This window comes from Vitreimonas sp. (assembly GCF_035627415.1).
Lineage (GTDB): Bacteria > Pseudomonadota > Alphaproteobacteria > Caulobacterales > Aquidulcibacteraceae > Vitreimonas.
In genome coordinates, this window is record NZ_DASPLU010000009.1 from 213380 (window position 1) to 265752 (window position 52373).

Genomic DNA, 52373 nt, shown 5'->3' on the forward strand with positions numbered 1-52373 from the left:
AAACGGCAGATCGCGCGCGGCCAGCATCTGCGGCAAAAGCAAAATCCCCAGCGCCTCCACCGCCGGCACGGCGAACAGGAACATCATCACCGAGCCGTGCATGGTGAAAATCTGGTTGTAGGTCTCCTCGTCGAGAAAGCCGTTCAGCGGCAGCGCCAGCTGCGTGCGCATCAGCAGCGCCAGCACGCCCGCAAGGATGAAAAACAGAAAGGCGCCGCCGACATAATAAATGCCGACATAATTGTTGTTGACGGCGGTGAGATATTCGAGCCCTTTCGGCGCGCACCATATGCGCTTCAGCTCTTCGACCTCTTCCGCCGGCCGTTCCTCCTTGGTCGGGAAGCGCTTGTAGAGGTCGGGATCGAAGCCGGTTTCGCTTCTCACCTGAGGCTCTCCAGATAGAGCGCCAGCGCTTCGCGATCTTCGGGCGGCAGCGCCGCATATTGGGGCATCCGCACGCCGGGCTTCAATTCGTCGGCGTCGGCGATCCACAGCCGCAGCATGGTCGGCTCGTTGGCGAGAATGCCTGCGCCCAACGTGCGCCGGCTGGCGAAATGCGTGAGATCGGGGCCGAGCGCGCCGTTCGCGTTCGCGCCGCGCACCGCGTGGCAGGCGCCGCAGCCTGCGCTGTCGAACAGCTCGGCGCCGCGCCCGCCGCTCGCCGCCGCCGGTGCAGCTTGCGCCGCCATCCACGCGTCGAACGCCGCCGGCTCCATCGCCACCACTTCCAGCGCCATCAGCGCATGCGCCGCGCCGCAATATTCCGTGCATTGGCCGCGATAGACGCCCGGCGCGTCCGCTTGTAGCCGCAGCACGTTCATGCGCCCTGGAATCATGTCGAGCTTGGGCCCGAGGCGCGGAATCCAGATGCTGTGAATCACGTCCGCCGAGACGAGTTCGAGCGTCACCGGCTCGCCGGCGGGAATGCGAATCTCGTTCGCCGTCTCGAACGCCGGCCTGTCCCCATCATAATAGGTGATCCGCCACCACCAGAGTTCGCCGCTGACGCGGATGCGCCGTTCGCCGGCCGCGGGCGGATCGAGCACGCGCGCCGTCGTTGTGAGGCCATAGATCAACAGCGCGCTCAGCACGATCACCGGAAACGCGAAACCACCGATCACGATCGCCTTGCGCCCGCCGAGCCACTCGCGCCCGCGCCCGCTGACGGCGACCGCCAGCAGCGCCAGCACGATCGCGAGCACGACAACGCCCATGCCGATCGCCGCCCAAGTGATCTCGGCCAGCGGCGCCGCGAAGGGGCCTGCTGGGTTGAGCGTCGGCGGCGGCCAGGTCGATGTTGAGGTCGAATTGTTCAGCTGCGCCCTCCGCGGCTCTCGAAGCGGAACACATCGGCGTACCGCGTGTTCCCGAGCGATGGCGGCGAAATGGATGTTGGCGTTCGCGCTGCTTGCGCTGGCGGCCGCCTGCGGCGCCGGCCCGGTGCGCGCGCCGCCGCAAATGTCGGGCGAGGTGATCGCCTTCGGCGGCGGCCCGAGCGGCGCGCACAATGCATGCTTCACCTGTCACGGGCTGGAAGGCGAGGGATCAGGTTTCGCGCCGCGTCTCGCCGGCCTCGACGCGGGCTACCTTGCCAAGCAGCTCGACGATTATGCGCGCGAGTTTCGCCCCGACGACGAGATGACGCCGATCGCCAAACAGATGAGCGACGCCGACAGGCGCGCCGTCTCGCTCTATTACGCCTCGCTTCGGTATGAAGCGCCGGCGATCACGGCGCCGCCGCCCGCCATCTACCTGCATGGCGATCTGTCGCGCGGCGTCCTCGCCTGCGCCCGCTGTCATGGCGACAACGCCGCCGGCCGCGGGCCCGGCTATCCCGCGATTCACGCGCAGCCCGCCGAATACACAGCCGAACAGCTCCGGCGCTGGAGGCGCGGCAAGCGGCGCAATGACGGCGCCGATATCATGGGCCGGATCGCGCGCGGATTGAGCGAACAAGAGATCGAGGCGCTGGCGGATTATCTCGAACGCGGCGGCTGAGGCGTCTGCTTTTCCTTCGGCCGATCGAGATTGCCGCGCGTGAGATGGCGCTTGGCCGCCGCTTCACTCAGCAGCACCGGGACCATGCGCGCCAGCACATCGTCCTGGTTGATGAAGTGGTGGTGCAGCGCCGCGCCGATATGCATCGCCAGCAAACCCATGATCGCCCAGACCGACCAGAAGTGCAGCGTTTCCGCCCATTGCTCCAAGTGCGCGCGCTCGACGAAACCGAGCTCGGCGACAAACGGCAAGCTGGGCAACTCCAGCCCGAACGCCATGCGGATGCTGTCTCCGCCTGCCGCAGAGAGCATCAGCCAGCCGGTGAACGGCAGCACGAACATCAGCACATAGAGTCCGACGTGCACCGCCTGCGCGGCGAAGTGCTGCCAGCCCGGCATGTCTTCGGGATCTTCCAGGTCCGGCAGGATAAACGGGGCGATGCACCGCCAGCCGGCGCGCATGAAGGCGAACACGAGCAACACCGCGCCGACGAGCGCGTGAACGCCGTAGGCGTCGAGCTTGTCGTACCCCGCCGGCAGCCAGCTGGTCCGCCACCCCCACCAGAGCTGAAACAGCACCATGGCCGCCATGGTCCAGTGGAAGAAGATGCCGATCGGGTGATAGTGCGAGCGCGTGACCTCGCCTTCTTCCCTAGACTGCTGAGCGGCGTCGGCGGCTGTCATGGCAGAGCGCCAACCCGGCCGGCAAACGCCTGTTCCGGCCGCTACCGGCATGTGCAGGTGCAGCAACAAGGACGTGCCGCCAAGGGCTGTTATTCCGGCATAGGGTGCCCGCCACGGCCCAATTTACAGCAACGTTCTTCGGCATTTGGCCCGTATGTTGCGTCAATCGCGCGTCTGAGTATTTTGCGCGCCAAATCAGAGGGCGGCGTGGCCAGCGTTCGCCCTGGGAGTGAAGCGTCCATCATGAAAACCTCACGCCGCCGGGTCGTCCTCGCGCTCGGAGCCGCCATGCTTGCCCCGCTCGGGGCGGGCGAGGCCGTTGCGCAAAACCCCAGCCGCGCCGACCGCGCTTTCGAGGCGCTCGGCCGCCGCTGGCTCGATCGCTCGATGCGCTATTCGCCGGTCTCCGCTACGACAATCGGCGATCACCGCTACGACAACCGCGTCGATGACGTCAGCGCCGCTGGCCGCAACGCCGCGCTCCGCTTCACGCAAGACACGTTGCGCCAGCTCGAAGGCATTGACCGCAGCCAGCTCTCCCGCGCCAACCAGGTCGACGCCGCGATCCTCGAAAACAATCTGCGCGCGCAGATCTGGCAAACCGAGACGCTGCAGAGCTGGGCCTGGAATCCGCTCGGCTACCAGGCGCTCGCCGGAGGCGCGCTCTACGGTCTGATGGCGCGCGAGTTCGCGCCGTTGCCGCAGCGCCTGCGCTCGGCCATCGCGCGCATGGAGCTGATCCCCGATCTGTTGCGCAAAACGCGCCAGGAACTCGTGCCCGCACGCGTGCCTGTGCCGTACGCCGACACGTACGTGGCGCAGAACCGTGGGCTGAAGTCGATCGTCAGCGGCATGATCGAGCCGCACAAGGGCGAGCTCTCGGCCTCCGACCAGCGCCGCATGGAGCGCGCCATCGCCGCGTTCAACGCAGCCGTCGATGAGCACCAGGCCTGGATCGAGCGCACGCTCGTCCCTGCCGCGCAGGCTGATTTCCGCGTCGGCGCCGAAGTTTTCGACACCCAGCTCGGCTTCACCTTGATGTCGACGATGCCGCGCGCGGAAATCCGTCGCCGCGCCGATGAAGCCGTGCGCAACGTGCGCGCCGAGATGTATCGGGTCGCGAAGATTGCGCTTGAAGGCGGAAATGTTCGCGGTGCTTACGACGGGATCGGCGAGACAAGCTTTCCAACGCCGACTCCAGAGGAACAACAGGCTACGATCCGCGCTGCACTTGATCTCGCTGCAAACGACCGTCCGGCGCGCGATCAGCTGGTGGAGACCGCCACCAACGCCACCGAAGAAGCGCGCCGCTTCGTCATCGAGAAGGATCTCATTACACTGCCGGAAGGGCCGGTGCGCGTGATCCTGATGCCGGAATTCCAGCGCGGCTACGCCGTCGCCTATTGCGATTCGCCCGGCCCGCTCGAACGTCACCTCGAGACGTTCTACGCTGTCTCGCCGATCCCGGACGATTGGACCGAGGAGCAGACCGTTTCGTTCCTGCGCGAGTACAACAATCGCGGCACGCTCGACATCGCCGTGCACGAAGCGATGCCCGGACACTACGTCCAGATCTATCACTCCAACCGCTATCCCTCGACGCTGCGCGCGGTGCTGGGCTCCGGCTCGTTCGTCGAAGGCTGGGCGGTCTATGCCGAAGAGATGATGGTGCAGGAGGGCTTCCGCGCCGACGATCCGCTCTTCCGCCTGAGCCAGCTGAAGATCCAGCTGCGCACCATCACCAACGCGATCATCGACCAGGCCATCCACGTCGACGGCATGACGCAAGAAGAGATGATGCGCTTCCTCACCGAAACCGCGTTCCAGGAGGAGCGCGAAGCGGCGGGCAAGTGGCGGCGCGCGCAGATCTCCTTCACCCAGCTCTCGACCTATTTCGTCGGCTTCCAGGAGCACCTGGAAACTCGCGCTGAAGCCCAGCGCCGCGCTGGCGCCAATTTCAATCTCAAAGCCTACCACGACGGCGTCTTGTCGTTCGGCTCACCGCCCGGCCGCTTCGCCCGTCAACTGCTTCTGGAAGAACCGATTCAATGATCGATCCGAAAACCAATTCCGCGTTCGACCGGCACGAAGACGTCGTCTTCGTCGGCGACGAGCAACTCGGCTATGCCGGAATCATCGCCATCCACAACACCGCGCTCGGCCCCGCCGCCGGCGGCTGCCGCATCTGGACCTACGCCAAAGTCGAGGACGCGCTCACCGACGCGCTCCGCCTCTCGCGCGGCATGACCTACAAGAACGCCATGGCAGATCTGCCGCTCGGCGGCGGCAAGGCCGTGATCTACAAGATGGGCGCCGACCGCGCCGCCTGCTTCGAAGCATTCGGCCGTGATGTGGAAGCGCTCGGCGGCCGCTACATCACCGCCGAAGATGTCGGCGCCTCGGTCGCCGACATGCGCGCCATCGCTCGAACCACGTCGTATGTCGCCGGCCTGCCCACCGAGGAAGGCCAAGCCGGCGGCGATCCCTCGCCGGTGACGGCGCTGGGCGTCTTCGTCTCGATCAAGGCGCTGCTAGGCGGTTCCGTGCAGGGGCGCACCATCACGGTGCAGGGCGTCGGCTCGGTCGGCTTCAATCTCTGCAAGCTGCTTGGCGACGAGGGCGCAAAGTTCATCATCGCTGACGTGAACGAGAAGAACCTCGAACGTGCGAAGGCGCTCGGCGCCGAGATCGCGGCGCCCGACCGCATCCACGCAGTGAAGGCTGATCTCTTCTCGCCGTGCGCGCTGGGCGCGGGCCTCAACACCCGCACCATTCCCGAACTCGGTGCGCCGATCGTCTGCGGCGCCGCCAACAACCAGCTTGAAACCGAAGAGGACGGCGCCCGTCTCGTCGCCCGCGGGATCACTTACGCGCCGGACTACGTCGTCAACGCCGGCGGCATCATCAACGTCTCGGCCGAGTATCTCGGCGAGCCGGCCGATGTCGTCGACGCTCGCGTCCGCGCCATCGCCACGCGCCTGACGCACGTGCTGGATGTGGCGAAAGCCGAGAACATCCCGCCGCACCAGGCCGCCGACCGCATCGTCCGCGAACGCATCGCCGCCGCGAAGAAGAACTGAGGACAGTATGAGCCCGCGCAAATCGAACGCTCTCGATCTGCATATCCCTGCGCCGCGTGCGCGGCCTGGCGACAAGCCCGATTTCAGCGGCTGGTCATTCCCTGAGCCCGGCGACACGCCGCGTCCGGACATCGACGCGCCGGCGCTGGAATTGCGCGACTACGCCTACGGCCTTGTCCGCGTGCTCGACATGGAAGGCAACGCGCTCGGCCCCTGGACGCCGCATATCCAGCCGGAAACGCTGCGCCGCGGCCTCAAATACATGCTGCTCACCCGCGCCTTCGATGACCGCATGTACCGCGCCCAGCGCCAGGGCAAGACCAGCTTCTACATGCAGTCCTTCGGCGAAGAAGCGATCTCGGTCGCGCAAGCGCTCGCGCTCAATCCCGACGACATGTGCTTCCCTAGCTATCGCCAGCAAGGCATCCTGATCGCGCGCGATTATCCGCTGATCGAGATGATGCACCAGATCTACTCGAATGCGCGCGATCCGGTGAAAGGCCGCCAGCTGCCGGTGATGTATTCGTCCAAGAAGGACGGCTTCTTCACCATCTCCGGCAATCTCGCCACCCAAGTGCCGCAAGCGGTCGGCTGGGCGATGGCGTCCGCATACTCCGGCGATCTGCGCATCGCCTCGACCTGGCTCGGCGAAGGCTCGACCGCCGAGGGCGACTTCCACGCCGCGATGACGTTCGCCTCCGTCTACAAGGCGCCCGTCATCATCAACGTCGTCAACAATCAGTGGGCGATCAGTTCGTTCCAGGGCATCGCCGGCGGCGAGAACACCACCTTCGCCGCGCGCGGGGTCGGCTACGGGCTGCCGCCGCTCCGCGTCGACGGCAACGACTTCCTCGCCGTCTACGCCGTCACCCAATGGGCCGCCGAACGCGCGCGCTCGAATCTGGGTCCCACGCTCATCGAGCACTTCACCTATCGCGGCGGCCCGCACTCCACCTCGGACGATCCCTCGCGCTATCGCCCGGCTGAAGAGGGCCGCGCCTGGCCGCTCGGCGATCCGATCGAACGCTTGAAGCAGCACCTCGTCTCCATCGGCGAATGGAGCGAAGAGCAGCACCGCCAGGCGCAGGAGGAAGCCGTCGAAACCGTCCGCGCCACCGGCCGCGAAGCAGAAAAGGTCGGCGTCCTCGGCGCCGACGGGGCCCACCCGCGCGAGAGCATGTTCGAAGACGTGTACAAGGACGTGCCCTGGCACCTCCGCCAGCAACGCGAAGAAGAGGGCGTCTAATCCCATGGCTGCCATGACCATGATCCAGGCGCTCAACTCCGCGCTCGACACCATGATGGAGCGCGACTCCAAGGTGCTCACCTTCGGCGAGGACGTCGGCTATTTCGGCGGCGTGTTCAAAGTCACCGAACACTTGCAGCAGAAGTACGGCGCCAAACGCTGCTTCGACGCGCCGATCAACGAGTGCGGCATCGCCGCCACCGCCATCGGTATGGCCGTCTATGGCCTCCGCCCGGTGATCGAGATCCAGTTCGCCGATTATATGTACCCGGCCTACGACCAGCTCGTCAGCGAAGCCGCGCGCATCCGCTATCGCTCCGCCAACGACTTCACCGTGCCGCTCACGGTGCGCATGCCCTATGGCGGCGGCATCTATGGCGGCCAAACCCACAGCCAGTCGCCGGAAGCTTTGTTCACTCACGTCGCCGGCCTCAAGACGGTGATCCCGGCCACGCCGTACGATGCGAAGGGACTTCTGATCGCCGCGATCGAAGACGACGACCCGGTGATCTTCCTCGAGCCGAAGCGCGTCTATAACGGCCCATTCGACGGCCGCCGCGATCGCCCGGTGCAGCCCTGGTCGAAGCATCCGGCCAGCGAAGTGCCGGAGGGCTATTATTCGATCCCGCTGGGCAAGGCCAACATCGTCCGCGAAGGCCAGGACGTCACCGTCCTCTCCTACGGGACCATGGTCCACGTCGCGCTCGCCGCCGCCGAAGATTCCGGCATCGACGCTGAAGTGATCGATCTGCGCACGTTGCTGCCGGTCGATATCGACGCGATCGTGCAAAGCGTCGCCAAGACTGGCCGCTGCGTCATCGTCCACGAAGCCACCCGCACGTCCGGCTATGGCGCCGAACTCAGCGCACTGGTGCAGGAGCATTGCTTCTATCATCTTGAAGCGCCGATTCAGCGGGTCACGGGCTACGATACGCCCTATCCGCACGCGCTCGAATGGGAGTATTTCCCAACCCCGCCGCGCATCATCAAAGCCATGCGTCGCGTGATGGAGGGCTGAGACGTCTCATGGGCCAGTACGTTTTCAAATTGCCCGACGTGGGCGAAGGCACCGCTGAAGCCGAGATCGTCGCCTGGCACGTGCGCGTGGGCGATGTCGTCCAGGAAGACGCCCCGCTCGTCGATGTGATGACCGATAAGGCGACAGTCGAGATGACCGCGCCCGTCGCCGGCAAGATCGTCTCCATCCACGGCGAACCCGGCGACATGGCCCCCGTGGGCGGCCCCATCGCCGTGTTCGAAACCGACGCGGAGTCATTCTCCCCCGCGAGCGGGGGAGGCGGCGAGCGGAGCGAGCCGGAGGGGGTAAGTCCGCCAGCCGTCGCGCCGGCCCCTCTCAGTCATCACGCTTCGCGCGCTGACAGCTCCCCCGCAAGCGGGGGAGCAAATGCGCCCAAACCCAAGATCAAAGCCCCCGCGGGCGCCACCTGGTCGGAAGACGAAGTGCAGGCCGCCATGCAAGGCGCGCCGAAGGCGCAATCCGTTCCCGTCGCCGCCATGTCGGGCGCCAGCAAGCCCGCGCCGAAGCCTGCGCCGTCGCAAGCCGTCGCCCGTCCCGAACCGCGCGACGCCGCCGTGAAGGAATGGAGCCAAGCCCAAGCCTCGCCCGCCGTCCGCGCCCGCGCGCAGAAGCTCGGTCTCGATCTCGGCCAAGTTCGCGGCACCGGCCCCGACGGCCGCATCACCCACGAAGATCTCGACGCCGTGCTCGTGCCCGCCGTCGGTTCGCGCCGCGGCACGGCGCTGGCGGAAAAGAACGGCGTCGAGCCGGTGAAGGTCATCGGGCTGCGCCGCAAGATCGCGGAGAAGATGCAGGACGCCAAACGCCGCATTCCGCACTTCGCCTATGTCGAAGAAGCGGACTTGACCGAGCTCGAAGAACTCCGCGCGCACTTGAACGCCACCAAGCGCAACGAGCAGCCCAAGCTCACGCTGCTGCCGTTCCTCATGCGCGCGCTGGTGCTGGCGCTGCCCGACTTTCCGCAGATCAACGCCCGCTTCGACGATGAGCAGGGCGTGGTCTATCGCCACGACAATGTCGACATCGGCATCGCCACACAGACCGATAACGGCCTCATCGTCCCGGTCGTCCGCCACGTCGAAGCGCGCGACGTTTGGGATTGCGCCGTCGAAGTTTCGCGTCTCGCCGCCGCCGTGCGCAACAACAGCGCCGGCAAGGACGAGCTCTCCGGCTCCACCATCACCATCACCTCGCTCGGCGCCCTCGGCGGCATCGTCACCACGCCGGTAATCAATCACCCGGAAGTGGCGATTATCGGCGTCAACAAGCTGGTCGAGCGCCCGGTGGTGAAGAACGGCCAGATCGTCGTCCGCAAGATGATGAACCTGAGCAGCTCGTTCGATCATCGCGTCGTCGACGGCTACGACGCCGCCGCCTTCATCCAGCGCGTCAAAGGCCTGCTCGAACACCCCGCGGCGCTCTTCATCGAGCGCTGATGTCGGACAAGCCCGAAGACTATTTCCCGGACTCGCCGTTCATGCGCGGGCTGCCGCCTTTGCGCATCCCGGGCGGCTGGAACATCAGCTGGAACAACCTCGATATCAACAGCAAGCCCGAAGACGGCGACCTCGGCGGCTCATCGCTCTTCTACGCCGTCAACGAAGGCACGCGTTTCCTGATCGACGTGATGTTCCGCCCGGAGTTCGATCCCAACGGCAGCTTCATCCTCGAGATCACCTACCGTCCCTGGCCCCGCACAGAAAAAGGCCGGCGGCGCAAGGACGTCCCGTTCAAGTTCGCGACCGACGACGAAGTCGTCCACACGTTCGAGACCCGCTCCATGCCCGAACTGCTCGACCAGCTGCAGCACTGGATCGCCCGCTGCAGCATCTGGGTGCGCGAGGGGCATTAGCGCAGGCGCAGCTAGAGGCGTCGTTCGATGCCTACATCTCTATCCGTCTCGCCGCCGCGTTGTCCCGGATAAGGATGCGCGAGCATCTCGCCGTACTCTTCATCGACCGCCGACGCCGCCGTGATCGCCGCGTCGGTGCGCCTCATGCCAGAGGCGAACGCATCCGCCGCGCGCAGCAGCGTCTCCAGCACCACGCCGAACGCCACGTGCGCGACAAGGCCCCTCGCATGCGTGCGCCAGTGATAGTCCTGCGGCTTCGCCGCAAGGCCGATCACCGTGTTGAGCCCTTCGTCCTGCAGCAGGAACAGCGCCGCGCCGAACGCCGAGCCGTAGCCAGCGCTCAGCCACGGAAAGCGCCGCCGTAGCGCCGCGTACGGAAGCGCCGCGGAAACGCCCATGCCGTAATGCACAGCGTTGCCCAGCGCCGTCGGGTTTGGATAATCGGGCTGACCGGGGGGCTCGCGCCCGAGCGCCGTAGCGGCTCTGTCGATCAGCGTATGTGCAGGATCGGTTCCGCCGCGCACGGCGCGCGTCTTTTCGCGCAGCGCTTCCGGTTCGCGATTGTAAAGGAACCAATCCACCCGATCGAGCGCCCACACGGCGGCGGCGCCCGCGAGCGTCCCCAACGCGAGATCCAACGCAAGGTTTTGCTGAGCCATCTGAAGCTTCCCGGTCGAAAGCGCCGGAACAGGCGCAGTGCGCCCCGCCTAGGAGAAGACGCGTAACCGCCCCGGCACGTTCCGTTCGCCCCGCTTAATGCGCCGAAACCCGGAGCGCCGGCTCCCGACACGACGGGATGAGGGGATAGAGCCGCACTCTATCCCCCAATTCGGACCCATGCGCGCGCGGCTGTAGCTTCGCAATTGTCCGCCTTTTCAATGGCTGCCACGCAAATCGCGCCCGCCTGTGCGTCTGATTTCGCACAATCAATCCGACCGCACTCGACAGCGCGTACAATGCTCAGCACATGCAGCCGTCACGCCCCATTGTTTCAGATCACCGCCTCGCCAGGCTCATCGCTTGGCTCGGGGCGGTGCTCGCGTGGTGCGCGCTCGGCCGTCCCACCCGCACGCGCGCACAAGCGCGCCGTCACAAACGTTACAGCGCGCTCGGCATCGCCGACCTCGCGCATTTTGTGCGCAACGTCGTCATCTTGCGCGCCGTCCAGCTGCTCGATCCGCAAATCGCCCCCGCACGCCGCCGGACTTCGCGGCCGGCGCACATTCCCACTGGCTGCAAGCTCGGCAAAGAGCGGCGCCTCACGCTGCGCCGGTTCGGCGGCGTTTGGCTGCGCCGCATGCTCATGAGCCGCGGTTCATTCGCCGCCAAGGTCGCGCACCTGATCCAAGCCTTGCGCCACTATAGCGGCCTCGCCGCTTACGTCGCTTGGCGCCGCCGCCGCTTCACACGCCGGTGCGCCATCATCCCCGCGCGCCCCCGCGTCGCACGTGTCGTCAGCCGCGCCGCGCCCGCGCCGCACCTTGTCGACACCTCCTGATGCTCCGCCACATCGTCATTTCCAGCAACCGCGCCAAAGCCCCCCGGCCGCGGGCGCCGCCGCGCGCCTGGTTGCAAGCCCTTGTCCTTACGGAGAAAACCATGCTCATCACGCCTCCGTGCCCGGCGTCACCTTCACCTTCGATGGCTAAGCGCCCAGAACGGGACCGGGACGAGGCAGCAGCCGGCGCAGCACGCGCATCGTGAGGCAGGGGACATGGCGGACATCTTCATTTCCTACGCCAGCGAGGACGCCAAGCGCGTCCGCCCGCTCGCCGAGGCGCTGCAGGAGCGCGGCTTCAAGGTCTGGTGGGATCGCTCGCTCGCCGCCGGCCAGGACTATGCGTCGATCATCGAGCGCGAACTGCGCGCCGCCAAAGCCGTTATCGTGGTGTGGACGCAGAGCTCGGCGCTCTCGACCTTCGTGCGAGACGAAGCCGGCCGCGCCCGCGACGAGGGCCGGCTCGTGCCGGTGCTGTTCGACCGGGTCGAGATTCCGCTCGGCTTCGGCGCCTTCCAGGCGGAGGATTTCACCCGTTGGAACGGCGGCTCGAACGCGCCGCAGATGCAGATTCTCGAGGAGGCGCTGAAGGCCAAGATCGAAGGCCGCGACGCCGACGGCGGCGCCATCGCCAGAAAACGCCGCAAGCTGATGGCGCGCGTCCGGCTCGTCTCTGTGCTCACCGTGGTCGCGCTGATCATCGGCATCGCCGCCGGCGGGCGCTACATCTTCACGCCGCAGGCGCCGCCCGCAGCGACGCAGGAAGATCTGCGCGCCGAGCTGCTGCGGCTGCTCGCCGAAGGCAAGCTGACGCCCGAGCAGGCGATCGAACTGGCGACCATTCTCGAAGCCGGCGCGCTGGGCGAGACGCAGGAAGTCAACCTGCAGGGCGAAGGCTCGGCGCCGTCTGCAAGCGAGACCGAACTCGCCGGCATATCCGAAGCCGAATTCGATCAGACGGCGCGTGAAACCTATCGCCAGGCCTTCATGGCGCTGGCCCAGCACCCCGACGCTTCTGTGCGTCTGGCGACAGTGCAAATGTCGCAAGACTCAGCGCGTCCCGCAGCAATGCAGACGCTCTGGACCTACGCGCAGAACAATCCCGACGATCCGCTGCGGGACGAGATCTATCTGCTCTGCGGCTCGGTCGGCGAAGCCAACGCCGATCCGCTCGGCCAGCGCGCGCTCGAAGCCGCCACCAGCCTCGAGCCGCGCAATACGCAAGTCTGGCGCATGCTGTCGCGCTCCTACGACCGCACCAATCGCGACGTCGAAGCGGCGGCGGTGGCGCAGGTGTCGGAAGCGGTCGAGCTGCAGAACGAAGGCCATGCCGCCGAGGCCGAACAACGGCTCCAGCAAGCGCTGCCGCAGCTCACCGCGCCGCAGCTGCGCGCGCCGGTAGCATCAGAACTCGGCCGCATCGCCGAACAGCGCGGCGATTTCGCCGCCGCCAGCGCCCGCTATTCGGAGGCCTACGCCTCGCGCGAACGCGTGGCCGAAGCCGCTCCGAACTCGACGGCCGCCGCCGTGCTCGACGCCGACGCCCAGCAGCTCGTGCGCGCGCTCGATCGCTCCGGCCGCACCCGCGAAGCCTGCGAGCGCCTGCGTCAGGCGCAGGAGGCGCACGATGTCGCCGCCCCGGATGCGCAATTGCTCGAGCGCTGCCAGCAGCAGTTCCACGTGCCGCTCCGCACTCGCGTCGAACTCGCCCCGCAACTGCGTGTGCAGCAGCAAGCGCCGCCGGACGCCGCCCAGCAACGCGTCGTTGCGCCATCGCCGTAATGCGTGAACGGAGGGCGGGGGCACTCGATCTAGCGTGGCTTCAGGAACAACACCCTCGCCGCGCCATAGCCGCGCTCGGCGAGCAGTTCGAAACCCTCGATCGCCGGCGTCTCGTCGGCGGCGCACTCGAACACGATCAGCGCCTCGGCCGTGATCCAGCCGCCTTGCCCGAGCCGGGCCAGCGCCTTCTCGCCCAGCCCCTTGCGGTATGGCGGATCGAGGAAGACGAGATCGAACGGATCGCCAAGCCCCGCCGGCTTCATGCCGAGGTCGGTCGCGTCGCGGCGGTGAATTCGCGTCGCGCCGAACAGGCCGAGCGCTTCGATATTGTCGCGGATCGTCCCGCGGGCCGCGGCGTCGGTCTCCACGAACAGCGCGAACGCCGCCCCGCGCGACATCGCCTCGAGCCCCAGCGCGCCCGAGCCAGCGAACAGGTCGAGCACCCGACGTCCCCCGACGCCGGCCGACCAGTCCGCGTGCGCGAGCACGTTGAACAAACTCTCCCGCGCCCGGTCGCTGGTCGGGCGCGTGTCGCGTCCCTCCGGCGCCGCGATCGCCCGCCCCTTAAACTGCCCCCCGACTATGCGCATTGCCCGCCTTCATTCCCTTCCGGCAAGCGCCATATGTCGCGCTTGAGGCCCGTCGCCAAGCGCTTGACCTAAACGTCAAGCTCCGTGAACAAGAGCCGCCCCCAAAACTGTTCCGAAAACTGCCGAGGAGTAGAGCTGCCGTGGATTGGATGGTCGCCGACATTGCAGCGCTGCTTCAAGTCATCCTGATCGATCTGGCCTTAGCCGGCGACAACGCGGTCGCTGTCGGTCTGGCCGCCTCGGCGCTGCCGGCGGCCCAGCAGCGGCGCGCGATTTTCTGGGGCATCGTCATGGCCCTGGTGCTGCGCATCCTCTTTGCCGGGATCACCATCCAGCTGCTCGAGATCAAGGGTCTGCTCCTCGTCGGCGGCCTTTTGCTGTTCTGGGTGGCGTGGCGGATGTGGCAGGATCTGCAGCATCACCGCCCGGTCACGGTCGGCGATCCGGTCGCCGGCGAACACGCCGCCGAAGCCGTCGTCACCGGCGGCAAGAAGCCGAAGACGTTCGCCAGCGCGCTCTTCACCATCATCATCGCCGACGTCTCGATGTCGCTCGACAACGTGCTCGCTGTCGCCGCCGTGTCGCGCCACAACGAAGTGATCATGGCCTTTGGCCTGGTGCTCTCGGTCGTGCTGATGGGCGTCGCCGCGACTTTCATCGCCCGCATCATTGAGAAGCACCGCTGGATCGCGGTCGTCGGCATCGTCATCATTTTGTTCGCCGGCGTGCGCATGGTCTGGGAAGACGGCCACAACTTCTTCCCGGCCTATTTCCCCGCGATCCCGAGCTTCCTCGGGGGCGGTCACTAATCCAGCGCGTCCTTGCCAAGCTGCTCCTTCAGCACTTTGCGCGGCACTTCCTCGACGGCGCCCGGTTCGAGCGTTCCGAGCTGAAACGGCCCGTACGAAACGCGGATCAGCCGATTCACTTTGAGGCCCAGCGCATCGAGCACGCGTCGAACTTCGCGGTTCTTGCCTTCCGTAAGGCTCATCGTGATCCAAGCATTCGACGCGCCGCCGCGCTCGAGCTTCGCTTCGATGGCGCCGTAACGTACGCCATCGACGGTGATGCCGTTCTTGAGCTGATCGAGTTCCGCTTGTTCGATGCGGCCGAAAGCGCGGGCGCGATAACGCCGAAGCCAACCGTTCGCCGGCAGCTCCAATCGCCGCGCGAGTTCGCCGTCGTTGGTCAAAAGCAGCAGCCCTTCCGACGTGAGATCGAGCCGTCCAACCGAAATCACTCGCGGCATGTTCTGCGGCAGATGCTGAAACACAGTCGGCCGTCCCGCCGGATCGCGATGTGTGGTCACAAGCCCCGAAGGCTTATGATAGCGCCACAGCCGCGTCGGCTCGGCCGCGCCGATCGGCCGGCCGTCGACCGTTATTTTGTCCGCAGCCGAGATCTTCACAGCTGGCGTATCCAACACCCTCCCATTCAGCCTTACTCTGCCTTCGGCGATGAGCTTTTCAGCATCGCGCCGCGAGCAGACGCCGGCCCGGGCCAGAAACTTGGCGATGCGCTCGGGTTCAGCGTTAGAAGGGGGTGGAGAGGAATTGGCCATGTTCGCCGTGATCTATCGTTGGCAGGTCGTACCAGGGCTGGAAGCGCAATTCGAGGCCGGCTGGAAGCGCGGCACCGAGCGGATTGCCGCCGAATTCGGCGGCTGGGGCTCGCGCCTGCATAAAGCGGGCGAGGGCGTCTACATCGCCTATGCGCAATGGCCGGACGAGGCGACCTGGAAGAAGGCGATGGAAAGCCGCATGCATCATTCCGACGACGAGGCCCGGCGCATGTATCGCGACGCGATCGTTCCCGGCACGTTCGAGACGCTCGCCTCCGGTCCAGTCGTCGCCGATCTGCTCGACCTTCGCCGCGCATGAGCGATCATCTCTACATGGGTATGGCGCTCTCGCTGGCGGAAACCGCGGCCGGTCTCGGCGAAACGCCGGTCGGTTGCGTCATCGTCGACGAAGCGACAGGCGAAGTCATCGCCGGCGCCGCCAACGGCCCGATCGGCATGACTGATCCCACCGCGCACGCGGAGATTCTCGCTCTTCGCCGCGCAGCCGAAGTCACCGGCAATTATCGCCTGCGTCCGGGGCTCACCCTTTACGTCACGCTGGAGCCTTGCGCCATGTGCGCCGGCGCGATCAGCCAAGCGCGCATCGCCCGGGTCGTCTACGGCGCGAGCGATCCGAAAAGCGGCGGCGTGGAGCACGGCGCAAAGGTCTGGGATCATCCGCAGTGCCACTGGAAGCCGGCTGTGACAGAAGGCGTCGAAGCGGAAGCGGCGGCGAAACTGCTGAGGGATTTTTTTAAGGCGCGCAGACAATCCCCGACCAAGGACCAAGAATGACTTTGCCCGAAACCCGCTCGTTGTATTTTGAAGACCTCAGCCTCGGCATGCGCGAGACCTATTCCAAACATGTTGACGCGTCCGACGTCGTCGGCTTCGCCGAGATCAGCGGCGATCGAAATCCGATTCATCTCTCCGAACACTTCGCGGCGAAAACCCCGTTCGGCGGCCGTATCGCCCACGGTCTCTATACGGCGAGCCTCATCTCCGCCGTGATCGGCACGCGCTTGCCGGGGCCCGGCGCAATTTACATCTCGCAAACCCTTCGCTTTCTGGCGCCGGTCCGGATTGGCGATACGGTCGACGCGAGCGTCGAAATCACCGAACTCACGGAGAAGGGCCGGCGCGCGAAGCTGCGCTGCGAATGCAAGGTGGGCGAGACACTCGTGCTCGAAGGCGAAGCAGAAGTTAAAATTCCGGCGCGTCCGGCTGCTGACGATGCGCCAAACCCTTAACCAGTGTCTGGCATAAGCGGTCTGGCCTCCAATCAGGATGCCGGTAGCAAAATGCCACAGGCCGCTGAGTTGAACCGTTGGATCAATCTCGAGAAGGTCTCGCTGTTGGCGCTCGATCACAGCGTCCACAGTTGCAAGATCCTGACCCAGATTGTCCGTGGCTTCGGCATACGCAATGTGCGCGCATGCACACGGGCCGACGACGCGCGCGACGCCCTTTCGCATTCGGTGTTCGATCTCGCGATCGTCGATCCAGGCACCGACGGGGAAGGGATCGAACTTCTGCGTTGGCTGCGCCGACAGGAGCGGAACGCCAATCGCTTCGTGCCGGTTATTCTCGTGTCCGGCCACTCCACACCCTCCATGGTTTGGCGGGCGCGGGACAGCGGCGCGAGCTATTTCATCGCCAAGCCGCTGACCGCTGCCACTCTGCTTGACAGAATCCTGTGGGTGGCCCGCGACAAGCGCCCGTTCGTCGAAGTGGGGGACTATTTGGGGCCAGACCGTCGCTTCAAGGAAGATGGGCCGCCGGAGGGCAGCGCCGGCCGGCGCGCCAGTGACCTCGATATCGATGACGACAAGAAAGGCGCCGCCTGACATGAAAAACGTCGTCCGAACTCATCGTGTCGAAAACAGGCTCTCGCAGGCGATCTCGATCCCTGGCGGCGTGACGGTCTCCGAAGCCATCGAGCAGGCGGCGCAAGGTGTCGAAGAACTGCGCGCAGAATGCATGGCCGCGCTCGACGCCAAGATAGCGGAAATCGAAGCGGCGACCGTTAGCGGCGCGTTCGACGGCAATCCTGCCGATATGGCGCGCATCTATACGCTCGCAAACGAAATTCTGAGCGAAGCCGGCGCATTCGGCCTCAGCGAACTCAGCGAAGCGGGCCGCAGCTTGTGCGAGCTGACTTCCAACTGGCGCGACGGCGGCATTGGAGGCGAACCGATTCGAGTCCACGTGGCGGCGATGAAATCACTGCGGCGCTGGGACATCGAGAGCAACACCAGCCTACGCATGGCTGTGCTGGATGGCCTGCGGCAGGTGACGGCGAAGCTCTCGGCCCAAGTCCGGATCGCCGGCTAAACGCCGACCAACGCTCTGCGCGCGGCGATCACGTCGTCCTTCATTTGCGCCTTGAGCGCGTCGATACTCTCGAACTTCGCTTCCTCACGCAGAAGGGCGATCAGCTCGACTTCGATCGTCTTGCCGTAGAGATCGCCGCTGAAGTCGAACAAATGGGTTTCAAGGAGCGGCGCAGGTAAGGCGCCAACCGTCGGATTGACGCCTACGCTCGCCACGGCGGGAAGCAAGATGCCGTCGCCGAGATGGACCCGCGCGGCGTAGATGCCCAGACGCGGTTGAACGTAGTCGCCGAGTGCGACGTTCGCCGTCGGAAAGCCGAACTCGCGCCCGCGGCCGAAGCCGCGCAGCACTTCGCCTTCGATCGCCCACGGGCGGCCCAGCAGATCCATGGCTTGCTTCATGTCACCCGCGGCGATGGCCTGTCGCACTGAGCTCGACGAGATTTTCCGCTTCCCGCCCACTGGCGAAACGGCGGCGACCGTGAAGCCGAACTCCTCGCCCAGGCGCCTCAAGCTTTCCGCATCTCCCATGCGGCCGCGGCCGAAGCGGAATTCGGCGCCGACGCTGACGTGACTGGCGCCGAGGCAGTCTCGCAACAGCCGTTCCGCAAACTCGCGATCGGTCGATTGCGCAAGGCTTTGGTCGAAGCCGATCTCGAACACTTCTTCGACGCCGAGTTCCGCCAAAGCGCGCGCGCGCTGCGCCGGCGATTGCAGGCGGAACGGCGGCGTGTCGGGTTGGAAGAAGCGCCGCGGATGAGGTTCGAATACGGCGACCCCGAGCGGCGCACCGGTTCTTTCGGCGACGTCGCGCGCCGAGGCGATCACCGCCTGATGACCGCGATGGACGCCGTCGAAATTTCCCAGCGCGATCGCCGCGCCGCGTGCGTCTTCAGGGATGGTGCTGGAAGGACCTAGAGTCGCCATAAAAGTTCACAGAGTCTTTCCGCCGCGGCCAATTGCAGATCTGTCCGTTGCCAAATGGTTGTCTCCGCGGCCCGCGCAAGCGTGCGCGTTCATTCATGCTTAAGTGCTGTTTTACCGAAAATTCTCAGGCCTTTGCTATCCGTCATCATGACAACACGGCGCAATAACGGCCGGTAACGTCTCGCCGCCGGGCCGCCGCACCCCGGTCCGGCGGCGGGCGTCTCCGCATAACAGCGCCGGAGGGTAGGCGGGAAGAGGCGCACATGGCCGTGACGATGACAATGCCGATTCTGATCGTGGACGACTACAACACGATGATCCGAATCCTGCGCAATCTGCTCCGCCAACTCGGCTTTCAAAATATCGACGAGGCCAATGATGGCGCCGCCGCCTTGGCCAAGATGCGGGCGAAGGAGTACGCCCTGGTCATCTCCGACGCCAGCATGGCGCCGATGAGCGGCGTGGAGTTGCTGCAGCGCGTGCGGGCGGATGCGCGTATGAGCAAGACCCCGTTTCTGATGCTCGCCAACGACAACAGCGAGGGCCAGTCCGCTGCGCGCCGGGCGGGCGGTTCGTCCTATATCGTGAAGCCGTTCAACGCGCAGTCGTTGAAGATGAACCTGGTTTCGGTGCTCGGCGCCTTCTAGAGCGCCATCACGCCGCCATCGATCACGAACGTCTGCCCGGTGGTGAAACCGCCGGCCTTCGACGCGAGGAACACAGCCATGCCGGCGATCTCGTCCGGCTGGCCGATGCGCTTCAGCGCCGAACGTTCGGTAGACGCTTTCAGGATCGCCGGATTTTCCCAGAGCGCCTTGGCGAAGTCGGTCTGCACCAGACCGGGCGCGATCGTGTTGACTCGGACATTGTCCGGTCCGAACTCGCAGGCCAGATTGCGCGCAAGCTGCATGTCCGCCGCCTTGGAGATGTCGTAGGCGCCGATCACTGGCGAGCCTTTGAGGCCGCCGATCGAGGAGATGATGACGATCGCGCCGTCCTTGCGCTCGCGCATCTGCGGCGCGCACATGTTGATCAGCCAGTGATTGGAGACGATGTTGTTCTGCAGAATCTTCATGAACTGATCGTCGCTGATCCCGCCCATCGGTCCGAAGTAGGGATTCGATGCGGCGTTGCAGATGCAGATGTCGATCTTGCCGAAGGCGCGGTTGGTTTCGTCGACTAGATTTTGCAGCGCTTCCTTCGCGGCTATGTTCGCGGGGACGGCGATCGCGGCCTTGCGGCCGACGAGTTCGTTGATCTCGGCGGCGGCCGCATCGCAGGCATCGGCCTTGCGGGAGGAGACGACGACGCTCGCGCCATGCTCGGCCAGCCGGTGTGCGATGGCTTTGCCGATGCCGCGCGAGGAGCCGGTGATGATCGCGGTTTTTCCGGTCAGATCGAACAAATTGGCCATCACGCCGCTCCCTGTTATGTGAGCGCACTCTAGGCGCGCCCACGCTGGCCGGTCTAGGCTGACGTTGGTGGAGGCGGCGGGATGAAGCGCTGGGTTCTGGCTTTGATCGTGTTGGCGTTGGCGGCGGCGTGCGAACGCCAGGCGCAGGTCGCAACCCCGGCCGCCGAGTGCGACACGCTGCGCGATCGCGAGGCGCGCATCGCGGCCTGCACGACCGCCGCCGAAGACGAGACCTACAGCGCCGATGTGCGCGCGGCCGCGCTCGCGACGCGCGCGCGTTTGCGCGAGGACGCGGGCGAAGTGACGCCGGCGCTGCGCGACTACGAAGCGGCGCTGCGGCTGGACGAGAACAATGCGGGGGCGGCGCTGGGGCGGGGGCGCATCCTGCTGGAAAGCGGACAGCTCGACGCCGCCGAGCCGCTCTTGCTCCGCGCCAAGCGGGGCGGGGAAGGGGCCGAGGCGAGTGCTTTGCTGGGCCAGATCGCATTGCGGCGCAGTCGTTTCGACGAAGCGGTGACAGAGTTCGACGCCGCCCTCGCCGCGAATTCGCGCAATGCCGCAGCGCTCTCCGGCCGGGCGCGCGCCAAGCACCGCATGGGCGATCTCGACGGCGCAGCGGCCGATTACGACGCCGCGGTGCGCGCAGACGGGGCGCTGGCCGAGGCGCGTGCGGGGCGCTGCTGGCTCGATCTCAACGAAGAACGCAACTTCACCCGCGCCCGCGGCGATGCCGATGCGGCGGTGGCGGCCGATCCGCGCAATGTCGAAGCCCAGCTCTGCCGCGGCGTGCTGCAATTGCGCGAGGGCGAGTGGGCCGATGCGCGCGCTTCGTTCGAGGCGGCGCTGGAGGTCGAGCCCGGCAATCCGACGGCGCTGTTCGGGCGGGGGGTGGCCCGGCGCCGGAGTGGGGACAATGACGGCCGCGCCGACATGAATCTGGCGCGCGATTTCGATCGGCACATCGGGCAGCGGTTCGACGACATGGGTGTGGAAACCTACTAGACCAGCGCCGCCATGGCGTAGGTGGCGATGACGTTCTCTTCCGCCAGCGCCGCGGCGACCTTCGCGGCGTCGGCGCGGCCATTGGTCCAGAGCGCTTCGCCGTGCATGCCCGAGGCGATGAAGAGGCTGTCGAAGCCTTGTGCGTTGGCGCCGGCGATGTCGGTCGGGATGCCGTCGCCGATACAGAGAACTCGCGCCGTTTCGCTGCCGCCAAGCCGCTCCAGTTCGCGGCGCGCCAGCTCGTAGATCGGCGCGAACGGCTTGCCCGCCATAACGACACGGCCGCCGAGCGCTTCGTAATCGCGTGCGATCGCGCCGGCGCACCAGATCAGCCGGTCGCCAGATTGCACGACAATGTCTGGATTGGCGCAGACCATCTCAAGATCGCGCGCCCGCGCGGCTTGCAGCAGCTCCGCATAATCGGCCGGCGTCTCGTCCCACTGATTGAGCCCGGAGATGGCGATGAACTTGGCCGCCTGCAGCGGCGCGCGTTCGAGGTCGAGGCCTTCCCAGAGCGAGCGGTCGTAATCCTCCGGTCCGATCTTGAACATGGGCCCGGGGGCGCGGGCGGCGAGTTCGCGGCGCGTTGCGTCGCCGGAGGTGACGATGGCGTCGTAAGCGTCGGCGGGCGCGCCGAGCTGGGCGAGCTGGGCGGGGATGGGGCCGCGGGGCTTCGGCACGTTGCTGATCAGGATGACGGCTTTGCCCTGGGCGCGCATACGCTGCAGCGCTGCGCAAGCGGCGGGGTAGGCGGCGCGGCCGTTATGGACGACGCCCCAGATGTCGCAAAAGAATGCATCGTAGCGATCCGCCACATCGTCCAGCATTTCGAGAATTCGCATCAGCGCAGCGCCTCTATGATGCGGGCCGCGTTGGCTTCGGCGTGCGCCGGGCCGGCGTCGTACGGGGAGTCCAGGACGAGATCGGCGAACGCCCGCTGCGGGGTGATGTATGCGTCGTGCATGGGACGAACGGTGTCGAAAAATTGCGCCACTACCGAGCGCGGCGTGCGGCCGCGGCTTTCGATGTCGCGGATCATGCGGCGCGCGAGGCGCACCGCTTCGTCGGCTTCCACATAGACTTTGAGGTCGAACAGAGTACGGAGCTCCGGGGGAACGAGCAGGTGCAGGCCTTCCACAATGACCGTGTCGGCGTGTGTTATGCGCTCGGTCTGCGGACGGCGGCGGTGGGTGACGAGATCGTACAGGGGCTTGTCGAACGGTTGGCCGCCCTTGGCCAAAGTCAGATGCTCGCGCAGCAGCGCATGATCTTTCGCTTCAGGCGCATCGAAATTGCATGTCGCGGCGTCGAAGCCGGGAATGGTCGAGGCGCAGCGATAGTAATCGTCCTCCGCAATGACGACGGCGCCGGCGCCGAGCTGTCGCGCGAGCGCGCGAGCGATGGTGGTTTTGCCGGCGCCGGAGCCGCCGGTGATGGCGATGAGGGTCGTCATGAAAGGCAATAGGCAATATAGGCAATAGGCGGTGGGCAGTAGGGGTTAGCGAGGCGGCGCGCGCGGCGCCACTGCTATTGCCGTCTGCCTATTGCCGGTTGCCTTGCTTCAACAGGAACTCCCGCGGCGGGGCGGTTTCTTCCATGAGGCTTTCCTTGATCGCGCGCGGTGCGCCGAAGAGATGGCCCTGGCCGAACGGCACGTCGAGATCGAGCGCTTCGAGCACCGATTGTTCGCTTTCGACCCGCTCGGCGACGAGATCGATGCCATAGCGCTGAAACACCGCGGCGATGTCGGCGGCGGCGATCTCGCGCGTAATGGCCGAGCGCGGGCGAACGCCGCGCTGGATGATCTGATCCGACAGCACCTGCACCGGCATTTTCACGTAACGCACGCCGGAGCGTTCGAGGTCGGGCAGATCGATCTCGGCGTTGGTGACGCGATCGATCGAGAAGCGGAAGCCGAGATCGACCAGCTTGCCCATCGCCCGCGCTTCGACCGAGCTGCGGGATTCGTAGGCGACTTGGGGGATTTCGAAGATCAGACTGCCGGCAAGGTCGCGGTTCTCGCGCATGAAGTCGAGGAATTGCGGAAAGAAGCTCTCGTCGGCGAGCGCGGCCGGGCTGATGTTGCAGAAGATGCCGATGCGACGATCCTGCTTCATCAGCTTGCGCACGATCTGGACGCAGCGGAACAGAAGCACGTTGTCGATCGTGCCCATGAGGCCGGCCTGTTCGGCGGCGGGGATGAATTCTTGCGGCAGGATCAGGCGCCCGGTGGCGTCCTTGAGGCGGGTAAAGCCTTCGTAGAACGCGGTCTTGCGCTGCGGCAGTTGCACGATCGGCTGCAGATGCAGCTCGACACGGTTTTCCAGGATCGCCTCACGCACGAGGTCCATCGGCCCCCGCGCCGCGTTCGGATTGAGCGGTGTGACGTTGCCGGCGGCGTGGATCGTCTGCAGGCGCGCATCCATTGCCGCGCCGAGCTTGTCGACGATCTGGTCGATCAGCTTGAGTTCGATGTGGCCGCCTGGTTGCGGCGCTTCAAGCTGGGGAGTGGGCGGCGGACCGAAGGCGACTTGCGTCTCGATCTGATCGAGCCGCGCCTGCACCGCGTCCATGTCGGCGCTGATTTCGCGATGGGCGGCGCGGAGGCGCTCCATGTCGCCCTTCATGCGCCGTTCGGTCCCGCCGATGCGTCCGGCGGCGGCGCTGGCGCTGATGCTCGCGTGGGTGACGGCGCAGGCGCAGAAGAGCGCGATGCCGCCCAGGAACGAGCCGCCAATGTCCTGGCCGCCGACTTGGTTCAGCGCCGCGCCCACCGCCAGCGAGATGGCTGCATAGGCGAAGTAGAGCAGCACGTGGGTGATGATGGGCATTATTTGCCGTCCCGAATCTCTGAGCGTCCATGGGACGAGCCGGGCGGTTGACGGACCATTAATCAGCGTGGTTTGGGTATTGACGTAATTATCGCGAGACGATAATCTATTATCGTCTTGCTTGAGGAGATTGCCGCGGTGACCCAAGCCGCCGCCGCGCCGCTGGCGCGCGCCCAGAAACTCGCCGGAGGGGCGGCGGCGTTCGCCGTGATCGGCGCGATCCTCATCGTCATCGGGGCCGTCGGCCGGGAGGTGGTCGCGCCGGCCGCGGACGTTCTGCGCAGCCGCGAGATCACGCCGGACCTGCGCGGCGCACTCAATCTCTTCAATGCGGCCGGCGTGTACTGGGTGCTGGCGCTGCCGAGCTTCCTGATGGCTGGCGCATTGCTCGATTTGAGCAAGGTGCTCGACGAGTACGGCAAGGGCCAGTTCTTCACCCTCCGCGCCAGCGCCGGCGTGCGCAAGGCCGGCGAAGGGGCGCTCTGGGCGCTGGCGTTCAAAATCCTGATCTCGCCGACCTTGTTCAGCTGGATCACGCAAGAGGGGCGCGGCTTCGTCTGGCATATGGAGCCGTTCGATCTGGGGCTCATCGCGTTCGCCGGTTTCGTCATGGTGCTGGGGCGCGTGCTCGAAGCCGCGGCGCGGATCAAGGACGAGCACGACCAGATCGTCTGATGCGCATCGTCGTCACTCTCGATCTGATGCTGGCGCGGCGGAAGATGAAGTCGAAGGACTTGGCCGAACGCGTCGGCATCACCGAAGCGAACCTCTCGCTGTTGCGCACCGGCAAAGTGAAGGGCGTGCGGTTCGAGACGCTGGCGAAGATCTGCGAAGCGCTGGAATGCAAGCCGGGCGATTTGCTGGATGTGGAAGAGGGGGCGGCGGGTGGCGTTGATGACGTTTGACGTTCGTCATTCCGGGGCTTCGCGCAGCGAAGAACCCGGAAGCCAGGGGCCGACGATGCGTCGGTTGCCCCTGGGTTCCGGATCGCGCTGCGCGCGTCCGGAATGACGAATCTTCGTGAGCCAGGTGAGTGCTGCATTGCCATAGGCGTGCGTCATCGTTTTGCGTCTCCGTGGTGAGAACGCCGGTTGTTGCTTTGGCCTCCCAAGCGGGAGAGCGGGGCGCGCGATCCGCGCTGGTTTGGTTTAGTGGGTGCGCCGATCGTCTCCGATCAGCGCCGCGCGCTTCGCGCGCCCCGCTGCGATCTGTGCTCGACGGGCCTTCGGTCTGCGCTGTTCACGCATGTGGTCCCCGAAGTCCCCGACGGCGTGCGGGCCTGCCACGGTCCCGGACCCCGACGCTTTTGCGTGCGCCACTACCTCCTAAGCGCACTCACGCCGGCTTTCTCACGCTCGATCGCATCCCTCACGCTCGCTTGGCTCGGCTAGCCTTTTGAACCTCCCGTGCGAGGGACAAGCCCATAATACTACGGGATTGGCGCAGTCGGATTGATTTCTGCGATGTGGTTGATTTCGTTCGAAGTGGGCGGCGAAAAGTGGGGGATAGAGCGAGGGCCTATCCCCGTTTTGCCTTGGCTTCCGCGTGACCTCGTCATCCTAGGGCTCGCGAAGCGAGAGCCCAGGATCCAGGAGCAACCACGCAGCTTTACGACCCCCTGAATCCTGGGCTCGCACTGCGTGCGCCCCAGGATGACGGTTTATTGGCTGAACAGCACTGCTGCTTGCACCAGGTAGATCACGCCCAGTCCCGTCACGATCCAGCGTGTCCATTTGAGGAAGTTGACGTCGCTCATGCGGGCGAGCACGAGGCCGCCGAGCCAGGCGCCGATCATGGCGAGCGGCGCGGCGAGGGCGAAGAACCATAAGGGCGGCAGACCTGTCGCTGTCATGCCGATGAGCGGCGCGCCGTAGAAGACCATCTTCACCGTGTGGCTGAACGCTTGCGTCGCGGCTTTGGTGGCGACGATCTGGTGGCGCGTCAGCGCGGTGCGGACGAAGAAGACGTCGAGCAACGGACCGGAGACGCCGGCGAGCACGTTGAGGCCGGTCACGGTGAGGCCGCACAGCACGGCGTGCGCGGGCTTGGCGGCGTCGAGATGAAAGAGGCCCTTCGGCCGCCAGGCGAGCCCGGGCACGAGGCCGAGCAGCAGGAATACCCAGGCTCTGGTGGGCTCGTAGGTGACGAGCGCCAGCGCGCCGGCGGCGATGGCGGAGCCGGCGCCGTACATCACGATGATGCGCCAGGCGATGTGCTTGCGATGCAGCACCGCGCGCCAGCCGTTGGAGACGAACTGCACGGCGCCGTGCGTGACCATGGCGGCGGAGACGGGCATGGCGAGCGTCAGCGCGCCCATCAGCATCAGCCCGCCGGTCATGCCGAACACGCCGGAGACGGTGGCGGTGACGAGGACGACGATTAAAAGCAGACTTGTGACTGCGAGCGATCCCATGCGCGCCTCCGTTGCTCGATCTGAGAGAAACGGCGCGGCGGGGAGCGCCCCGGTTGGCCGCGTAAGCGGCGCTCGCGTCAGGGGTTGTTTACGCGGGTTGGCGTGGATTGGAAAGAGCGGCCGGTTCGAAGCGGGACGCTATCGATCCAGAACGAATCCCGCTCGACAAGTTAGCGTCCCTTCTCCTGGTTAAGGAGGAGGTGGCCCGAAGGGCCGGATGAGGTTTACAGGCGACGGCAACACTGGATCTGTTCGCGTCCGGCCCGGGGCAAACATTTCAAGCTTGCCGGAAATGTGAGATGTCGAGCTATGGCGAGCGCACGCAATTCCTCATTTTGGTTGGTGCTTATTCTTGCTGCGATCGGATTCCTGCTGATTGCGGGTTGGCTGTACGTGAAGCGCGATCTCAGAGGCTGGGATGGCGCCGACCCCAATGATCCAACGGCGATCGTTGCAACACTGCCGGGAAAGCCAAACTTCACGCTCGAAGATTGCGTGCCTGGCACAGTGTATCCCTATGATGTTCCGACAGTGGAAGAGTATGCTGGCACCGCGACCGCTACAGTTTTGATTTGCCGTAGTCGATCAAGCGCGCTTGCCGTGATCATTGGCTATCTCGTGTTGGTGGGCGCGGTCCTCCTGTTCTTCCGTTCACGGAGCAAGCGAGCGTGAAAACTCATGCGCCGGTAACCCTCATCCGGCCGCTGCGCTGCCACCTTCTCCTTAACCAGGAGAAGGATGCAGTGTTTGTTCTCGGCGAGCGCGCGCTGAAAGCGCTTGTCGCCATCGCGCCCGGTTAGAGGATGGGATCGATCAGCCAATCGAGCGTCATGTGGGCGGTGTAGGCGGCCAGGAGTCCGCCGCCGCGTTCGCCGGCCCACGCCCAGAGCAACGCCAGCCCCGCGATCAGCGCCTGAAGCGCAAGCGGATACTGCGCATGCGTCGCGCCGAAGGCGAGGCTCGAAAGGATCGCCGCGGGCCAAAAGCCGAGCGCAGCGGTGAGCGCCACGAGAATGAACCCGCGAAAGACGTACTCCTCGTAGAAATTCGAGAAGACGTTCGCCGTCGCCAACCACGGATCTACGTGCGGCGCGTGGAACGCGCTCGCCTGACCGCTTGCGAAAAAGAACGCCACCAGCACGGCAATCGACACGAGGCCGACGCCCAATCCCCAGCCGAGCGTGCGAAGGCGAAACGAAAGGCGCAGCGCCGGCATCCATCCTGCGTGCGCAAGAACGCTCCAGGCCGCAATGCAGAAGAGAGCGGGCAGTGTGGAGTAGAGAAAAACGTGCGGGATCAGAATCCACACACCTTCGTAGGGAGGATTGCCGAACGCCTGCAGCACGAAATCGCGAAGCTGCCAAGTCGGCCAAAGGCCAACGAGATACGCCGCCGCGGCGGCGGCGATGAGCGTGCTGCGCTGTACGAGGCTCATTGAGCCCTCCCGAGTTCAATCCCATCCGTCTCCCTTCAAGATGCGGACGCTGCCGGTATTGGATGCGTCGCGCCCGTTGGTGTGGGTGGGTGACCGGCACGAACGGGATATGAATGGGTGAGCTCCGCGCTTAGCGAAAAGCCGCCAACCGCGCTTCCAAGTTCGCGCGCACGTGCGGCCAGTCTTCGCGGATGATCGAGAAGTAGGCGCTGTCCCGCCATGTCCCGTTAGGGCGGCGCATGTGGCGGCGATGGACGCCCTCGAACGTCGCGCCAAGCTTGGTGAGCGCCGCGCGCGATTGCGCGTTCAAGGCGTCGGTCTTGAACTCGACGCGCTCGATGCCGCAGGCGAAGGCGTGGTCGAGCAGGGCGAGCTTGGCTGCGGGATTGATCGCCGTGCCTTGCGCCGCGCGCACATACCAGGTGCCGCCGATCTCGACGCCGGCGTCGCGCGGGCGGATCGTGAGATAGCAGGACTGGCCGACGATTATTCCTCCCCCGCTTGCGGGGGAGGTCGCGAGCGAAGCGAGCGGGAGGGGGGTGTTGTCGACTCCCCCCTCAGTCTCGCGCTGCGCGCTCGACAGCTCCCCCGCGCGCGGGGGAGCATGAGCGATCACCGCGTGCGGAATCCAGCGTCCTTCGGCGCGTTCATTCAGCAGCCAGTCGAACGAGGGCGCAAAGCCGTGCTCGGCGACGGGATAGGGCATGTGCCGGAAGATGTCCGGATCGGCTTCGGCCGCGGCGATCATCTCGGCGCGATGGCGCGCTTCGAGCGGCTCGAGGCGCACCCAGGCGTTTGATAGTGTCGCAGCGGCAAGCTTGACGCCGGTCATTGCCCCTCCCGCGCCGGAGCCTTAGCGTGCGCCGGACAGACGCGCCAGCAAGCCGGAGATCACGATGTATTTCGAACATTCAGACCGCGCCAAAGAATGGATCGACCGCGTCCAGAAGTTCATGGACGAGCACATCTATCCGGCCGTGCCGACCTATGAGGCGCAGCAGAAAGAGGGCGGGCGCTGGAAGGTGCTGCCGGTGCTGGAGGAGCTGAAGGCGAAGGCGAAGGCGCAAGGGCTCTGGAATATGTTCATGCCGCCGTCGAGCGGGCATGCGAAGGTCGACGACACGTTCGCGTTCGAAGGGCCGGGGCTGACCAATCTCGAGTACGCGCCGCTGGCGGAGCTGATGGGCCGCGTGGGCTTTGCGTCGGAGGTGTTCAACTGCTCGGCGCCCGACACCGGCAACATGGAAGTGTTCGAGCGCTACGGCACGCGCGAGCAGAAGGAGCAATGGCTGCGGCCGCTGATGAACGGCGAAATCCGCTCGGCTTTTCTGATGACCGAGCCGGCGGTGGCCTCGTCGGACGCCACCAACATCCAGTGTGAGATCAGGCGCGACGGCGACGACTACGTGATCAACGGCCGCAAATGGTGGTCGTCGGGCGCGGGCGATCCGCGCTGCAAAGTCGCGATCCTGATGGGCAAGACCAATCCGGATAATCCGAAGCACAGCCAGCAGAGCCAGATCCTTGTTCCGCTCGACGCCAGGGGCGTGAACATTCTCAGGCCGCTCACGGTATTCGGCTATGACGACGCCCCCCACGGGCACATGGAGATCGAGCTGAAGGACGTGCGGGTGCCGGCCGAGAATTTGTTGTTGGGCGAAGGCCGCGGCTTCGAGATCGCGCAGGGGCGGTTGGGTCCCGGCCGCATTCATCATTGCATGCGCACGATCGGCGCTGCGGAGGCCGCGCTCGAGGCGCTGTGCAAGCGCGTCACCACCCGCGTCGCGTTCGGCAAGACTATCGCCGAACACTCGATCTGGGAGCAGCGTATTTCCGATGCGCGCATCGACATCGAGATGACGCGGCTTCTGTGCCTCAAAGCGGCGTACATGATGGACGTCGCCGGCAACAAGGTCGCCAAGAACGAGATCGCGATGATCAAGGTGGCGGCGCCGCGGATGGCGCTGAAGATCATCGACGACGCCATCCAGGCCCATGGCGGCGCCGGCGTCTGCCAGGATTTCGGCTTGGCGAAGAGCTACGCCGGCATCCGCACGCTGCGTCTGGCCGACGGGCCGGATGAAGTGCACGCGCGCGCGATCGCGCTCAACGAGCTCGCGAAGTACGGCTGGACCGGCAAGCGCAAGAAAGAGGGCGAAAGCCTGCCCGGCGCGCGTTGATGCTCATTGCTTGGCTGTTGAACGTGCTCGCGCTGATGTTCGGCGCAGGCCTCGGCGCCCGCGCGCTGATCGATCCGCGCTGGGCGGCGCGGTTCGTGCGGCTTGCCCCGGACGAGCAGGGCGGCGGGTTTGCCGAGTTTCGCGCGACCTATGGCGGCGTGTTCCTTGGCCTTCACGCCGCCGCGCTGTTGTTGGCGCTTCGCTACTTGCTGAGCGGGGGCGCGCTGATCGGGGTCGCTGCGGCCGGCGCTTCCGCGGCGCTGGCCGCCGGCTGGGCGGGATCGGCGTTCGGCCGCGCGGTGGCGATCTGGCGCGACGGCGCCGACACCCGTTTCAACCGCCTCAGCGTGGTCGTTGAAGCCGGGATCGCGCTTGCGATAGCAGCGCCGTGGATCGCCTGGCTGGTGAGCTAGGCGCCTGTCGCCCTGAGCGGGCGCCGCAGGGCGACAGGCCGCGTTCAGTGCAGCGTATGCTTGATCCGGCTGACTTCGTCGTGGTCGGCTTTGACGCTCTGATAGAAGCGCGTCACCGCCGAGCGGACGTTCGAGGGCAGATCGTCGTCGCGCATCGCCTTTTCGAAACGGGCTTTGATGTGGTCTTCGCCGCGTTCGACTTCGTCGATGACGGCCTTGTCGCTGCCGCCGGTCAGCGCGTTCTTGATGTCGACAAATTTGTTGTGCGCCTTGCCGAGCGCACCCTGCTCCGTCTCCGGCTCGCCGCCGAGTGAGCGCACTTCGCTCTGCAGATCTTGGGCCAGTCTGCGCCGCTTGGAGGCGCGTTCGATGAACATGTTCTTGTATTGCGAGCGGTCGGCGTTTTGGGCGGCCTCCTCGTAGCCGCCGACGCTGTCGAGGGTCGTCTTGATCAGGCCGTTGAGGACGTCGACGGCGTGTTCGGTCGTTGCTGGCATGGCTTGCTCCTGCTGCTGCGGTGGGATGCGAGCCAAACGAGATTTGGCGGCGCGTGTTCCGTCGCGCCTCACTTGCCGAGAAACACGACGGCCGCGCCGAGGGCGATGAGGGCGAAGCCGAGCAGGTGGTTCCAGCCGAGCTGCTCGCGCAGGAACAGCGCCGAGAAGCCGATGAAGACGACCAGCGTGATCACTTCCTGCATCGTCTTCAGCTCCGCCGTCGAATAGACGCCGCGGCCGATGCGGTTCGCCGGCACCGCCAAACAATATTCGACGAAGGCGATGCCCCAGGACGCTGCGATGGCGATCAGAAGCGGCGTCGAGCGAAACTTGAGGTGGCCGTACCAGGCGAACGTCATGAAGACGTTGGACGCGATCAACAGCAGGATCGGCGCGATCTGCGGCGAGGTGAGAAACGACATGCGTACTCCGCTTGGGCCGCCGACGTCCCTGTCGGCGCAAGCAGTTCCATTCGCACGCCTTCGGCCAAGATCAAGCGCCGGCGCCGGAGCAAGGATCAGAAGTCGTTGATGCTCATGTCCGCGCGCCATGGCCAGGCGCCGGGTCGCAGGCCGCAGTCCGCGGGATCGAACACCGCCCGGTCGAGCGCGACGGTGTTGGTCGGCGTTTCCTCGATCCGCACCTCGGCGAGCGAGAACGGCAGCCCGTCGTCCGCAAGGAACGCGGAGAGCTTCAGCCAGAAGCAGGCGGCTAGCGCTTCGGTGGTGGGATCGCCCTGGAACGTCATGATCTGGGAGAGACGTTGCGGCTCTCGCTCGCGGAAATAACCGAGCAGCGGGTCGGTCTCGGCGAGATGCAGGGCGTGATCGACGTGCTCGTCGATCCAGTTATGCCAGCGGCGCTTGATCTTCTCGAACGGCGCGGCGGCGTTCGTAGCGCTGAAGCGGAACGGCGTGACGGGCTCGAGCCGCACGGTGACGAACTCGTTGTGGCCGTGCGGGATCGCGCACTTCCCGCTTTTTGCCATCAACAGGCGATGCGCCATCGCGTAGCGACGGGTGAATTCGAGCGTAGCCATGACTTCTCTCTCGGCACTCCCGCAGCACAGACGGGCGCCTCATTGGCTCGCTGCTTAGGCGCGGCGGCGCGCCCGCGCAATCATTCGTCCCAGACCGGCTCGCCCAGATTGACGTTCTCCGGCGGCGTCAGCGCGCCGACCGCCCCGCCGATGATCGCGCCGGGCACGACGCCGACGCCGCCGGCGGCGAGACCGACGCCGCCGCCAATGGCGGCGCCGGAAGCGATGCGGTCGCCCATTTGCGTGCCGCAGCCGGCCAAGGCGATCGTTGCCGCGGTGGCTGCGAAAATAGCTGTCTTGTTCATGACCTACTCCTCATGAAGCGAGCGCCGCCGGGGAGGGCGGCGCTTGCAAATGCGCCTAGCTCGACACCGACTCGCGCGCCATCGATGGCGCAGATTCCGCGAGGCGATTGTGGCTATTTCGGGTTACCGTCGTCGTCGTAATCGTCGCCAGTTTCATCGTCCCAGACGGGTTCGCCCAGGTTAACCTGCTCCGGCTCGGTAAACGCGCCGACGCCCGCGCCCACGATGGCGCCGGGGATTGCCCCGACGCCGCCAGCTGCGAGGCCGACGCCGCCGCCGATCGCCGCGCCCGACGCCATGCGATCGCCCAGCTGCGTGCCGCACGCGGACAGAAGCATCACCGCTGTGGCGACGAGAAGAATTCTCTTCATCTTGAGTCTCCGAACAGTGCGGTAAAACGCGAGGCGTTCGGGGCTGTTCCGCTAGAACCAGCGACGCCATTTGGCGATGGCGAACAGCGCCGCCGGCGCGATCAGCATCAGCGCGATCCCGACCCAGGGGCCCCAAGACTCTCTGAACCACGTCATCGCGTCGAAGTTCATGCCGAAGATCGAGGCGATGAGGGTGGGCGGCACGAAGGCGATGGTGGCGAGCGAGAGCGCTTTCAGCACGTTGGTTTGCTGCGCGTTGATGAGCCCGAGCATGGCGTCCTGCAGATTGGAAAGCCGCGGCTGCATCTGCTCGGCGATGCGCTCGAGTTCGCCGACATCGCGCCCGAGCGCAGCAACGCGCGCGGCGTCGAGGCCATGCTTGCCCTTCGCTGCCCGCGCATAAACCAGAAGACGCTGCATGCTCGACAAAGAATCGTGCGCGAGCGCCGAAAGCGCGCCGATGCGGCCGAGGTTGCGCAACTCGGTGCGGAGGTCGAGTTCTTCCGTTTTGTCGAACACGCGCACGGAAAGCGCGTTGGCGTCCCGGGTCGCTTCCGCCAGCACGTCGGCCAAACGCTCGGCGGCGCCTTCGATCAGCGCAAGCATGACGTCGGCGCCGTTTTGCGCCGAACTGATGCGCGCGGAGGCGCGGCCCAGGCCGATCTCGAACGCCCGCGGCCGCACCTGGCGGACGGTGACTAGCTTGCCGTCCGCGAGAATGAACGTCACGGGTCCAGCCTTGAGGGGGCCCTCGTCACGCCGGCCCAGCAGCGTCGCGGTGAGGTGCAGCGCGCCGTTCTCTTCATAGAAGCGCGCCGACTCCTCGAACGCCGCGCGCTCGGCCGGCGTCGGCACATCGATGCCGAGCGATCGCTCGACCTCGGCCTCTTCAGCATCGGTGGGGTCTTCGAGGTCGTACCAGAGCGCCTCCGGCGCTTCGCACTCGACCTCGCCCCCGCCACGGGCGATCACACGGAGCATGAGCGCGAGGTATCGCTGTTCTGCGCCGCCCGCAAACTACTCGTTCTTGAAGGTGCGTCCGCGCGCCATCACGAACGGCACATTCATGAGCACGGCGACGTCTTGGGTCGGGTCGCCGTCGACTGCGATGATATCGGCCGCGTAACCAGGCGCTACACGGCCGGTGACGCCGTTCAGTTGCAGGTGGTCGGCGGCGTCGACGGTGGCGATGCGGATCGCCTGCATCGGCGTGTAGCCCCCTTCGACCAGGAACTGGAATTCGCGCGCGTTGATCCCATGACGCGAGACGCCGCTGTCGGTGCCGAACGCGACGCTCACGCCGGCGCGGCGCGCGTTCTGGATCGACTGGCGCATGCGCGTGCCGACTTCGCGCGCCTTCTGCGCTTGCGCCGGCGTCAGCACGCCGCCTTGCGCCGCCATTTCCTCAACAGTGACCCCGGCGAGAATGGTGGGCACGAGATAAGCTTCGTTGCGGCGAAGCAGGCGCAGCGATTCCTGGTCGGTGTAGGAGCCGTGTTCGATCGAATCGACCCCGGCGCGAAGCGCCGCGTTGATGCCGCCGGCGCCGTGCGCGTGCGCGGTGACCCGGCGGCCCATCGCATGTGCGGCTTCGACGATGGCGCGCAGCTCCTCGTCGCTGAACTGCTGTTCGACGCCAGCGGCGGTGTTGGAGAGCACGCCGCCCGTCGCGGTGATCTTGATCACGTCCGCGCCGGCTTGGATTTGGCGGCGCACGGCACGGCGGCAATCGTCAGCGCCAGAGCAGGCGTTCGGATTGCGCAGCGCGTCGACGATGTCCGGGGCAAAGCCATTGGCGTCGGCGTGGCCGCCATGGGGTGTGACGGCGGCGCCGGAGGCGATGATGCGAGGCCCCTCGACCCGGCCCTCGTTGATGGCGCGGCGCAGCGCGAAGATGGCGTCATTGTTGGCGCCGAGATCGGCGACGGTGGTGAAGCCGGCGTTCAGCGTTTTGCGCGCGTTCTCTACGCCGCGCATGGCCTGGTCGCTGGGCGAAAGCTGCACTTCATCGAGCAGCTGGTTGGGGCCGAGTTCGCTGGTGAGATGGACGTGGCTGTCGATCAGGCCCGGCAGCACGAAGCGGCTGCGCTGGTCGATCACCTCCGCGCCCGGCGGCGTGAGGTAGCCGGCTTCGACGCCGATGATGCGGCCGTCCGCGCCGATGAGGATCGATTGCTCGGTGAGAATGCGCCCGGTGGACGCGTCCGCGAGCAGGCGGCCGGCGTGGATGACGGCGGCGGCTTGCGGCTGCGCCTCTTGCGCGAAGCTCGAACCCGCCAGCATCGCCAGAGCGCCAAGTGCGCCGACGATCATTTTTCCGCGTTGCAGCATAAGGTCCCCCGTTGCTGCTGCCTTGATCCCGCCGCTGCTGCGCTTCGTCAACCGCTTACCCGTGCAGCGTCAGCGATCACAGCGCGCCGCGGTTGATCTCCGAGATCAGCATGGCGATCAGGAAGAGGCACCCAAGCGCAAAGCCGCCGACCACCGCCCACTTGGCGGCGCGCTCCTTGGCGGTCATCGCGGGCTTCTCCGGCGGCACGATGGCGCCGGCTTCGAGCAGGCTGTGGTAGCGATAGTCGTTCCAGCCCCAAACGCGTTGGGCGAGAAATGCGCCCAGGCCGGCGAAGGCTGGCAGCGAGAGGACGAACAGGAAGCCGGTTGGCCCGAGCGTGCGCGCGACCGCGCCGAGGATCGGCCCGGCCTCTTCTTCGTCGACGTAGAATGCGCCGCCGTTCGAGGTCATCGCGTACAGCATCAACAGCGCGAACACGAGCCCGCCGATCGCGCCGATGCCAGCGCCGACGAGCGCAACGGCGAGGCGTCCGCGGCGGCGCTTGCGCGCCCAGTCCCACAGAAACATCGCCTGCTGGCGCTGGTTCATTTGAGCCCGGCCTTCTGCGCGTACATGAAGGCGGCGCTCGCGAGGGGACGAATGCGGGCGATCATTTGCGTGGCGTGCGCGCTGGCGGCGGTGCCGTCGCGCACGCGCCCGGCGATGCCTTGTAGGATGCAGGCGAGACGGAAGGCGTTGTAGGAGAAATACCAATCCAGCGCCGGGATGCCGGCGCGGCCGGTCAGGGCGCAGTATCGCTGCACGGCTTCGTCGAGCGTCGGAACGCCGATGGCTTCGAGATCGAGCCCGCCGAGGCCGGCGCGGCCGTCGTGGGGCATCGCCCAATTCATCAGATAATAGGTGAAGTCGCCGAGCGGATCGCCGAGCGTCGAGAGCTCCCAATCGAGCACCGCGATCACGCGCGGCTCACTCTCGTGTAGGATGAGATTGTCGAGGCGATAATCGCCGTGGACGATGCTGGTGCGCTCGCCGGGCGGGATGGTTTGCGGCAGCCACTCGATGAGACGGTTCATCTCGTCGATGGTTTCGGTTTCGCTGAGTTTGTACTGCTTCGACCAACGGTCGATCTGGCGTGCGAAGTAGTTGCCCGGCTTGCCGTAGTCGGAGAGGCCGATCTTTTCGTAATCGGTGTTGTGCAGCTGCGCGAGCGTCGCGATCTTGTGCTCGTAGACGCGGCGGCGATCGGCTTTCTCCAGCTCCGGCAGCGCGCCGTTCCACAGGACGCGGCCCTCGACGTTCTCCATCACGTAGAACATTGCGCCGATGACGCTGTCGTCGGTGCAGAGCGCGTAAGGGCGCGCGACGGGAAAGCCGGTTGGATAGAGCGCGGAAATGACGCGGAATTCGCGGTCGACCGCGTGGGCGGAGGGCAGCAGCTTGCCGCCGGGCTTCTTGCGCAGGACGTATTTTCGCTGCGGCGTGACGAGCTGGTAGGTCGGGTTGGATTGGCCGCCTTTGAATTGGTTGATTGTCAGCGGGCCTGCGTAGCCCTCGACGTTGGCTTCGAGCCACGCCGCCAGTGCGGCCTCATCAAGGCGATGGCGTTCTTCGACGGGTTTCACGCCTTTGAATTGGGCGTGCGGGTCTTCGGCTATGGTCGTCATCGCCAATCCATCGCATCAAAAAATGCATCCGTCATCCCGGCCGGAGTCGCGCAGCGTCGTAGAGCCGGGACCCGAGGCTGCGCCGCGGCCTAGGTCCCGGATCGGGCTCCCTGCCTCCGCGGTGAGGTGGCCTGGGATTGCTCCTAGGCCGACATCTTTCGCGTCGGCCGGATGAGAACTTCGGCAGGAATGCCCAGGCGCTCATGCAATCTGCGGATCATATTGATCGAAAGCGAGCGTTTTCGGTTCAGCACCTCTGCGATGCGGGTGCGTGTGCCGATCAGTTCTTCCAGGTCGCGACGGGAGAGGCCTTGTTGCTCCATGCGAAATTTGATGGCGTCGATCGGGTCAGGAGGATCGATCGGGAAGTGTTCGGTTTCGTAAGCGTCGATGAGGGTCGCTAGAACATCCAACCTGTCGCCGCGCGGCGTGCCGCTGCGTGCGCCCCAAAGGTGTTCGAGTTCGACCAGGGCGGCCTTGTAGTCGGATTTGGTGCGGATTGGTTTAAGATCGCGAGTCATAAGCCACTGTCTTCACATCAATACGATCATAGTCCGCGTGCGTTCCGATCCATTTGATCCAGACGATCCCTTTTTCGAAATCGATCGCCGCGACCAAACGATAGTCGTTCCCCTTGATGTTGAATACAACACGATCAGAAGACACGACACTTGCTGTCGCATACCGTTTCTTCAGGGCGCCCATGCTGGACCAACGCGCCGCGCGCACTTCGGCGAACCATGCGTCCAAAGCCGCTTTGAGCGCTTGATGGTCCTTCCGGCCCTCGCGTGCTTTTGCGAACGCCAGTAACGTGCTGCGCGCAATGATCCGCACCGACAACGGTTAGCATGCGCCCAAAATGGGCGCAAGCCGCTACTTCGCCAGCGCGCGCCAGGCGATGTCGCGGCGGCAGAAGCCGCCGGGCCAGTCGATCTGGTTGACGGCCGTGTAGGCTTTCGCCACCGCGGCCTGCAGGTCGGCGCCCGTGGCGGTGACGTTGAGCACGCGGCCGCCGGCGGCGCGCAGGGTGCCGTCCTCGTCCTGGCGCGTGCCGGCGTGGAAGACGACGACGTCCTCGATGGCGTTGGCTTCGCCGACGCCGCGGATGACGGAGCCGGTGAGCGGCTCGTCCGGATAGCCTTGCGCGGCGTAAACGACGGCGACGGCGGGGCGCTCGTCCCACGCGAGCGTGGGCGCGTGCGCAAGCTCGCCCTTCGCCGCGGCGAGCAGCACTGGCGCGAGATCGCTTGAGAGCCGCCGCATCAATGTCTGACACTCGGGATCGCCGAAGCGGACGTTGAACTCGATCAGCTTCGGCCCGTCGGCCGTGATCATGAGGCCGGCAAACAGCACGCCGACGAAGGGCCGGCCTTCTTCCTTCATCCCGCGCAGAGTCGGCAGGATGATGCGCTCCATGGTTTGATCGCGCGCGGCGTCGGTGAAGATCGGCGCGGGCGAATAGGCGCCCATGCCGCCGGTGTTCGGGCCCTTGTCGCCGTCGTAGGCGCGCTTGTGATCCTGCGCGGCGACGAGCGGGATTGCGGTGTCGCCGTCGCACAGCGCGAAGAAGCTGGCTTCTTCGCCGGGCAGGAAGTCCTCGATGACGATGCGCTGACCGGCCGTGCCGAACTTGCGCAGGAAGAGGATCTCGTCGATCGCCGCATCGGCGTCGCGCCGCGTCTCGGCGATGACGACGCCTTTGCCGGCGGCGAGGCCGTCGGCCTTGATCACGAACGGCGGCTCGCGCCCGCCGAGATAGGCTTTGGCGCGGATGGCGTCGTCGAACACTTTGTAGTCGGCGGTCGGGATCGCGTGGCGGGCGCAGAAGTCCTTCATGAACGCCTTCGACGATTCCAACTCGGCGGCCGCTTGACTCGGCCCAAAGCAGGGCACGCCGACTTTGGCGAGGCTGTCCGCCAGCCCCGCCGCCGCCGCCGCTTCGGGGCCGACGACGACGAGATCGACCTGCTCGCGCATGGCGAACGAGGCGAGTTCGCCCGCCGCATCGGCCTTGATCGGCACGGTGCGCCCGAGTTCCGCGAGGCCCGGATTGCCGGGCGCGGAGATCAGTTCCGAAACCAGCGGGCTCTGCGCCAGTTTCCAGCCCAGCGCATGTTCGCGCCCGCCCGAGCCAACGACGAGAATCTTCATGGGGCCGCTATATCGCCGCCTTCAGCGCTCCACGCAACGAAGTCTGCACGGAATTAGGCGGGCGCAGCGATGTAGCGTTCGAGATCGGCGAGCAAGCGGCGCCAGGCTTGGTCCATTTCGTCCGTCCACCCATCGCCGCAGGCGTTTTGGACCTCGTCGCGGATAAAGCCGAAGAAGGCGGAGAACGCTTCGCGGGGGACGTTGTAGCCGTCGTGGTTGGTGGCTTCGGCGCCGATGAGATGATCGGCGTAGCTGCGCTTGCCGACGAAATCGACGATTGCCTCGAAGGCGCGCGCCAGCATCTCGCCGCGCACGGCGCCGTCCGTGTCCATCACGAACAGCGGCTCGAGTTCGGGGCGCGCCGCGAACATGTTGGCGTACACCGCGGCGGTGAGGTCGCCGCCGCGCTCGCCGGCAAGCTCCAGGCTTGCGAGGATCGGCGATGCGTCAGCGGTGACCGTCATGACCGGCGCACTAGCTTCCCGCGACAATCCGGTCGACCGCGTTCTGCACGATCGGGTGGTAGGAGCCGCGCGTGGCTTCATGCGTGCGCCGCGCGACGGCTTGGCCCCAGGCGCCTTGCTCCATCAGCGCGCGGTAGAGCGGGCGGATGAATTTGCCGCGGCCTTGCTCGCTGAGGAAACGCTGCACGGCGGCGCCGGCGGGTTCGTAGCCGTTCGGGATGGCGAGCGCGAGCCAGTCGAAACGCACTTCCATGTTGCCGATGGTGTTGAGATTGAACGCGCGCTCCAGCGCGTCGAGCCGCGCCGTCGGCAATTGCCGCGGCAGCGTCTGCAGGAAGCGCTGGCGTTGCATCGTGTTCCAGTTAGCCCAGGCCGATGGGACAGCGCCATGATCGTCGAACGCCGCCACCGCTTGTTCGACTTCAACAAAGCCAGACGCTACCGGCGCGACCGCATTCGACGGGATGCCCGGCTCGTACGCCCATTGGTCCAGCATCAGGCGCGCCTCCAGCGCTGCATCGCCGCGGACGACGTGCTGGCGGAAGTCGGCCAGGAATTGTTGCGTCGTCATCGGTTGGAAGGCGTAACGGTCGAAGTACGAGCGCAGGTAATTGTCGAGCCGGTCGCGGCCGGCGATGCCTTCGACCGTGCGCAGGAAGAGCGCGCCTTTGTCGTAGGTGATGGCGCTCGAATTATCGTTGGCGTCGACTTCGCCGACCCAATGCAGGCGCTGGCCGTCGGCCGGCACCGTTTCCAGCGCCTTCTGGATGTCAGCCCAGCTCAGCGCTTCGGCCATGCGCGCATGCTCAGCGCCGAACAAAGCTTCGCCGATGCGGCCTTCGATGTAGGAGGTGAAGCCTTCGTTAAGCCAGCTGTCCTCCCAAACGCCGTTGGTGACCAGATTGCCGGACCAGGAGTGTGCGAGTTCATGCGCCACCAGCGAGACGAGCGAACGGTCGCCGGCGAGGAAGGTGGGGGTGAGGAAGGTGAGGCGCGGGTTTTCCATGCCGCCGTAAGGGAACGATGGCGGCAGGATCAGCACGTCATAGCGACCCCAGCGATAGGGGCCGTAGAGCGCCTCGGCGACATCCATCATGCGCTCCATGTCGGCGCATTCGTAGGCGCCGCGCTCGACCACGCTCGGCTCGGCGTAGACGCCGGTGCGCGGGCCGACGGCGCGGTGCACCAGATCGCCAATGCCGATGGCGATCAGATAGGGCGGGATCGGCTGCGGCATGCGGAAGCGGAACGCGCGCTGGCCGGCGCCGGCCGGCTCGCCGTCCGGCGTCAGCATCTCGGCGCTCATCACGGCTTTCAGATCTTCCGGCACGACGATGCGCGCATCGTAGGTCTGGCGGATGCCAGGGCTGTCCTGCGTCGGGATCCAGGTGCGGTTGAGGATCGACTGGCCTTGGCTGAACAGGAAGCGCTTGCCGCTCGCGGTTTGCGCGGGCTCAAGCCATTGCAGCGCCGTGGCGTTCGGCGCGGACTCGTAGTCGATCTCGATCTGGCGCGCGCCGTTGAGCTGGATTGTCAGCGCCGAGCCGAGCCGCTCGTCGCGGCTGCCGAGCACGTACTCGGTCTCTCGCCCGCCCGCCCGCACGGCGCGGATGACGAGGCCGTCGCTATCCAACACGATCTCGCGGGCGTCCGGGCGCGCGATGATGTCGAGCGTCGCCGTGCCGTGGAAGAGCTTGCGGTCGAAGTCGGCGGTGAGGTCGAGCGAGACGTGCCGGACGCGCGCTTCGTCGGGCTTGGCGTGGGTGCTGCGGTCGAGCGGCAGCGGCGCCATCGGATCGGCCGCGCCTACGGTCGAAGCGCAGGCGGTGAGCGTCGGGATGGCGAGCGCGGAGAGCAGCAAGGTGCGGCGGCGAAGCATGGATTTCCCCCGGGAAGATGATTTTGCCGCTACCAAGCCGCTCGGGCCGGTCAGGGCAAGACGGTAAGCGCAGCGCGCGACCAAGCGCCCCGGCCAACGAGGCTGGCCTTGGGAAAACGGGTCATTCCGGACGCGGGATGGGCCGAGTCGGCCTATATTGAGCCAATGACCGAGGCTGCGGCGGCTTCCGCCCAATCCAATCTGCCCGAGCTTTCCGTCAGCGAGCTGGCGCAGGCGGTGAAGCGGACGATGGAGACCAATTTCGACCGCGTGCGCGTGCGCGGCGAGTTGGGCCGCGTCATGATCGCAAAATCCGGCCACCTCTATGTGGACCTGAAGGACGCGGACGCCTGCATCTCCACCGTGATGTGGCGCGCCCACGTCCAGCAACTCGGCTTCAAGCCAGAAGAGGGCCTCGAAGTTGTCGCCGAGGGCAGACTCTCGACCTTTCCCGGCCGTTCGCAATATCAGCTGATCTGCGACCGCATGGCCCCCGCCGGGGTCGGCGCGCTGCTGGCGCAGCTGGAGAAGCTGAAGGTCAAGCTACAGGCGGAGGGGCTGTTCGCGCGCGAGCGCAAGAAGCCGATCCCGTATTTGCCGCGCACGATCGGCGTCGTGACCTCGCCGACGGGCGCGGTCATCCGCGATATCCTGCATCGCCTGCGCGAACGCTTTCCGCGTCGTGTGATCCTGTGGCCGGTGCTGGTGCAAGGCCCGGAAGCGGCGGGGCAGGTCGCGCGGGCGATCAAGGGCTTTAACGCGCTGCAGGGCGAGATGCGGCCTGATGTTCTGATCGTCGCCCGCGGCGGGGGCTCGATCGAGGATTTGTGGGCGTTCAACGAAGAGATCGTCGTGCGCGCGGTGGCGGAGAGCGAGATCCCGCTCATCAGCGCCGTCGGGCATGAAACCGATACGACTTTGATCGACTACGCGTCGGACTTGCGCGCGCCGACGCCGACAGGCGCGGCGGAGAAAGCCGTGCCGGTGCGGGCCGAGTTGATTGAGCGGCTCACGAGCGCCGAGGGGCGGCTGAAGAACGGCTTGCTGCGCGGGCTCGAGCGGCGGCGCACGGAGCTGCGCGCGGCTGCGGCTAAGCTGCCGCGACTTGAGACGCTGTTCCAAATTCCCCAGCAGCGCTACGACCGCGCGGCGGAGCGCCTGAACGCCGCGCTCGTCGCCAACACGCGTGCGGCGCAATCCAAGCTCGATCGCGTGGCGGCGCGGCTGCGCCCGGAAGCGTTGGGGCAGGATATCGCCCGCCGCCGCGAACATCTGGCGCGCAGCTCCGCGCGACTGCAGCCGGCGATCAAACGGTCGCTCGAGGCGCACAGGAAGCATCTCGACGGCGCTACGCGGATGCTGGAGTCGCTCTCGCATAAGAGCGTGCTCGCGCGCGGCTTCGTCATGGTGCATCGTGAGGACGGCTCGCTGGTGCGCGCGGCCAAGGACCTCTCGCGCGGCGATGTGATCGAACTCACGTTCGCCGACGACAAGCAGAAAGCGGTGATCGATCCAGACAGCGTTCCGGCGGCGCCGGAGCCGGCGAAGCCGAAGGCGAAGCCCAAGCCCGGCGGCGATCAGGGTTCGCTGTTCTGAGCGGCGACGGATGACGCGTTTGGCCCAGCGTCCTAGGCTCCTCGTATGGATGACACTTTGATCAAAGTTGACCGGCAGCGGGTGGAAGCGCTGAAGGCGGCCGTCTCTGCGGGTGGGGCGCGGTCGGTGGAAGCGGCGGTCGAGAATGCCGTGGACGCTTGGCCGACAGAGCAAGCGCTTGCCGGCGTGAGCGACGAGACGCTGCAGAGGCTGTGGCGGGACGGCGCGGAGAGTGGCGACGCAGGCGAGATCGACTTCGCTGCGCTCAAGTCAGAGGCGCGCAAGATGTTCCGCGCGCCGTGATGCGGGCGCTGCGCTGGTCGAAAGCAGCGCGCCGCGACCTGTTGGAAATCTGGGCTTGGCGGGGGCGTGATAGACCTGAACTCGGTGACCAAGCTGTTGACCAGATCGCGCCGGCTTGTGCGCGCCTACGGCGCTTCCCGTTTCTAGGGCCGCCGTTTGCGCGAGCCGCGCCGGACGCCCGAAAACTCTCCGTCGGCGGGTATCTTGCCCTCTATCGCGTTGAAGAAGGCAGCATTGTCATGTCCGTGTAGTCGATCAGCGGCGCCTTCTGGAGGCGGTGCGATTCAGCGAGGACAAGTGAGTCAGCTCAGCGCAAGTCGGCGCTTGCGGAGCACGAAATAGAGCGGCAGTCCGGCGACCAGCAGCACGACGCCCCAGCCGATCACTTCGAGGCCCGAGCCGATGATCGCAAATAGCGAGTAGCCGCCGGCCAGCAGCGCGACGAGCGCCCACACTCGCGCGGATCGCCAGGAGTGGCGCAGCTCGGCGAGCGCGCTCACCAGGAGCGGGGCGAGCACCGTGATGGTCGACATCATCAGCAGGAACGTAAACGCGCCGATGAGGCCGCGCGAATAGTTGGCGAGCAGCAGCAGCGAGCCGATCAGGCTCGAGATCAGCAGCGCCACATACGGCGAGGCGCCGGCGTTGCAGCGGCCGAAAAGGGAAGGCGCCAGACCATCGCGCGCGGCGGCCATCGGCAATTGGCCGCTGATGAAGATGCAGCCGTTCATCGCGCCGGCGGTGGCGACCAGCGCCGCGGCGGCGATCAGCCCCGCGCCCCAGTGGCCGAAACCGCGCGCGGCGTCTGCGAACGGCGAGGTCGAGCGCGCCAGTTGCTCGGCCGGCACCAGCAGCATCACCGCCGCGGTGGCGGCGAGATAGATCACGGTGACCGTGACCGTGCCGATGACGACGGCGCGCGGGATCGTGCGCTTGGGATCGCGTACGCTACCGGCGGGAATGACGCCCGCTTCGAGGCCGCTGAACGCCCACATGGTCAGCAGCGCCGTGGCGGCGAGCGTCGGCGCAAGCGGCGCATCCGCGGGATTGAACGCCGGCAGATTGTCCGGATCGCCGCTCGCGAAGCCGAGCGCCACGATCAGCAGAAGCGGCGCGATCTTCAGCAGCGTCATGGCGATTTGAACGGCGGCGGATTCGCGCACGCCGCGCACGTTCACCAAAGTCAGCGCCCAGATCAGCGCCAAAGCGGCGGCGGCTTGCCAGAGCGCGCTCGCGGCGATCGCCGGAACGAAGACGCCGAGATAGCCGACGAAGGCGATGGCGATCGCCGGCACGGCAAGGCAGTACGAGATCCAATAACCCCAGACGACGAGAAAGCCGGTGAGATCGCCGAACGCATCGTGTGCGTAGACATAGGGCCCGCCGGTGCGGGTGGTGCGTGCGGCAAGCCGGCCGAGCATCAGCGCCAGCAGGATCGAGCCGCCGCCGGTGATCAGCCAGCCCCCGAACGAGAGGAGGCCGTGCGGCGCGAGCACGGCCGGCAGCATGAAGACGCCCGAACCGATCATGGTGCCGACGGTCAGCGACCAGCAGGCCCAGAAGCCCAGAGGTTTATCCGCTCGCCCGCTCTCCGCCATGCGGCGAGCATGGCCTTGCCCGGGGCGATTGGCCAGAGCGTGAGGTTGGCAGGCGCGAGCGCTACGGGCACAGTCGGCGCCCTGGAGGTTCCGGCGTGACCGAGATCAGCAGCCTTCCCGCTTGGACGTACGTCAACGAACGCTTCTTCGAACTGGAGCGCGAGCGGATCTTCCGCTCGGCCTGGCAGATCATGGGACACGCGAATGACGCGCCCAACGCAGGCGATTACGTCACGCTCGATTTTCTCGGCGAACGTATCGTCACCTTGCGCGGCGCGGACGGCGCCTTGCGCAGCTTTCACAATGTCTGCCGCCACCGCGCCGCGAAGATCGCGCCGGAGCCGCGCGGCTCATGCGGTCATCGCCTCGTTTGCCCGTATCACGCGTGGAGCTACGGCCTCGATGGTAAGCTGGTGAGCGTGCCGAAGTGGCAGGGGTTCGAAAATCTCGACCGATCGAAGCACGGCCTCGTTCCAGTGGAGCAGGAGATTTTCCAGGGCTTCATCTTCATCCGGCTCGAGGGTGGCGGCCCGAGCGTCGCCGAGATGATGGCGCCTTATGCGGACGAACTGCGGCCGTACGAGCTGGAGCGCCTCGTGCCGAACGGGCGCGTCACGTTGCGGCCGCGGCGGGTGAACTGGAAGAATGTCGGTGACAATTATTCCGACGGCATGCACATCCCGGTGGCGCACCCGGGGCTCTCGCGTCTGTTCGGCGCCACCTACGCGATCGAAGCGAAGGAGTGGGTCGACAAGATGTCGGGCGAGCTGCAGCAGAATGCGTCAGAGAATTGGTCCGAGCGAGCGTACCAAAGCCTGCTCGCGTCGCTGACGCACATTCCGGCCGACCGGCGCCGCACCTGGGTCTATTACAAGCTCTGGCCCAACGTCGCGTTCGACATCTATCCGGATCAGGTCGATTTCATGCAGTTCATTCCGGTCTCGGCCACCGAGACTCTGATCCGAGAGATCGCCTACGTCCATCCGGAGCAGAGTCGCGAATTGAACGCCGCGCGCTACCTCAATTGGCGCATCAACCGGCAGGTGAACGCTGAGGACACGGCGCTGATCGAGGGCGTGCAGGCCGGCATGGCCTCATCGAGCTACACGACAGGCCCGCTTTCGCCGAACGAAGTCTGCCTCATCTCCTTCACCAACCGCATGCGCCGCCTGATCCCGGAAGCGCGCCTGGACCGCGCGCCGGTTTAGGGGAACTCTCGCGTCATTAGGGTGACGTTCAGGTTCTAGGGCGCTAAAACACTACCATGAACAAACACGATCCGGGCGGGCCGGAGGCGAAGGTTCGCTACGGCGACAACGAGATCACGATCTTGAAGCAGGGCACGCACGTGCTCTGCGCGGTGACGGGCGAGCGGATTCCGCTCGACGAACTCAAGTACTGGAACGTCGACCTGCAGGAGGCCTATCGCGGGCCGGCGGAAGCGACACAGCGTTGGAAGCAGCTCGAAGCGGAGAAGCGCAAATGAGATGGCTGGCGGGGGCCGCTTTCTTCCTCATGGCAGCGTGCGCGGCGGCCGAGCCGCCGCGTCACGGCGACGACTACCATCCGCCGCACGAGCACGGCGAAGTGGTTGTGCCGCAGCCGGTCATGCTCGAGTGCGCCGGGGCCATGACGCAAGGCGGCGTCGCGCTCTGCCGGACGAATCCGGGCGCGGAATTGCGCATCGGCGGCGAGGGCGTGGGCCACGCCGACGCGAACGGGTGGGCGGTGATCGGATTCAACCGCGAAGCGCCCGAGAGCATGCGTGTTGAAGCGCATTTGAACGGGATTTCCACTTACGACGATCTCGCCATCGCGCCGCGTGAGTTCGACGTGCAGCGCATCGACGGACTGCCGCAGCAGACGGTGACGCCCACTGATCCCGCGGTGCTCGAGCGCATCAGCCGCGAGGCGGCGTTGAAGCGCGAAGCGTTCACGAGCCAAGCGCCGATGACCGGCTTTCTCGACGGCTTCATCATGCCGGTCGATGGCGGCGTCGTTACGGGCCGCTGGGGCAACCAGCGCATACTCAACGGCGTGCCGTCGACGCCGCACTTCGGTTACGACATCGCAGTCCCGGCCGGCACGCCGATCCGTGCGCCGGCGGCGGGCGTCGTGACATTGGCCAATCCCGACATGCATTACGAAGGCGGGCTCGTGTTCATCGACCACGGCCAGGGGCTCATCACCATGTACCTGCACATGAGCCGTCTCGACGTGCGCGTCGGCGACGTGGTGAGCCAAGGCCAAGTGATCGGCGCCGTCGGCGCGAGCGGGCGCGCCACCGGCCCGCACCTCTGCTGGCGCATGCGCTGGCGCGAACGCCAGCTCGATCCGAGCATTGCGGTTGAGGGCTTGGCGACAGCGCGGGCGGAATTGATACAGCACTAGGAGGACGTGATGCGTACGGCGTTGATGGCGCTTGCCATGATTGCGTTCTCGGCGACAGGCGTCGCCGCCCAGGATGACGAACCGCCGCCCCAATGCCGCTACAATGCGGCGGGGCAGATCGATTATCAGGCTTGTCTCGACGCCGCGCGGGATGGTTCGCCGTGGCAGATGTTGTCGCTGATCAATCTGGGTACGCAGGCGTACAACAACGCTGATTTTCCCCGCGCCGCCGCGTATTACGATCGCGCACAGCCTCGCGACGGCGGAATGATGTACTCCGATCCGCTCTATCACGCGAACTACGCCGCGACGCTTTATCAGGTCGGTCGCAGCGCTGATGCGCTCGTGCAGGCGCGGATGGCGTTGGCGGTCCTGCACAATGCGCCGGAAGTCCCAGAGGCCGTGCGCAACAGCGTCGGCGCGCATCCGGTCGATCGCGACTTGGTTTATGCCGGCATCCTGCCGGTGCTGCACGCCGGCAACGATCCGCAAGCGGAGACGGCGATGGCCGAGTACCTGGCGTTGCCGGCGCAGGACTGGGTGAGCTGGGCCAATCGCGCGGCGGTGATGCTGGAGATTGGCGATTACCCGGCCGCCCTGCGGGCCAACGAGCGCGCGCTGCAGATGGAGGCTGCGCATCCGGCGGTGCAGAACAATCAGTGCTACATCCTGGTGAAGCTCGAACGCGCTGGCGATGCGCTGGCGTATTGCGAACGCGCCCGGGCCGGGGCGCCTGATGTGGCCGCGGTGCGCCACTCGGTTGCGAGCGCCTATGCCGCCCTCGGCCGCTGCGCCGATGCTGAACGCGAAATGAGCGAGGCGCGCCGCCTTGACGCCGTCTCGCCGGAGTATCGCGAAGCGATGGCGTGCACGCCGGCTTGATCAGCTCGCCGGCGCGTAATGGGCGACGAGGATGACGGCCGGTTCGTCGCCGTCATTGCGCCAGCCATGCGCCGTTTGCGCGTCTTCGAGCGCGACATCGCCAGCGCGGTATATGATCTGATCAAGACAGGAATTGCGGATCTCGGTGGCTTGGCCGGAAACGATCAGCGCCATGCCTTGCGTCGTCTCGTGCGAGTGCCAGGCGATCACGGCGCCGGGCGCCATTGTGAGCAGCCGCAGGCGCACGATCCGCGACGCCTCGCCCGCCGCCGGCGTGATCGCGATCGTGCGCGCGGTGACGCCGTGCTGCGGGCCGAACCCTTCATTATGCGCGCCGATTTGCGCGCGTCCCTCCGGGCAAGTCCGGACATTTGCGTGTTCGATCGCCGCCAGCGCCGGATTGGACGCCGCCGTCACATTGGCGTTGACCGAGACGCAGGCCGTAAGCAGCGCCGCCGCGCCGAGTAGAATGAAGCGCATGATCCCCTCCAAGGCGGGAGCATAGCCGCCGAAACACGGATGCCGCCAGAGCGTTGATGCCGCCAGGATGGAGGTTGCGATGGCGCTCGAACAGGATCTGATGAAGCTGGAACGCGGCTTTTGGGTCGAAGGCGCGGACTACTACCGTGAGCACGTCGACGACGAGTGCCTGCTCGCCTTTACCGAGATGGCCGGCGTTCATTCGAACGAAGAGATCGCCGGCATGAATCCCGGCGGTCACAACTGGAAGAACATTCGCCTCGACGAGAAGGGCTTGGTGCAGCTGTCGGACGGCGCCGTCGTGGTGACTTATGAAGTCGACGCTGAGCGCGCCAATGGTGAGCCGTACCGCGCCGTGGTTTCAACCGGCTATGTGAAGCGCGACGGCGAATGGAAGATGGCGTTTCATCAGCAGACGCCGCTCCAGTAAGGGAGTAGGTGAGCAAGTGAGTAGGAAATAAGCGGCGCCGTACTCACCTACGCACCTCACATCACTCCCGCCTTCGCCCAAGCCTCTTTCGGCCAGCGGCGGTGCGACCAGAACCATTGGCCCGGCGCTTCGCGGATGCGCGCTTCCATGAATTCGTTCACGCGCTTCACGCCGGCGTAGACGTTCGTCTCCTCGTCCGGCTTGTCGTAATCGAGCGGGATCGGCTCGTAGGCGCGGGCGACGAACTTGACGCCGTCGATGCGCCGGCCGGTGATTGGGATCAGCGGCACTTTGAATTTGAGTGCAAGCCGCGTCGGCCCGTCGGCGGTCATGCACTCGTAGCCGAACAGCGGCACTGAAAGGCCCATGTTGTATTTCTGGTCGTTCATCAGCGCGACGCTGCGGCCTTTCTTCAGCGAGCGCAGCAAGCCCATGCCGCCTTCCTTGCCCTTCGCCGCCTGCAGCCCGAGCCCAAACGCCGCGCGCGTTTCGACGATGTATTTGTCAATGATCGGGTTGTTCGCTGGGCGATAGGTGAAGTGGCAGGTGGGGTCGGTCTGTGCGAGGCAGAGCGATGTGACTTCCCAATCGGTGAAGTGGCCGCCAATGAACACCGCGCCTTTGCCGAGCGTGGCTTCGACGATCTCCTTGCCCTCGAACACCAGTTCGCCGCGGCGATATTGTTCGAGGAATTTGTCCATGTGCGGAAACTCGCCCGTCATGCGGCCGAGCTCCTGGAACGATTCCTTGCGCACTTCGCGATGCCAGGCATCGCTTTCGTTCGGAAAGCACATCCTGATGTTGCGCAGCGCCGTTTTCCAAGCGCTGCTGAGCGGGGCGACGGTCGGCACGATGGCGCCGCCCCAGCGTGACGCGCGCTCGAGCCCGAGTGCGCCGAGCCCGCCGACATAGGCGTTCCACGCCAGCGCCTCGAGGCGGAACATGAAGTTGAGCGGTTTCGGCTTCGCCATATCAGGCGTTCATCCGCGATCGGATCGGCGCGAGCAAGGCGTCGAGCGCGACCTCGTCGTCGAACCGCGCCGTCACCGGCAGCACGGCCACGCGTGCGCGCCATTCGGGCGAAAGGCGGGCGGCGTCTTTCTCCGTGGTGATCAGCATGGCGTCGCGTTCTTCGGCCATCTGCGCGAGCACGCCAAGGTCTTCCTCCGAATAGAGGTGATGGTCGCCGAACGGAACCGCTTCCGAAACTTTCGCCCCCATCGCGGTCAACGTGTCGAAGAACTTCTCCGGCCGCGCCAAGCCCGCGAACGCGACCAACGAGCGATCCGGCACGATGCCGGCGGCGACCAGGCGCGCATGCAGGATCGGCTTGGTGAAGTGCGCGAGCCAGGCTTGCATCTCAGGCGCTTCGGCTTCGGCTGTGTCTGCGGCGGTATTGTGCAGCATGACGATCGCGTCGGCGCGGGCGAGGCCGTCAGCCAAGCGCTCCCGCAAGGGGCCAGCCGGAAACACTTGGCCGTTGCCGACGCCGAAACCTGGATCGACCGCCACGATCGAGAGATCCTTCGCCAGTGACGGATTTTGGAAGCCGTCGTCCATGATGATAGCGCGGGCGCCGGCCTGCGCCGCCGCCATCGCGCCGGCGAAGCGGTCGCGCGCGATCCAGGCGCCGCCGTCGCGCGCGTGCAGCAGCGGTTCGTCACCCACCTCGCGCGCGTCCATGTCGGGGGTGACGCGCAAGGGACCTTCGACGCGCCCGCCATAGCCGCGCGAGAGCGTGTGCGCGCTCGGGCCGAGTTTGGCGCGGATGGCGCGCGCGATCGGGGTCTTGCCGGCGCCGCCCACGGTGATGTTGCCGACGCAGATCACCGGAACGGGCGCGTGACGCGGCGTCGTCACGCGAAGCCGATGCGCCGTGGCGACGGCGTACGCCCACGAGAGCGGCGTCAGCAGCGCACGCAGCGCGAGCGCTGCATCGCGCCCGCCGACATCCGCTTTCCAGAATTCAGGCGGACGCATGCGCCGCCTTTGCCGTTGCGTTTGGGGGAGCAAGCTGGAGCAGCCGCTCGACCGTGGTCTCCAGCGCGCCGGCGCCTTGCGCCGTCGCCGCCCGCGCTGCGTCGAGCTGGCGCGTGCGCGCCGCTTCGTCGCGCCAGAGCGTCAGCACGGCGCTGGCGATGCTGTCGGCGTCGGGTGTGAGTTTCGCGCCGCCGGCGGCGCTGAGGGCGCCGAACACGTCTTGGAAGCTCTCGACGTGCGGTCCGGTGAGGATGGCGGAATTCAGTTTCGCGGGCTCGATCGGATTGTGGCCCTTCAGGTGGGGCAAGAGACTGCCGGCCACAAGCGACACCGGCGCCAGCGCATAGAAAAGGCCGAGCTCGCCTAGGGTGTCGGCGACATAGACGTTCGCATTGCCGATGGGCTCGAAGCGAGATCGCCGCGGCGCGCCGCCAGCAAGCGCCGCGATTGCTTCGCCTCGCTCCGGATGCCGCGGGGCGATGATCAGCAAGGCGCTGGGCTCTTTGGCGCGCAGTGTCGCATGCGCCGCGAGCGCGATCTCGTCCTCGCCTTCATGGGTCGAGGCCGCCAGCCACACAGGCCGCGCGCCGATCTGCTCTGACAGCGTCGCGCGCGCGGCCGCATCGATGCGCGGCGCCGGCGCGGCGAGCTTCAGGTTTCCGAGCATCGGCACGGCCGCGCTGCGCACATCGCTCAGCGCTTCGGCGGTGCGCGCGTCCGCGGCAGCGACGAAGGCGAACGCCTTGAGCAGCCGCGCGCCCGCGGCACGCCAACGCCGCCAGCGCGCCAGCGATTTGGGGCTCATGCGCGCGTTCACGAGCGCGAGCGGCATCCGCCGCGCTTCGGCGGCGAGAATGAGGTTAGGCCACAGCTCGCTTTCGACGAAGACGCCGAGATCGGGGCGCCAATGGTTGAGGAAGCGTCGCACCGCGCAAGCGCTGTCGAGCGGCGCATAGACATGCGTCACGCGCGGCGTTGCGCGGCGCGCGACGAGTTCCGCCGATGTACGCGTGCCGGTGCTGATTAGGAATGAAAGCGAGGGGGCGCGCGCCGCCATCGCTTCGATCTGCGACAGCGCCACGCCGCTCTCGCCGACGCTCGCCGCGTGAAACCAGATCACAGCGCCTGTGGGCCGCGCCTGCGCGTAGCGGCCGAAGCGCTCCTCCAACCGAGAAGCATCCTCCTTGCCTTTGCGCGCGCGGCTCTTCAGCCACAGCCCAGCGAACGGCGCGAGCAGGCGCACCGCTAAACCGTAACTGGCAAGGGCAGGCGAGAAGCTCACGTCGCTAGCGGCTCTGCGTCTGACGGTGAAACCGCGGGCGTCGCCGCAGGCAGGATCGGCTCGACCCCGGCGATGCGATCTGCTTCGGCGGCGATACGGTTCATTTCCGTCTCGAGCTTCAGCCGCACCGCTTCGATCTCCGCATCGCTTGCGTCCATCGGCGGGGGCTGGATCGGATCGCCCCACACCAGAGCGCCGCGCCCGAACGGCAGCGGGAAGATGAAATGATCCCAGCTCTTGTCGAAGACGAGCCGGTTCGAGGTCGACCAAGTGACGGCCAGGAGCGGCGCGCCGGCGAGCTTGGCCAGCTGGATCGGCCCGCGCTTCACGCGCATGCGCGGTCCGCGCGGTCCATCCGGCGTCATGCAGATCACGCCGCCGCCCTCGATATGCCGCGCCATCGCCCGCATCGCCTCGACGCCGCCTTTTCGCTTCTCGCCCTTTGCGGCGGAACCGCGGATCACTTCGGCCCCCACCGTGCGCGAGGTATG

At 66.3% G+C, this 52373-nt stretch carries 64 protein-coding genes and 1 pseudogene (2 of these 65 running past the window's edge); 30 read left to right on the top strand and 35 right to left on the bottom strand.

Features of this window, described 5'->3' with window-relative positions; all coding sequences use genetic code 11:
- Positions 1 to 384, bottom strand: partial view of a cbb3-type cytochrome c oxidase subunit I gene (locus VEA80_RS06855; RefSeq protein WP_325059960.1) — the 5' portion only. 2142 nt of this gene lie to the left of the window's left edge; 384 of the gene's 2526 nt are visible here — the first part of the coding sequence; the start codon lies at positions 382 to 384; its stop codon lies beyond the left edge, outside the window.
- Entirely contained in the window at positions 381 to 1214 is an 834-nt protein-coding gene (locus VEA80_RS06860; protein WP_325059961.1) for a c-type cytochrome, read from the bottom strand. The genes VEA80_RS06855 and VEA80_RS06860 overlap by 4 nt, the downstream gene beginning before the upstream one ends.
- A 175-nt stretch (positions 1215 to 1389) precedes the next feature.
- Between VEA80_RS06860 and VEA80_RS06865 the strand changes: the two genes are divergently transcribed.
- On the top strand, positions 1390 to 1998 hold the full coding sequence (locus tag VEA80_RS06865; protein WP_325059962.1) for a c-type cytochrome: 609 nt from the start codon (positions 1390 to 1392) through the stop codon (positions 1996 to 1998).
- On the opposite strand, the gene VEA80_RS06870 is transcribed toward VEA80_RS06865, so the two are convergent.
- On the bottom strand, positions 1977 to 2681 hold the full coding sequence (locus VEA80_RS06870) for a cytochrome b (RefSeq protein ID WP_325059963.1): 705 nt from the start codon (positions 2679 to 2681) through the stop codon (positions 1977 to 1979). The two genes, VEA80_RS06865 and VEA80_RS06870, sit on opposite strands and share 22 nt — an antisense overlap.
- A 243-nt stretch (positions 2682 to 2924) precedes the next feature.
- Between VEA80_RS06870 and VEA80_RS06875 the strand changes: the two genes are divergently transcribed.
- From VEA80_RS06875 to VEA80_RS06900, 6 genes are read left to right on the top strand one after another with little or no spacing between them, the layout of a single operon-like run.
- A complete protein-coding gene (locus VEA80_RS06875) occupies positions 2925 to 4733 on the top strand; it encodes a DUF885 domain-containing protein (RefSeq protein ID WP_325059964.1) in 1809 nt (602 codons plus the stop codon).
- The gene (locus VEA80_RS06880; protein ID WP_325059965.1) at positions 4730 to 5761 is read left to right on the top strand and encodes a Leu/Phe/Val dehydrogenase; all 1032 of its coding nucleotides are present in this window, start codon (positions 4730 to 4732) and stop codon (positions 5759 to 5761) included. Before VEA80_RS06875 ends, VEA80_RS06880 begins: the two co-directional genes overlap by 4 nt.
- A 7-nt stretch (positions 5762 to 5768) precedes the next feature.
- Complete coding sequence (locus VEA80_RS06885; RefSeq protein ID WP_325059966.1) at positions 5769 to 7007, top strand: thiamine pyrophosphate-dependent enzyme; 1239 nt, start codon at positions 5769 to 5771, stop codon at positions 7005 to 7007.
- A 4-nt stretch (positions 7008 to 7011) separates the two neighbouring features.
- Positions 7012 to 8025: an alpha-ketoacid dehydrogenase subunit beta gene (locus VEA80_RS06890; RefSeq protein WP_325059967.1), complete on the top strand. Its 1014-nt coding sequence runs from the start codon at positions 7012 to 7014 to the stop codon at positions 8023 to 8025.
- Positions 8026 to 8033: 8 nt separating this feature from the next.
- Positions 8034 to 9482, top strand: a complete 1449-nt coding sequence (locus VEA80_RS06895; protein WP_325059968.1) for a dihydrolipoamide acetyltransferase family protein — start codon at positions 8034 to 8036, stop codon at positions 9480 to 9482.
- Positions 9482 to 9898: a hypothetical protein gene (locus VEA80_RS06900; RefSeq protein ID WP_325059969.1), complete on the top strand. Its 417-nt coding sequence runs from the start codon at positions 9482 to 9484 to the stop codon at positions 9896 to 9898. The genes VEA80_RS06895 and VEA80_RS06900 overlap by 1 nt, the downstream gene beginning before the upstream one ends.
- An 11-nt stretch (positions 9899 to 9909) precedes the next feature.
- Here the strand turns inward: VEA80_RS06900 and VEA80_RS06905 are convergent, their stop codons facing one another.
- Positions 9910 to 10557, bottom strand: coding sequence for a hypothetical protein (locus VEA80_RS06905; protein ID WP_325059970.1), 648 nt, complete (start codon positions 10555 to 10557; stop codon positions 9910 to 9912).
- Between the two features lie 308 nt (positions 10558 to 10865).
- On the opposite strand from VEA80_RS06905, the gene VEA80_RS06910 reads away from it, so the two are divergent.
- Both VEA80_RS06910 and VEA80_RS06915 read left to right on the top strand, forming a co-directional pair.
- On the top strand, positions 10866 to 11396 hold the full coding sequence (locus VEA80_RS06910; RefSeq protein WP_325059971.1) for a hypothetical protein: 531 nt from the start codon (positions 10866 to 10868) through the stop codon (positions 11394 to 11396).
- A gap of 216 nt (positions 11397 to 11612) precedes the next feature.
- Entirely contained in the window at positions 11613 to 13178 is a 1566-nt protein-coding gene (locus VEA80_RS06915) for a TIR domain-containing protein (RefSeq protein WP_325059972.1), read from the top strand.
- Positions 13179 to 13207: 29 nt separating this feature from the next.
- Here the strand turns inward: VEA80_RS06915 and rsmD are convergent, their stop codons facing one another.
- The gene (rsmD, locus tag VEA80_RS06920; RefSeq protein ID WP_325059973.1) at positions 13208 to 13768 is read right to left on the bottom strand and encodes a 16S rRNA (guanine(966)-N(2))-methyltransferase RsmD; all 561 of its coding nucleotides are present in this window, start codon (positions 13766 to 13768) and stop codon (positions 13208 to 13210) included.
- Positions 13769 to 13917: 149 nt separating this feature from the next.
- Here rsmD and VEA80_RS06925 point away from each other — a divergent pair, with 149 nt between their 5' ends.
- Positions 13918 to 14577, top strand: coding sequence for a YjbE family putative metal transport protein (locus VEA80_RS06925; protein ID WP_325060102.1), 660 nt, complete (start codon positions 13918 to 13920; stop codon positions 14575 to 14577).
- Between the two features lie 14 nt (positions 14578 to 14591).
- On the opposite strand, the pseudogene VEA80_RS06930 reads toward VEA80_RS06925, so the two are convergent.
- A pseudogene (locus VEA80_RS06930) lies at positions 14592 to 15335 on the bottom strand (pseudouridine synthase); the annotation flags it as partial.
- A 1-nt stretch (position 15336) separates the two neighbouring features.
- On the opposite strand from VEA80_RS06930, the gene VEA80_RS06935 reads away from it, so the two are divergent.
- The 5 genes from VEA80_RS06935 (at position 15337) to VEA80_RS06955 (ending at position 17663) form a co-directional block, all read left to right on the top strand.
- On the top strand, positions 15337 to 15648 hold the full coding sequence (locus VEA80_RS06935; protein WP_414731498.1) for an antibiotic biosynthesis monooxygenase: 312 nt from the start codon (positions 15337 to 15339) through the stop codon (positions 15646 to 15648).
- Positions 15645 to 16124, top strand: coding sequence for a nucleoside deaminase (locus VEA80_RS06940; RefSeq protein WP_325059976.1), 480 nt, complete (start codon positions 15645 to 15647; stop codon positions 16122 to 16124). The genes VEA80_RS06935 and VEA80_RS06940 overlap by 4 nt, the downstream gene beginning before the upstream one ends.
- Entirely contained in the window at positions 16121 to 16579 is a 459-nt protein-coding gene (locus VEA80_RS06945) for a MaoC family dehydratase (RefSeq protein WP_325059977.1), read from the top strand. Before VEA80_RS06940 ends, VEA80_RS06945 begins: the two co-directional genes overlap by 4 nt.
- Before the next feature lie 69 nt (positions 16580 to 16648).
- Entirely contained in the window at positions 16649 to 17176 is a 528-nt protein-coding gene (locus VEA80_RS06950; protein ID WP_325059978.1) for a response regulator, read from the top strand.
- Position 17177: 1 nt separating this feature from the next.
- The gene (locus VEA80_RS06955) at positions 17178 to 17663 is read left to right on the top strand and encodes a hypothetical protein (protein WP_325059979.1); all 486 of its coding nucleotides are present in this window, start codon (positions 17178 to 17180) and stop codon (positions 17661 to 17663) included.
- Here the strand turns inward: VEA80_RS06955 and VEA80_RS06960 are convergent.
- The gene (locus VEA80_RS06960) at positions 17660 to 18589 is read right to left on the bottom strand and encodes a bifunctional riboflavin kinase/FAD synthetase (RefSeq protein ID WP_325059980.1); all 930 of its coding nucleotides are present in this window, start codon (positions 18587 to 18589) and stop codon (positions 17660 to 17662) included. The two genes, VEA80_RS06955 and VEA80_RS06960, sit on opposite strands and share 4 nt — an antisense overlap.
- A gap of 263 nt (positions 18590 to 18852) precedes the next feature.
- Between VEA80_RS06960 and VEA80_RS06965 the strand changes: the two genes are divergently transcribed.
- Positions 18853 to 19236, top strand: coding sequence for a response regulator (locus tag VEA80_RS06965; protein ID WP_325059981.1), 384 nt, complete (start codon positions 18853 to 18855; stop codon positions 19234 to 19236).
- On the opposite strand, the gene VEA80_RS06970 is transcribed toward VEA80_RS06965, so the two are convergent.
- Positions 19233 to 20003 carry an SDR family oxidoreductase gene (locus VEA80_RS06970; protein ID WP_325059982.1) on the bottom strand — a complete coding sequence of 257 codons (771 nt, stop codon included), beginning with the start codon at positions 20001 to 20003 and terminating at the stop codon, positions 19233 to 19235. The two genes, VEA80_RS06965 and VEA80_RS06970, sit on opposite strands and share 4 nt — an antisense overlap.
- An 81-nt stretch (positions 20004 to 20084) precedes the next feature.
- On the opposite strand from VEA80_RS06970, the gene VEA80_RS06975 reads away from it, so the two are divergent.
- Positions 20085 to 21005 (top strand): tetratricopeptide repeat protein, encoded by a 921-nt coding sequence (locus tag VEA80_RS06975; protein ID WP_325059983.1) that lies wholly within the window; start codon positions 20085 to 20087, stop codon positions 21003 to 21005.
- Here the strand turns inward: VEA80_RS06975 and VEA80_RS06980 are convergent.
- From VEA80_RS06980 to VEA80_RS06990, 3 genes are all read right to left on the bottom strand, one after another.
- Complete coding sequence (locus tag VEA80_RS06980; RefSeq protein ID WP_325059984.1) at positions 21002 to 21847, bottom strand: TIGR01459 family HAD-type hydrolase; 846 nt, start codon at positions 21845 to 21847, stop codon at positions 21002 to 21004. The genes VEA80_RS06975 and VEA80_RS06980 overlap by 4 nt on opposite strands.
- Positions 21847 to 22458: a uridine kinase gene (locus VEA80_RS06985; RefSeq protein WP_325059985.1), complete on the bottom strand. Its 612-nt coding sequence runs from the start codon at positions 22456 to 22458 to the stop codon at positions 21847 to 21849. Before VEA80_RS06985 ends, VEA80_RS06980 begins: the two co-directional genes overlap by 1 nt.
- Positions 22459 to 22546: 88 nt before the next feature.
- Complete coding sequence (locus VEA80_RS06990; RefSeq protein ID WP_325059986.1) at positions 22547 to 23836, bottom strand: EAL domain-containing protein; 1290 nt, start codon at positions 23834 to 23836, stop codon at positions 22547 to 22549.
- Between the two features lie 138 nt (positions 23837 to 23974).
- Here VEA80_RS06990 and VEA80_RS06995 point away from each other — a divergent pair, with 138 nt between their 5' ends.
- The gene (locus VEA80_RS06995) at positions 23975 to 24511 is read left to right on the top strand and encodes a DUF2975 domain-containing protein (RefSeq protein ID WP_325059987.1); all 537 of its coding nucleotides are present in this window, start codon (positions 23975 to 23977) and stop codon (positions 24509 to 24511) included.
- The gene (locus VEA80_RS07000; protein ID WP_325059988.1) at positions 24511 to 24741 is read left to right on the top strand and encodes a helix-turn-helix transcriptional regulator; all 231 of its coding nucleotides are present in this window, start codon (positions 24511 to 24513) and stop codon (positions 24739 to 24741) included. Before VEA80_RS06995 ends, VEA80_RS07000 begins: the two co-directional genes overlap by 1 nt.
- A 6-nt stretch (positions 24742 to 24747) precedes the next feature.
- Here the strand turns inward: VEA80_RS07000 and VEA80_RS07005 are convergent, their stop codons facing one another.
- Positions 24748 to 24897 carry a hypothetical protein gene (locus VEA80_RS07005; RefSeq protein WP_325059989.1) on the bottom strand — a complete coding sequence of 50 codons (150 nt, stop codon included), beginning with the start codon at positions 24895 to 24897 and terminating at the stop codon, positions 24748 to 24750.
- Positions 24898 to 25496: 599 nt separating this feature from the next.
- Entirely contained in the window at positions 25497 to 26249 is a 753-nt protein-coding gene (locus VEA80_RS07010; RefSeq protein ID WP_325059990.1) for a TSUP family transporter, read from the bottom strand.
- Positions 26250 to 26558: 309 nt separating this feature from the next.
- Here VEA80_RS07010 and VEA80_RS07015 point away from each other — a divergent pair, with 309 nt between their 5' ends.
- Positions 26559 to 26921: a hypothetical protein gene (locus tag VEA80_RS07015; protein ID WP_325059991.1), complete on the top strand. Its 363-nt coding sequence runs from the start codon at positions 26559 to 26561 to the stop codon at positions 26919 to 26921.
- A 124-nt stretch (positions 26922 to 27045) separates the two neighbouring features.
- Here the strand turns inward: VEA80_RS07015 and VEA80_RS07020 are convergent, their stop codons facing one another.
- Together VEA80_RS07020 and VEA80_RS07025 are read right to left on the bottom strand one after the other, a co-directional pair.
- Positions 27046 to 27684 carry a type II CAAX endopeptidase family protein gene (locus tag VEA80_RS07020; RefSeq protein ID WP_325059992.1) on the bottom strand — a complete coding sequence of 213 codons (639 nt, stop codon included), beginning with the start codon at positions 27682 to 27684 and terminating at the stop codon, positions 27046 to 27048.
- A gap of 130 nt (positions 27685 to 27814) precedes the next feature.
- Positions 27815 to 28516, bottom strand: a complete 702-nt coding sequence (locus VEA80_RS07025; protein WP_325059993.1) for a GNAT family protein — start codon at positions 28514 to 28516, stop codon at positions 27815 to 27817.
- Between the two features lie 64 nt (positions 28517 to 28580).
- On the opposite strand from VEA80_RS07025, the gene VEA80_RS07030 reads away from it, so the two are divergent.
- Positions 28581 to 29864 carry an acyl-CoA dehydrogenase family protein gene (locus VEA80_RS07030; protein WP_325059994.1) on the top strand — a complete coding sequence of 428 codons (1284 nt, stop codon included), beginning with the start codon at positions 28581 to 28583 and terminating at the stop codon, positions 29862 to 29864.
- Positions 29864 to 30277, top strand: coding sequence for a hypothetical protein (locus VEA80_RS07035; protein WP_325059995.1), 414 nt, complete (start codon positions 29864 to 29866; stop codon positions 30275 to 30277). The genes VEA80_RS07030 and VEA80_RS07035 overlap by 1 nt, the downstream gene beginning before the upstream one ends.
- 44 nt (positions 30278 to 30321) lie before the next feature.
- On the opposite strand, the gene VEA80_RS07040 is transcribed toward VEA80_RS07035, so the two are convergent.
- The 14 genes from VEA80_RS07040 to VEA80_RS07105 all read right to left on the bottom strand — a co-directional run bounded on the left by VEA80_RS07040 (position 30322) and on the right by VEA80_RS07105 (position 40940).
- Positions 30322 to 30774, bottom strand: coding sequence for a PA2169 family four-helix-bundle protein (locus tag VEA80_RS07040; protein WP_325059996.1), 453 nt, complete (start codon positions 30772 to 30774; stop codon positions 30322 to 30324).
- Positions 30775 to 30842: 68 nt separating this feature from the next.
- Positions 30843 to 31196 (bottom strand): DMT family protein, encoded by a 354-nt coding sequence (locus VEA80_RS07045; RefSeq protein WP_325059997.1) that lies wholly within the window; start codon positions 31194 to 31196, stop codon positions 30843 to 30845.
- Positions 31197 to 31291: 95 nt separating this feature from the next.
- Entirely contained in the window at positions 31292 to 31813 is a 522-nt protein-coding gene (locus VEA80_RS07050) for a 6-pyruvoyl trahydropterin synthase family protein (protein WP_325059998.1), read from the bottom strand.
- An 80-nt stretch (positions 31814 to 31893) separates the two neighbouring features.
- On the bottom strand, positions 31894 to 32118 hold the full coding sequence (locus tag VEA80_RS07055) for a hypothetical protein (RefSeq protein ID WP_325059999.1): 225 nt from the start codon (positions 32116 to 32118) through the stop codon (positions 31894 to 31896).
- A 113-nt stretch (positions 32119 to 32231) separates the two neighbouring features.
- Positions 32232 to 32489, bottom strand: a complete 258-nt coding sequence (locus tag VEA80_RS07060) for a hypothetical protein (protein WP_325060000.1) — start codon at positions 32487 to 32489, stop codon at positions 32232 to 32234.
- A 51-nt stretch (positions 32490 to 32540) separates the two neighbouring features.
- Positions 32541 to 33470, bottom strand: coding sequence for a CorA family divalent cation transporter (locus tag VEA80_RS07065; RefSeq protein WP_325060001.1), 930 nt, complete (start codon positions 33468 to 33470; stop codon positions 32541 to 32543).
- Between the two features lie 36 nt (positions 33471 to 33506).
- Positions 33507 to 34820, bottom strand: coding sequence for an amidohydrolase family protein (locus tag VEA80_RS07070; RefSeq protein WP_325060002.1), 1314 nt, complete (start codon positions 34818 to 34820; stop codon positions 33507 to 33509).
- Positions 34821 to 34896: 76 nt separating this feature from the next.
- Positions 34897 to 35370: a hypothetical protein gene (locus VEA80_RS07075; protein WP_325060003.1), complete on the bottom strand. Its 474-nt coding sequence runs from the start codon at positions 35368 to 35370 to the stop codon at positions 34897 to 34899.
- Positions 35367 to 36446 (bottom strand): phosphotransferase family protein, encoded by a 1080-nt coding sequence (locus tag VEA80_RS07080; protein WP_325060004.1) that lies wholly within the window; start codon positions 36444 to 36446, stop codon positions 35367 to 35369. The genes VEA80_RS07075 and VEA80_RS07080 overlap by 4 nt, the downstream gene beginning before the upstream one ends.
- A 143-nt stretch (positions 36447 to 36589) precedes the next feature.
- Positions 36590 to 36967: a helix-turn-helix domain-containing protein gene (locus VEA80_RS07085; protein WP_325060005.1), complete on the bottom strand. Its 378-nt coding sequence runs from the start codon at positions 36965 to 36967 to the stop codon at positions 36590 to 36592.
- Positions 36951 to 37280, bottom strand: a complete 330-nt coding sequence (locus tag VEA80_RS07090) for a type II toxin-antitoxin system HigB family toxin (RefSeq protein WP_325060103.1) — start codon at positions 37278 to 37280, stop codon at positions 36951 to 36953. Before VEA80_RS07090 ends, VEA80_RS07085 begins: the two co-directional genes overlap by 17 nt.
- A gap of 39 nt (positions 37281 to 37319) precedes the next feature.
- Positions 37320 to 38597: a phosphoribosylamine--glycine ligase gene (purD, locus tag VEA80_RS07095; protein WP_325060006.1), complete on the bottom strand. Its 1278-nt coding sequence runs from the start codon at positions 38595 to 38597 to the stop codon at positions 37320 to 37322.
- A 53-nt stretch (positions 38598 to 38650) separates the two neighbouring features.
- Positions 38651 to 39061: a globin gene (locus tag VEA80_RS07100; protein WP_325060007.1), complete on the bottom strand. Its 411-nt coding sequence runs from the start codon at positions 39059 to 39061 to the stop codon at positions 38651 to 38653.
- Positions 39062 to 39071: 10 nt separating this feature from the next.
- On the bottom strand, positions 39072 to 40940 hold the full coding sequence (locus VEA80_RS07105; RefSeq protein WP_325060008.1) for a M1 family metallopeptidase: 1869 nt from the start codon (positions 40938 to 40940) through the stop codon (positions 39072 to 39074).
- Between the two features lie 165 nt (positions 40941 to 41105).
- On the opposite strand from VEA80_RS07105, the gene xseA reads away from it, so the two are divergent.
- From xseA to VEA80_RS20545, 3 genes are read left to right on the top strand one after another with little or no spacing between them, the layout of a single operon-like run.
- Positions 41106 to 42536, top strand: a complete 1431-nt coding sequence (gene xseA, locus VEA80_RS07110) for an exodeoxyribonuclease VII large subunit (RefSeq protein WP_325060009.1) — start codon at positions 41106 to 41108, stop codon at positions 42534 to 42536.
- 45 nt (positions 42537 to 42581) lie between these two features.
- Positions 42582 to 42839, top strand: a complete 258-nt coding sequence (locus tag VEA80_RS07115; protein WP_325060010.1) for a hypothetical protein — start codon at positions 42582 to 42584, stop codon at positions 42837 to 42839.
- Complete coding sequence (locus VEA80_RS20545) at positions 42839 to 43090, top strand: type II toxin-antitoxin system RelE/ParE family toxin (protein WP_414731495.1); 252 nt, start codon at positions 42839 to 42841, stop codon at positions 43088 to 43090. The genes VEA80_RS07115 and VEA80_RS20545 overlap by 1 nt, the downstream gene beginning before the upstream one ends.
- Positions 43091 to 43141: 51 nt before the next feature.
- On the opposite strand, the gene VEA80_RS07120 is transcribed toward VEA80_RS20545, so the two are convergent.
- The gene (locus VEA80_RS07120; RefSeq protein WP_325060011.1) at positions 43142 to 44437 is read right to left on the bottom strand and encodes an APC family permease; all 1296 of its coding nucleotides are present in this window, start codon (positions 44435 to 44437) and stop codon (positions 43142 to 43144) included.
- A gap of 95 nt (positions 44438 to 44532) precedes the next feature.
- Here VEA80_RS07120 and VEA80_RS07125 point away from each other — a divergent pair, with 95 nt between their 5' ends.
- The 4 genes from VEA80_RS07125 to VEA80_RS07140 are packed head-to-tail and all read left to right on the top strand — an operon-like array spanning position 44533 to position 47710.
- A complete protein-coding gene (locus tag VEA80_RS07125; RefSeq protein WP_325060012.1) occupies positions 44533 to 45645 on the top strand; it encodes an aromatic ring-hydroxylating dioxygenase subunit alpha in 1113 nt (370 codons plus the stop codon).
- A gap of 56 nt (positions 45646 to 45701) precedes the next feature.
- Positions 45702 to 45923 carry a DUF2093 domain-containing protein gene (locus VEA80_RS07130; RefSeq protein ID WP_325060013.1) on the top strand — a complete coding sequence of 74 codons (222 nt, stop codon included), beginning with the start codon at positions 45702 to 45704 and terminating at the stop codon, positions 45921 to 45923.
- Positions 45920 to 46828, top strand: a complete 909-nt coding sequence (locus tag VEA80_RS07135; RefSeq protein WP_325060014.1) for a M23 family metallopeptidase — start codon at positions 45920 to 45922, stop codon at positions 46826 to 46828. Before VEA80_RS07130 ends, VEA80_RS07135 begins: the two co-directional genes overlap by 4 nt.
- Before the next feature lie 9 nt (positions 46829 to 46837).
- Positions 46838 to 47710, top strand: coding sequence for a hypothetical protein (locus VEA80_RS07140; RefSeq protein WP_325060015.1), 873 nt, complete (start codon positions 46838 to 46840; stop codon positions 47708 to 47710).
- Here the strand turns inward: VEA80_RS07140 and VEA80_RS07145 are convergent, their stop codons facing one another.
- A complete protein-coding gene (locus VEA80_RS07145; protein ID WP_325060016.1) occupies positions 47711 to 48190 on the bottom strand; it encodes a cupin domain-containing protein in 480 nt (159 codons plus the stop codon). It lies immediately after the preceding gene.
- Positions 48191 to 48269: 79 nt separating this feature from the next.
- Here VEA80_RS07145 and VEA80_RS07150 point away from each other — a divergent pair, with 79 nt between their 5' ends.
- The gene (locus tag VEA80_RS07150) at positions 48270 to 48620 is read left to right on the top strand and encodes a DUF4440 domain-containing protein (RefSeq protein WP_325060017.1); all 351 of its coding nucleotides are present in this window, start codon (positions 48270 to 48272) and stop codon (positions 48618 to 48620) included.
- Between the two features lie 56 nt (positions 48621 to 48676).
- Here the strand turns inward: VEA80_RS07150 and VEA80_RS07155 are convergent, their stop codons facing one another.
- The 4 genes in view from VEA80_RS07155 to VEA80_RS07170 are tightly spaced (at most 1 nt apart) and all read right to left on the bottom strand, a layout consistent with a single transcriptional unit that may run on beyond the window.
- Positions 48677 to 49591 (bottom strand): lipid A biosynthesis acyltransferase, encoded by a 915-nt coding sequence (locus VEA80_RS07155; protein WP_325060018.1) that lies wholly within the window; start codon positions 49589 to 49591, stop codon positions 48677 to 48679.
- 1 nt (position 49592) lies between these two features.
- The gene (gene lpxK / locus VEA80_RS07160) at positions 49593 to 50600 is read right to left on the bottom strand and encodes a tetraacyldisaccharide 4'-kinase (RefSeq protein ID WP_325060019.1); all 1008 of its coding nucleotides are present in this window, start codon (positions 50598 to 50600) and stop codon (positions 49593 to 49595) included.
- Entirely contained in the window at positions 50587 to 51882 is a 1296-nt protein-coding gene (locus tag VEA80_RS07165) for a 3-deoxy-D-manno-octulosonic acid transferase (protein WP_325060020.1), read from the bottom strand. The genes lpxK and VEA80_RS07165 overlap by 14 nt, the downstream gene beginning before the upstream one ends.
- Positions 51879 to 52373: the 3' portion of a lysophospholipid acyltransferase family protein gene (locus tag VEA80_RS07170; RefSeq protein WP_325060021.1), read on the bottom strand. The gene runs 270 nt beyond the window's last position; 495 of the gene's 765 nt are visible here — the last part of the coding sequence; its start codon lies beyond the right edge, outside the window; the stop codon is at positions 51879 to 51881. Before VEA80_RS07170 ends, VEA80_RS07165 begins: the two co-directional genes overlap by 4 nt.

What these genes read in the sequence shown, in the direction of transcription:
- VEA80_RS07065 (WP_325060001.1), bottom strand. Translation starts at nt 33,470, where the DNA reads ATGCTCCGTGTGATCGCCCGTGGCGGGGGCGAGGTCGAGTGCGAAGCG.
- VEA80_RS06905 (WP_325059970.1), bottom strand. Translation starts at nt 10,557, where the DNA reads ATGGCTCAGCAAAACCTTGCGTTGGATCTCGCGTTGGGGACGCTCGCG.
- VEA80_RS07045 (WP_325059997.1), bottom strand. Translation starts at nt 31,196, where the DNA reads ATGTCGTTTCTCACCTCGCCGCAGATCGCGCCGATCCTGCTGTTGATC.
- purD (WP_325060006.1), bottom strand. Translation starts at nt 38,597, where the DNA reads ATGAAGATTCTCGTCGTTGGCTCGGGCGGGCGCGAACATGCGCTGGGC.
- VEA80_RS07030 (WP_325059994.1), top strand. Translation starts at nt 28,581, where the DNA reads ATGTATTTCGAACATTCAGACCGCGCCAAAGAATGGATCGACCGCGTC.
- VEA80_RS07135 (WP_325060014.1), top strand. Translation starts at nt 45,920, where the DNA reads ATGAGATGGCTGGCGGGGGCCGCTTTCTTCCTCATGGCAGCGTGCGCG.
- VEA80_RS07020 (WP_325059992.1), bottom strand. Translation starts at nt 27,684, where the DNA reads ATGAGCCTCGTACAGCGCAGCACGCTCATCGCCGCCGCCGCGGCGGCG.
- VEA80_RS07100 (WP_325060007.1), bottom strand. Translation starts at nt 39,061, where the DNA reads ATGACGGTCACCGCTGACGCATCGCCGATCCTCGCAAGCCTGGAGCTT.
- VEA80_RS06885 (WP_325059966.1), top strand. Translation starts at nt 5,769, where the DNA reads ATGAGCCCGCGCAAATCGAACGCTCTCGATCTGCATATCCCTGCGCCG.
- VEA80_RS07140 (WP_325060015.1), top strand. Translation starts at nt 46,838, where the DNA reads ATGCGTACGGCGTTGATGGCGCTTGCCATGATTGCGTTCTCGGCGACA.
- VEA80_RS07145 (WP_325060016.1), bottom strand. Translation starts at nt 48,190, where the DNA reads ATGCGCTTCATTCTACTCGGCGCGGCGGCGCTGCTTACGGCCTGCGTC.
- VEA80_RS07035 (WP_325059995.1), top strand. Translation starts at nt 29,864, where the DNA reads ATGCTCATTGCTTGGCTGTTGAACGTGCTCGCGCTGATGTTCGGCGCA.
- VEA80_RS07080 (WP_325060004.1), bottom strand. Translation starts at nt 36,446, where the DNA reads ATGACGACCATAGCCGAAGACCCGCACGCCCAATTCAAAGGCGTGAAA.
- VEA80_RS07115 (WP_325060010.1), top strand. Translation starts at nt 42,582, where the DNA reads ATGGATGACACTTTGATCAAAGTTGACCGGCAGCGGGTGGAAGCGCTG.
- VEA80_RS07105 (WP_325060008.1), bottom strand. Translation starts at nt 40,940, where the DNA reads ATGCTTCGCCGCCGCACCTTGCTGCTCTCCGCGCTCGCCATCCCGACG.
- VEA80_RS06865 (WP_325059962.1), top strand. Translation starts at nt 1,390, where the DNA reads ATGTTGGCGTTCGCGCTGCTTGCGCTGGCGGCCGCCTGCGGCGCCGGC.
- VEA80_RS06975 (WP_325059983.1), top strand. Translation starts at nt 20,085, where the DNA reads ATGAAGCGCTGGGTTCTGGCTTTGATCGTGTTGGCGTTGGCGGCGGCG.
- VEA80_RS07000 (WP_325059988.1), top strand. Translation starts at nt 24,511, where the DNA reads ATGCGCATCGTCGTCACTCTCGATCTGATGCTGGCGCGGCGGAAGATG.
- VEA80_RS07060 (WP_325060000.1), bottom strand. Translation starts at nt 32,489, where the DNA reads ATGAAGAGAATTCTTCTCGTCGCCACAGCGGTGATGCTTCTGTCCGCG.
- VEA80_RS07050 (WP_325059998.1), bottom strand. Translation starts at nt 31,813, where the DNA reads ATGGCTACGCTCGAATTCACCCGTCGCTACGCGATGGCGCATCGCCTG.
- VEA80_RS07070 (WP_325060002.1), bottom strand. Translation starts at nt 34,820, where the DNA reads ATGCTGCAACGCGGAAAAATGATCGTCGGCGCACTTGGCGCTCTGGCG.
- VEA80_RS07075 (WP_325060003.1), bottom strand. Translation starts at nt 35,370, where the DNA reads ATGAACCAGCGCCAGCAGGCGATGTTTCTGTGGGACTGGGCGCGCAAG.
- VEA80_RS06970 (WP_325059982.1), bottom strand. Translation starts at nt 20,003, where the DNA reads ATGGCCAATTTGTTCGATCTGACCGGAAAAACCGCGATCATCACCGGC.
- VEA80_RS06895 (WP_325059968.1), top strand. Translation starts at nt 8,034, where the DNA reads ATGGGCCAGTACGTTTTCAAATTGCCCGACGTGGGCGAAGGCACCGCT.
- VEA80_RS06910 (WP_325059971.1), top strand. Translation starts at nt 10,866, where the DNA reads ATGCAGCCGTCACGCCCCATTGTTTCAGATCACCGCCTCGCCAGGCTC.
- VEA80_RS06880 (WP_325059965.1), top strand. Translation starts at nt 4,730, where the DNA reads ATGATCGATCCGAAAACCAATTCCGCGTTCGACCGGCACGAAGACGTC.
- VEA80_RS06900 (WP_325059969.1), top strand. Translation starts at nt 9,482, where the DNA reads ATGTCGGACAAGCCCGAAGACTATTTCCCGGACTCGCCGTTCATGCGC.
- VEA80_RS07085 (WP_325060005.1), bottom strand. Translation starts at nt 36,967, where the DNA reads ATGACTCGCGATCTTAAACCAATCCGCACCAAATCCGACTACAAGGCC.
- VEA80_RS06870 (WP_325059963.1), bottom strand. Translation starts at nt 2,681, where the DNA reads ATGACAGCCGCCGACGCCGCTCAGCAGTCTAGGGAAGAAGGCGAGGTC.
- VEA80_RS07120 (WP_325060011.1), bottom strand. Translation starts at nt 44,437, where the DNA reads ATGGCGGAGAGCGGGCGAGCGGATAAACCTCTGGGCTTCTGGGCCTGC.
- VEA80_RS20545 (WP_414731495.1), top strand. Translation starts at nt 42,839, where the DNA reads ATGCGGGCGCTGCGCTGGTCGAAAGCAGCGCGCCGCGACCTGTTGGAA.
- VEA80_RS06945 (WP_325059977.1), top strand. Translation starts at nt 16,121, where the DNA reads ATGACTTTGCCCGAAACCCGCTCGTTGTATTTTGAAGACCTCAGCCTC.
- VEA80_RS06980 (WP_325059984.1), bottom strand. Translation starts at nt 21,847, where the DNA reads ATGCGAATTCTCGAAATGCTGGACGATGTGGCGGATCGCTACGATGCA.
- VEA80_RS06985 (WP_325059985.1), bottom strand. Translation starts at nt 22,458, where the DNA reads ATGACGACCCTCATCGCCATCACCGGCGGCTCCGGCGCCGGCAAAACC.
- VEA80_RS06955 (WP_325059979.1), top strand. Translation starts at nt 17,178, where the DNA reads ATGAAAAACGTCGTCCGAACTCATCGTGTCGAAAACAGGCTCTCGCAG.
- VEA80_RS07055 (WP_325059999.1), bottom strand. Translation starts at nt 32,118, where the DNA reads ATGAACAAGACAGCTATTTTCGCAGCCACCGCGGCAACGATCGCCTTG.
- lpxK (WP_325060019.1), bottom strand. Translation starts at nt 50,600, where the DNA reads ATGCGTCCGCCTGAATTCTGGAAAGCGGATGTCGGCGGGCGCGATGCA.
- VEA80_RS07010 (WP_325059990.1), bottom strand. Translation starts at nt 26,249, where the DNA reads ATGGGATCGCTCGCAGTCACAAGTCTGCTTTTAATCGTCGTCCTCGTC.
- VEA80_RS07130 (WP_325060013.1), top strand. Translation starts at nt 45,702, where the DNA reads ATGAACAAACACGATCCGGGCGGGCCGGAGGCGAAGGTTCGCTACGGC.
- VEA80_RS06875 (WP_325059964.1), top strand. Translation starts at nt 2,925, where the DNA reads ATGAAAACCTCACGCCGCCGGGTCGTCCTCGCGCTCGGAGCCGCCATG.
- VEA80_RS07155 (WP_325060018.1), bottom strand. Translation starts at nt 49,591, where the DNA reads ATGGCGAAGCCGAAACCGCTCAACTTCATGTTCCGCCTCGAGGCGCTG.
- VEA80_RS06860 (WP_325059961.1), bottom strand. Translation starts at nt 1,214, where the DNA reads ATGGGCGTTGTCGTGCTCGCGATCGTGCTGGCGCTGCTGGCGGTCGCC.
- VEA80_RS07005 (WP_325059989.1), bottom strand. Translation starts at nt 24,897, where the DNA reads ATGACGCACGCCTATGGCAATGCAGCACTCACCTGGCTCACGAAGATT.
- VEA80_RS07025 (WP_325059993.1), bottom strand. Translation starts at nt 28,516, where the DNA reads ATGACCGGCGTCAAGCTTGCCGCTGCGACACTATCAAACGCCTGGGTG.
- VEA80_RS07015 (WP_325059991.1), top strand. Translation starts at nt 26,559, where the DNA reads ATGGCGAGCGCACGCAATTCCTCATTTTGGTTGGTGCTTATTCTTGCT.
- rsmD (WP_325059973.1), bottom strand. Translation starts at nt 13,768, where the DNA reads ATGCGCATAGTCGGGGGGCAGTTTAAGGGGCGGGCGATCGCGGCGCCG.
- VEA80_RS06890 (WP_325059967.1), top strand. Translation starts at nt 7,012, where the DNA reads ATGGCTGCCATGACCATGATCCAGGCGCTCAACTCCGCGCTCGACACC.
- xseA (WP_325060009.1), top strand. Translation starts at nt 41,106, where the DNA reads ATGACCGAGGCTGCGGCGGCTTCCGCCCAATCCAATCTGCCCGAGCTT.
- VEA80_RS07150 (WP_325060017.1), top strand. Translation starts at nt 48,270, where the DNA reads ATGGCGCTCGAACAGGATCTGATGAAGCTGGAACGCGGCTTTTGGGTC.
- VEA80_RS06990 (WP_325059986.1), bottom strand. Translation starts at nt 23,836, where the DNA reads ATGCCCATCATCACCCACGTGCTGCTCTACTTCGCCTATGCAGCCATC.
- VEA80_RS07040 (WP_325059996.1), bottom strand. Translation starts at nt 30,774, where the DNA reads ATGCCAGCAACGACCGAACACGCCGTCGACGTCCTCAACGGCCTGATC.
- VEA80_RS06915 (WP_325059972.1), top strand. Translation starts at nt 11,613, where the DNA reads ATGGCGGACATCTTCATTTCCTACGCCAGCGAGGACGCCAAGCGCGTC.
- VEA80_RS06940 (WP_325059976.1), top strand. Translation starts at nt 15,645, where the DNA reads ATGAGCGATCATCTCTACATGGGTATGGCGCTCTCGCTGGCGGAAACC.
- VEA80_RS06965 (WP_325059981.1), top strand. Translation starts at nt 18,853, where the DNA reads ATGGCCGTGACGATGACAATGCCGATTCTGATCGTGGACGACTACAAC.
- VEA80_RS06960 (WP_325059980.1), bottom strand. Translation starts at nt 18,589, where the DNA reads ATGGCGACTCTAGGTCCTTCCAGCACCATCCCTGAAGACGCACGCGGC.
- VEA80_RS06925 (WP_325060102.1), top strand. Translation starts at nt 13,918, where the DNA reads ATGGTCGCCGACATTGCAGCGCTGCTTCAAGTCATCCTGATCGATCTG.